The organism is Pseudoalteromonas sp. 20-92, from assembly GCF_030847595.1.
In the GTDB taxonomy this organism is placed as follows: Bacteria; Pseudomonadota; Gammaproteobacteria; order Enterobacterales; family Alteromonadaceae; genus Pseudoalteromonas; species Pseudoalteromonas fuliginea.
Window position 1 is genome coordinate 57,672 of sequence record NZ_JANJGQ010000010.1, and the last position, 57,671, is coordinate 115,342.

Consider the following 57,671-nt stretch of genomic DNA (forward strand, 5'->3'; position numbering starts at 1 on the left):
GCGTTACGAAAAAGGTGCAGATAGCTACTTGCAAGTACTTGATGCTCAGCGTACATGGTATGGCGCACAACAGCAGTTAATTGCGGGTCAGCAAGCTTATCTTGCGAGTCAAATTAACTTGTACAAAGCGCTTGGCGGCGGATGGAACGTAACCAGTGAAATAACTCAGGAAGAGAAATAATATATGCGGCTTTTTAAAGCCGCATTACAATTTATATGGCGAGACTATTTATAGCTCTTGCTTTACTGAGCTTATAACTTGGTAGTGGAGTTGAACATGAAGCCTAAAACCAAAAGGCAAACTGATCCCGCGATAGCACTGGCTAGGCGTGAGCAAATATTAGCGGCTGCTGCAGAGTGTTTTCGCCGAAAAGGTTACCACGGTGCAGGTATGGCAGAAATATCTAAAACGGCAGGGATGAGTGCAGGCCATATTTATAATTACTTTGAAAGCAAAGAAGCCATTATAGAAAGCATTATTGAAAAAGATATGGAAGAAATGTTCTCTATCTTTCAAAAGTTTGAAGATCACCCCGGTGATGTTTTAGCAGCTCTTTTAGATGGCTTAAATATTGGTGTGCAACGACACATGGATACGGGCTCGTGTGTTATTGATTTAGACATGATGGCAGAAGCAGGTCGTAATATGAAAGTCGCTACTCTTTTGCGCGAAACTGATATTCAAGCAAGAGGGCGCATGAGGCAGCTTTTAACAAGCGAGCGAAGTGCGCTCAAAGACATTGATGAGCTTGAACTTGAAAGCCGAATTAATGTTATTTTTTCGATGATGGCAGGGTTATTACTCAGAAAGTTACTTTACCCTGAACTAACCGAAGAAACGGTACTAATAGCGCTTCGCCCTGCGATGAAAACATTACTGATGCCATTTGATAAAGCCCGGTAACGTTAAAAATAGATAACTAAAAGTAAGCTAGCCAATATTTTGGCTAGCTTTTTTATTTTAGCCCACAAATTTGTCCATCAGTATCTCCTTGCTCTTTTGCGCTAAAAAGAGGGCGTTGGGTATCGTTATCCACAGTGGTCCTGTTTTCTTATTATCATTGAGTAAACGGTTGAAATGGTGATTTTAAGGCAAAAATTGCTATTCAACTTGAACTTTGGTTAAGAAAATTACTAACGTATTGAACCATATTTATTTTTCTCTAACCATTTATTTTCCAGAGTTCAAGTGATTTAGACTGGCTGATTTACACGTTAATACAAGCGACAACTGTTAAGATATTGAAACTAAACATGTAGGTATAATTTATTCACATGTCTGTAAAAAGTGCACAAAGAATGAGGTCACTTGAGGGAGTGTGTTTTATTATTTTAAATATCAGTTGGTTAAGATATATTTTTGAGTTTTAAGTGTTTTTTATATGGCGTGATATTTGCAAAAGACTACATAAAGCCGTTTAAATTAAGATTAAAAAACGGGATTATTTATAACAAGGAGAAATTATGTGGGCTGCAATTGGTTATTCACTTTTAGCACTACTGCTTATTTTTATTGGTTGGGAAGTGGACTCTGTTTATTTTGCTATTATTTTTTATTGGACTGCACTGTCACTTTTATTAGTGAGTACCGCATATATTTTTAATACTGCAAAAATATTTAGAAAACGTGAAAATGGGGTGATCCCTTTTTATATACGCTGGGCGTTTGTGCCATTTCTGCTTGGTGTACAAATCTATAATGCTTGGTCACGTAAGCGCGATAAAGTACCGCCCATTCAACAAATAAACGAAAATCTATTTTTAGCTTGCCGATTATTCCCCTCAGATATAGATACATTAAAAAGTAACGGGATCACGGCTATTTTAGATGTAACGTGTGAATTTGACGGCCTCGAATGGAGCTCTACGCAAGAAAGTATTGATTACTTAAATATTCCGGTACTCGATCATAGTATTCCTACCCATTCGCAGTTAAATCAGGCTATTAATTGGATACATCACCATATTAAAGAAAATCATCGCGTTGTTGTACATTGCGCTTTAGGGCGTGGGCGTTCAGTTTTTGTTATGGCGGCTTATTTATTGAGTCAAAATAAAAATGCAGATGTACATGAAGTGCTTGCACAAATAAAAGAAACCCGCGAAACCGCAAACTTAAATAAGCATCAGCTTCGTCATCTTGCTAAACGCCATAAAAAAGGCGAACTGCTGATTAAAAACAAAGCCGTTTTAATTGCAAACCCTGTATCTGGTACACGATTATGGCAAGAAAAAGAGCATTTAATTGTTGCGCGGCTATCGGCTTATTACGATTTGAAAGTGCTTACTACTTCAAAAGAGGTTAATGGTATTGAGCTTGCTAAACAGGCAATTGCGCAAAATCCAGATATTATAATAGCGTGTGGTGGCGATGGTACCGTAGCAGAAGTTGCAAGCATACTTGTAAATACACAATGTAAACTAGGTATCATCCCAATGGGTACAGCGAATGCACTAGCCCATGTATTAATGGGTATTAGCTCTAAATTTATTCCTGTAGAACAAGCTTGTGATTTAATTATAGATGGTCAAACAAGTTTAATAGATACTGCTTATTGCAATAATGAACTGGTATTGTTGCTTGCGGGTATTGGCTTTGAGCAGTCAATGATTGAAAAAGCAGATAGAAAGTCCAAAAATAAATCAGGGCAACTTGCTTATTTGAACGGCTTTTTTCAAGCCTTTAACGAGCAAAAATCATTGTTACTTAACGTAAAGCTTGATGACAATGAACCTCAAGAAATTTGCACCAATAGCTTTATTGTGGCTAATGCTGCGCCTTTTACAACGTTATTGGCGCAAGGTGGCGGGCAACCTGATCATAGTGACGGGCTACTCGATATAAATTGGTTAACACCAAATAATGAAGATTCAACCACAGTACTAAGTATTGCAGAACTGATGTTTAGTAGTTTAACGCAAACACATTTAGCAATAAATTCGCACCATACAAATGCTAAAAGGGTCGAGGTTACAGGCGAAGGAGAGCTTAAGTACGTACTAGATGGTGAGGTTAAAACAGCTCAAAAACTGGTTATTACTATTGAACCAGCCTCATTAAATGTGATTTGTAAAGAGCAATAAACCGCGCTAGTTATAATCAAAAAGGAGCTAAATCAGCTCCTTTTTTACATCATTTTTTAATTGATGGCCAAACAAACCCTGTAGTATCAGGCGCTTGAGAAGATTTTTCTCTCGGTGCACTTTTTGGTCTACGAATAGGTTTGTTATTTATAGTGTGAATATAAAGTGCTTCCACTTTATCGCGAGCCCAAGGCGTTTTACGCAAAAACTTTAAACTCGATTTAATGCTCGGTTGATCAGTAAAGCATTTTATTTTTACTTGCTCGCCAAGTGTTCTCCAGCCAAGTCGCTGTTCTAACTCAACAAGTATTTGTTCTAACGTTACCCCATGTAAAGGGTTTTTAGGTTGATTATCCATAGCCATACTACTTATTTAAACTGCGTGCATTGTAGCTCAAATCAGCTTTTAGCGCTAATTCACAGTGATTGTTTTAGGAGCTGTTGGGTAAATAGCATTACCTTGTTTATCTATTTTAAGCCAAATGAGTTGGCTGTTACTGTGCTGGGGTGTTTTAGCACCGCACAAAAGTGTAAATGAGTGAATTTGTATTAACGCCCCTTCGCTATAGCGTTTGTTGTCATACCAACAGTTTGATTCTTCATTTACAAACTGGTTTGCATCAATAATTGAATGGGTTTTAAGCGTTGTTGCTTCACTAAGTATTGAATACGATAAGCTGCTAAAACAAAAACATAGAATTAAAAAGTTACGCATTAGAGGCCTCTAAATAGTGGGTAAAAATAATACATTAAGCTAAAAAACGTGCTAGTGTAAAGTACACAAAGTGATTTAATTATAAACTTAGTTATTCACAGAACAATAAAAAGGTGCACACAATGCAATTTAATCAAACAATGATCGAAGAATTCACACTATTAGCAAAATTCCCTCGCGACAGTAAAATGCAAGGTATTAAATTACATTCAGACGCAGAGCCAAGCTTACTTAGCGCAGCGCAACGTTTATTTGAAAAAGGGATTATAGATAGCCCAGATGGCGGATATTTAACTGATCTGGGCTTAGATTTAATTGAGCACGTTACGGTTATTCATAGCGCGCTACAAAGTTAATCTAAATTAGCTTAATTTGCATCGGGTTGATTTTGCGGTGCAGCGTCATTAAATGCAGCTAATTTATTACAATGTTCGTAAATGGCTGCAATTTTTGGATAAGCGCTCATATCTACGTTAAAACGAATTGCATTAAATACTTGCGGCACTAAACAAATGTCAGCAAGTGTTGGTTGGTCACCAAAGCAGTAGTCATCATTTTCGTTTAGCATCAGTTCTATTTTTTCAAAACCAACTTCTATCCAATGTCGATACCACTTATTTTTAGCCTCGTCATCAACACCTAATTCGTTTGATAAATATTTCAGCACGCGTAAATTATTAACAGGATGAATATCGCAGGCAATGGCAAAGCTTAAATTTCTTATTTGCGACTTTTGCCACGCGGTTCCTGTAATTAATGGCGATTGCGGATAAGTTTCATCTAGCCACTCCAGTATTGCAAGCGATTGTGCTAAAACACCATCATTGGTTTCAAGTGCAGGTAGTAAGCCTTGTGGATTAGTCGCTAAGTATTCTTCCCCAAGCTGCTCCGATTTTAAAAGGTTAACAATAGCAAGTTCATGATCGATTGCTTTCAAGTTAAGCGCTATACGCACCCTATAAGCCGCTGATGAGCGAAAGTAGCTGTATAATTTCATAATTAATCCTGTGAACCTGTAAATTGTTTTTTAATAGTACGCCAGCAATCGGTGTAATTTGGTTGGCGCTCTTTACCTTCTAATGCATATTTTGTCGGTGAAATTATATAGCGTGACTCAAACATAAAGGCCAATGTGTTTTCGTATTTTTGTGGTGTAAGCTCAGCGTTTGAGGCTTTTTCAAATACGTCTGCTTCAGGTCCGTGTGGCGACATACAATTGTGTAAACTTGCGCCACCAGGTACAAAACCATGCTCTTTTGCATCATACACACCTTCAATCAAGCCCATAAATTCACTCATAATATTGCGGTGATAATACGGCGGGCGGAATGTATTTTCGGCTACCATCCAACGCGGTGGAAATATCACAAAATCGACATTTGCCATACCCTCAGTAGCAGAAGGAGAGGTTAGCACAGTGAATATAGACGGGTCGGGGTGATCAAAGCTCACTGTATTCATCACATTAAAACGCGATAAGTCGTATTTATAGGGCGCACTATTACCCGTCCATGCAACTACATCTAAAGGAGAGTGCTTAATTTCACAGCTAAATAAATTACCGTTAAATTTAGAAACAAGCTCAAAGTCACCTTCTTTATCTTCAAAGGCAGCAACGGGATATTGAAAGTCTCTGTCGTTGGCATAACCGTTTGCACCAACAGGCCCTCGCTCTGCAAGCTCTAACGCATGACCATAATTTTCACAAATATAACCACGGGCTGTATCGTCAATTAAATCAACAGAGAACTTAATTCCTCTGGGAATTACAGCAATTTCACCTGGTTTAATGCTTAACTTACCGCACTCGGTGTGAATTAATAACTCACCTTGCTGAGGGACAAACAACATTTCGCCATCGGCATTGCAAAAGTAACGTCCTTGCATTGACTGATTAGCGACATATACATGAATGCCAATACCAGATTGCCCATTGGCACTGCCATTAGCAGCCATAGTTACCAAGCCATCAATAAAATCAGTAGGCTGTGAAGGCATATCAATAGGGTTCCAACGTAGCATTGTTGGTGGTGTTACGGCTTCAGTGATTGGGGCTGTTCTTATAAGGCCGTTATCAATTGCTTGGTAATCACCTTGCACTACAGACGGACGAAGACGGTAAAACCAAGTGCGGCGATTTGAAGCGCGAGGAGCCGTAAACGCAGTCGAACTAAATTGCTCGGTGTATAAATCGTATTTAACCTTTTGTGGGCTAAATTGCCCTATTGGCAGTGCACCGGGTAGCGCTTGTGTTTCAAATTCATTACCAAAGCCGGTCATATAACTTAATTGTGTCGCCATTACTGACTCCTGTGAGAGAGGTTGGTTTAATATTCTTTTTATTTCAGTTAAGGTACTCTCAAGTGAGACTAATATCAAATGTGCAACTACGCACCTGCGTAAATATTAATGAACACCAAAGTAAACCTAATAAAGCAGGGATTACCAAAAATGAAAATTGATCTAGCAACGTTCTTACCTTATCAATTAACCAATATAGCAACACGTGTAAGTAACGACTTTGCCGAGGTTTATCAAGCTAAATACGGTTTAAATATTCCCCAGTGGCGAATACTTGCTAACTTAGCGCAATATGGCCAAAGCAACGCAAAGGATTTATGCACGCAAGCAAATATGGACAAGTCGACAGTGTCGCGCGCGGTAAAAGTTTTAATAGATAAAGGTTTAGTGAGAAGTGAGCTAAATAAGCAAGACAAACGCGCGGCCTTACTTGTACTGAGCAAAGCAGGGCAAAGCTTATATGAAAATATAGCGCCCGATGCACTGAATTGGGAAAAACAATTACTGAGCACTTTAACAAACGAAGAATACGAAGTATTAGTGAGTATTTTTGAAAAGTTAAATAACAAATTAAAGGCATAAAAAAGCCCACCAAAGTGGGCTTTTAGAATATTAACTAATTTAATAAGTTAAATTAGAAAGTGTAACGAACACCTACACGCATTTCCCAAAGAGATGCATCACGTTGAGTTGTGGTGCTTGCATTATTACCGTTAAAGTTTGAATAAACGTAACGGCCTTGGTCATCAATGTCTGTTGAAATCATACGAGCGCCAACGAAAGGACCTTTCTTAAGTACACCCCAGTCATCATTTAACATATTAGTTAAGTTATCGATAACAAAGAATGCTTCGCCTTTATGACCATCCATAAAGCCAGGTACTTCTTGAGTTAGTTTAAAGTTAAATTTAACAAACCAATCAGAATTTTGTGCGTTACGGCCCGTAATTTCACCACGTTTTAAGCCTTCAGATGCAATGAAATCATTAAATTCATTAATCTCGTCTGCTGACATGTTATAAACAACGTTAGGATCATTTACTAATGGTACATAAAGTAGTTGGCGAGAATCATTTGAATTAAAATCACCAAATGTATCTTCATCGTTACCATTAAATGTGAAGCTGTAAGGTAGGCCTTTGTATGCTTCGCCGAATAAATTAAAGCGAGTACTATACCCATCGAAAAATTCATGCGTGTATGCAAGATTTAATGTAAAGCGATGAGGTATTTCATAATCTGATGAAGATACACCAGGATCTAACGGGTTAGACGTTGCTAAGTTACCGTAGTTAGAGCTCGCTGTAGAACTCGTCATTGGGTTAACATCATCAGCATCTGTATAAGCATACGATAGTTGTACTTTAATGCCGTTATCGAATGCTTTGCTTACAGCTGCAGAGATGATAGAAGTTTCACCACTGTCGCCATTAACATTAGTTAAAAGTAAATCACCGTCACGATCTTCGATAGACTTTAAAATAGGACGGCCATCAAAAGTAGTAGTACCACTGTCAGTAAGGGCTTGGTCTATTAATGTCGCTGCATCACGCTTTTTAGTGTAAAGGTAATCTAATGAGATTACATATTCGTCTTCCGTTGTATATGTAGCACCTACTGAGTATTTCCATTCTGATGGGATTTCAAAATCAGAAGCTACTGCGTTCGTAAAACTATCTCCAGAACCAATTACTGTGTTAGCTACTTTGTCAAACTGTGACTGTGGTACATCAAAACCTGGTTTGCCACCATTGACATTTGGTGTAGCAAATAAATCAATAGCACCAAACTGATTTGCGCTAATATTAGTGATGCCGTCGTTTGAATATGAGTTAGATAACCACACATTTGGATTACCACCTGAGAATAAGCCTAAACCTGCGCGAACTTCAAGTGCATCAGTTGCATACCATTCAAAGCCAATACGAGGTTGAACTAAATCTATACCATCAAATGTTGATTGGTTACTGAAACCATAACGTGCAGTATAGTTTTCATTTAATGTAGGCTTGTCATCGCTGGTATAATTGTCGTAACGCAGACCAAACGTTAGTGATGCATCAATGTCTGAGAAGCTGTATTCATCTTGAACATAAAAAGTATGTTGAGCATATGAAAAGCTAGCACCTGCATCTGCAGCATTATTTGTACCTGCGGCATTATTATAGAAAATTGCACTTGCAATTCCGGCTTCGTAATCATCAATACTAGCAAAACTCCATTCGCCTTGCGTGTGTTGAACGAATTGGTTGAATACTTCTAGCTCTTCATACTCGTAACCAGCCGTTATCGTGTGTTGATCAAGGTAGTACGTACCAGCAAGTTTAAATGTAGTTGTATCATAATCCAAATCATTTGATTGACGAGAATCATCTGGTCCTAAATATACTCGACCTCCATCCAATGTGTTTACTTGGAATTCACCAAAACTGCTTGCAGCATCAAGTGATTCAACACGTGCATCTAGTTCTGATTTACCTAAACGGATTTCAGTTGTAAAGTCGTCATTCCAATCCGAATATAGTGAACCGATGATTGAAGTAAATTCTGCGCCTTGCTCATAAAAATGACTGTCTAATGAAAGACGAGTTGAGCCAGTATCAGATTGAGATAATGTAAAGCCATCATTATAGTTATAAATTAAGTTAGCACGATGCGAGTCGTTAATGTTCCAATCTAATTTAATTAGTATTTTTTCATCTTCTACAGGTGCACTCGAAGGAGTCGTACCTGCATCGTAGCCATATACATCTTGTGAAATCTGTTGAATACGTGCTAAATCACTTGCAGAAACACTTGAACCTAAAGGATCATAGTTAAATTGTGCTACGCCTTCTAGTTTTTCATATGAAGTATATAAAAATAATGAATCTTTAATTAGTGGTAAGCCAACATTAAAACCGTAGCGTTTTTCATTGTAGCTACCATTATCAACGTCTTCGCCTTCAATTGTATCACCTTTCATTGAGTCATTAGTGTAATCGAAGAATACGCCGCCATGAATTTCGTTGCCGCCAGACTTGGTTACTGCGTTGATGTTACACGATGTAAAACCGCCGTACTGAACATCAAATGGTGCAAGTTCTACAGCTACTTGTTCAATTGAATCAAAAGAGAAAGGGGCACGAATAGTAGGGTAACCATTTGAGCTTAAACCAAAGTTGTCGTTCATTCGAACGCCATCTAGCGTCAAGCTATTAAATTTTGGATTGCCACCACCACAGTTAATTGTGCCGCGACTATCATCTATTGCTACTCGTGGATCAACGCGGATGATATCTTTCAAATCACGGTTAATAGCAGGTTGATTTTCAAGATCTGTAAGTGTGAAAGTAGACGCTGGGCCAGTACCGCCAGACATAGAGCTAATTGGCGCGCCAGAAACTACAATTTGTTCCATGCTTGATTGTGACTCAAGAGAAACGTTTACTGGGTAGTCGTTACCAATATTAAGAATAATGTTATTGAATTCTTGGTCTGCATATACATCTGAATCAACAATTACTTTATAAGGGCCGCCAACTCGCAGACCTTTAGCTGTGAAATAACCAGCGTCATTTACTTCAGTTGTTTTTACTGATCCAGAAGGTACGTGTAAAATTGTTACTTTAGTGCCGGCTGCTGGGTTGCCATTAGGGCCCATTACTTGACCTTTAATTGCAGAGGTCGTTTCGTTAGCCATTGCTGCGCCACTTACACCAACACATGCTGCAATAGCAAGTGAAAGAGCTGTTTTGCGTAATTGAGTTTTCATTTAATTTTCCCGTGTAGTTAATAATTAAATTTTTATATTTTTATTTTAAATTTTGAAAAATAAACAGTCGAAGTTCATTTATTCAAAATCCGTTACTAGTGTACCTCATTTATTCGTTACAAATAAAATACAACTGCAATATATTTTTAATAAATAGTACTATTTTTGTCTATTTGAGTGTTTTTTTGAGCAATAACTCTATATCGGGGTGTATATTACGCGGGCTTTATGACAAACATGTGAAATTATAGGGAGGAATATGAAAAAACCCATTACAAATTGCAATGGGTTTATTGTGATTTACAAATAACTTAACACGTTATTTGTATTGTTTTTAAGGCTTAAAATTTGTAGCTGATACCAACTTTAGCCTGCCAAGCTGATGACGATGAACTGATTTGCGAGTAATTACGCACATCCGCACCGCCAAAACTGTTGTCTATTTTATATCTGCCTTGATCATCAAGACCACCAAAGTCATAAATAGTTTGGTTAGAGTAACCTAAGCGCTTTTCTATACCCCAGTCACTGTTTAAAAGGTTTGCGAAGTTATCAATCATAAAGTAAACCTCACCACTGTGACCTTGTGCAAAGCCAGGTATTTCTTGCTTGATGCTTACATCCATGGTTGTTACCCAAGGCTGAGTTGCTGTGTTTTTACCTAAAATACCACCACGTTGAGATATACCAGCACGCTCTAATAACGGTTCTAACTCAGCCCAAGTCATTTTAGAATCAGCCCAATTTACATTCGGATCATCAGCACCTGTAGGAATATAAGGTAAGTAGGCACCATTAGAGAATAAAGAGCTTGTATCGCCTAAATCACCTTTTTTATACATATTCATAGTATAACTAAATGGGCGACCCGAGCGACGCTCAAAATACACGTTAAATTTAGTAGCATATCCTTCAAAAATTTCAGTGTTATATGCTAAGTTAATTTTAAAGCTGTGCTCAACTTCGTAAAAGCCACGTGCTGCAATATCTTCATTACGATTTACTGTAATATTGTGCTTATAGTTACCTTCTGCCTGAGAGGCTGAACCTGCTGATGATTCTGTAACATCTTGGTGAGCATAGCTTGCCGATACAAACAGGCCATTGTCCCATTGTTTAGCAATACCCGTTGAAATAATAATTGAACGACCATCATCCGATGAATTCGTCATTTCTATGTCAACATTATCGCCACTGTAAATACTTTGATTGATAACACGTTCGCCGTCGGCTGCTAAGCCTACTGGGTTAATAGACGAGTTATGCCATACTGCTTCATTCTCTTTTTTATGGTAAGCAATTTCTGCTTGCCATTTAAAGCCATCACCTAATAGTTCAGAATCAAACTCATATTCAAAACCTATTTGAGTACGAATGCTTGAAGGCAATTTAAAGTCAGGGTCGATATACGCAACGCTACCAGCACCTTGCTCTAATGTATTTTTTATTTCATCAGGAACCTGAGTAATATCGGCAGTGTTATTTGCATAGTAGTCATTAATTACATCGTTTTGTGCTGATACTAAAGTAATGCCATCACTTTGAAATGAATTGTTATACCAAACATTTGGGATGCCGCCTTGGAAACGACCAATACCACCATTAATAGTAAGCGCTTCTGTTACGTAGTACTTAAAGCCAACACGAGGAAGTATAATGTCTAGACCATCAAGATTTTCTTGATTAGTAAAGCCATACGTATTAGCAAAGTTTTCATTTAGAGTTGGTTTATCATCTGATGATAAGCGCTCATAACGAACACCTGCTGTAACTTCTAAATCATCACCTACATAAAAAGTATCTTCTATGTAAAGCGCTAGCTGGTTACGTCTTACATCATATGCTGTATCAGCTGAATCATTAGTGTAAGCATTTTGATAAGAGAAATCATAAGAACCAATTTCACGGTTTTCAAAATTTTCTAAGCTATCAAACTTCCACGTTCCAAGAGAGTTTTGAGCAAACAAGTTATATAAACGAAGTGACTCGTACTGAGCCCCAAAGTTTATTTCATGCTCATCCATTAAATACGTAGCGTCTAACGTAAAAGTTAGATTTTGTGTTTCTGAACGGTTTGCATGGCGGTATTGATCTGTACCAAAGTTGTAAGAAGGACCATTTCTACCGTCTTCCTCAACAGTAATGCTTCCTAAGTTAGAGCGAGTTGCGCTATCAGAGGTAACATCTTTATACGACACACCAATTTCTGTTGAAAAGTTTTCAGACCAATCAGAGTAAAGTTTAGATGAAAAGTTATTAAACTTAGTTACGTATGCATAAGTGCTTGAAACTAATGCTATATTATCACCGCCAGTGCTAGAGTTACGCTCATCTTGGTCGTCTTGCCATTGATAAGTGAAATCTAAACGATGGTCATCACTTGCGTTCCAGCTTAATTTAACAAGCAAGTTTTTGTTTGTATCTTCTGGCGCACCGGCTAATGAATCAGTTAAGCCGTATTCATTATTTAAGATAGAGATAAAACGATTATAGTTAGCTTCAGAAGTATTAAATTCATTTGAAGCACCAGAGCCGTCAAAGCCGTAATCTAGATCTAATTCACTTGACCATTCTGCATAGTTAACAAAGTAAAACAGTTCATCAGCAATAATCGCTCCACCAACGTTAAAACCAAATCTTTCTTCAGTTTTAATCGGCTCTACTTTATTTGTAGAGTAAGTTTTATGACCTAGCTCATCAAGATCGTCTTCTTGTACAATATTATCAACATCGCCAGCTATCTCAGGAGTAGATATTTCGTAAAAGCCAGAAAATTTGAACTCATTTGTACCAGATTTTGTTACTGCGTTAATAGTACCGCCACCAAAGTTACCTTTAGAAGCTGAGAAAGGAGATACATCAACAGAAACTTGTTCAATAGCATCAAGTGCTACAGGAGGCTGAGAAGTAGGGTAGCCACCAAAGTTCAAGCCAAAGTCATCATTTTGACCAATACCGTCAACGGTTAAACCGTTAGTACGAGGGTTACTACCTGCAAACGTTAGCTCACCATTACCATTAATACTGGCAAGTGGGTTTAAGCGCGCAATATCTTTAATGTCGCGATTAAAGCTTGGCATATTTTCAATAGTGTCAGAGCCAAATGTACTGCTAGAGCCACCAGATTGTTGAACAATCTTATAACCAGACACTTCAATCTTTTCGATGTTTAGCGGAGCAAGCTGCGAGCTTAAACGGTAAGTTTCACCAAGGTTTAAGTAGATATTTTCAACCGTTGTGTCGTTAAACGTATCAGAATCGATGATTACCATGTAAGGACCACCTACACGTAAACCATTAGCGATAAACGTACCACTTTCGTTTGTAGTCAGTTCGCTAATAGTTCCCGTTGGTTGGTGAACTACTTTGATTTTAACGTTTGCAGCACTGCCACCTGAAGGCGTCGTAATTTTACCACGCATTGCAGATGAAGTATCAGCAGCCATTGCGCTTGTAGAAACACCTAGAGCTAAAATTACCGCTCCAGTTAATTTCGAAAGGCGAAGCTTAGTCATAATGTTGATTTCCCGTGTGTAGGTTATATAAATTTAATACTGTTTATTTGTCAGTTGTCACTTTTAGTGCCGTTTCTAACTCTTTTGCAGAAGGGTCAAATAAGGCGTTTAATAGTCCAGCTAGTCGAATACCCGCTTGTTGTAAGCGTGTTTTTACAATTGGAGTGTTGTTATAAATGTAGCTATAACCAATTTCGTTGTTAGTATATTTATAAATTTTTGTGGCTAAATTATGAGATTCTTCAACCCATGTCATAGGTGAGCTTTGTAAATACTCAGCAATTAACTCGCTGTTATTTGTATCAATAAATTGTGCGTACTCAGTAAACGATAAATTCTCGTTCTCAACTAACTTTGTATCCCAAAGGCTGTGAAGATTTGTTTCTTCGTTAAAAAATGAAACCTTAATACGGTTACCACCTCTATCTTCACTTCGACCAGCATGAAATGGTTGGTGACTGTCGCCCACCAAATGTACTAAAAAACGTAAACTGAACTGTTTAGCATCCAAGGTGCTATTTTTATCAGTGAGCGTTTGCATTGAATAGTGAATGCCTTCTAGGATATTACTTACAGATTCTTTGTTTTTAGTGTGATCGTGATTGAAGCTGAAAGATTTTCCTGGGGCTGCGTTAATGTAATGCCAACGAGATGATTTCTTTTGCCAAAAGTCGCCAGGAGCAGAGCGCATTTCATCAGGCCACGTTGATATTTGCGCAAGTGACTCACCATCAAGGTAGGGTTGTATTGCCGTTTTTGTTGTTTCGCTTATATGAGATTCTGCAATCTTCCCTACAATACGATGGCCATTTTGACCCCAAGCGTATGAGTTAGTGCTTGTGAATATTGCACTAATCAAAAGCACAGAAGATATCGAGTATTTTATATTGTTATGCATTAGAACTTCCTAAATGAATATTTCATGGGGTTGCTATAAGCTAATGCGGTCAATTGTCCTCACTTTTAATGTTGATAGGAAGGACTTATTAAAATTCATACTTTCTTATTCACTTGTGATTAAAATCAATGACTTATAATTAACAGGTAAAATTACTTGTTGTAATAAGTAAGTAAAGTTGTTCAAATGCAATATATGATTTATTTTTGAGTGGCACTGCGTTGAATTTGAAAAATATCGTGTTACATAAAACGTTAATTGTTACATTTTTGTTTATTTTATTGGTCGTTACGTGGGTTTGTGGACAAGTTAGTGTGTATAACGATGATTTGCATTTCCCAGTTATGATCGAAACCTCAACAGAGTGTCAAACAACAGCAACAAGTAATAAAAGCCAATTGATTGTTTTTACGCAATCAAAAAAAATAGCCAAGTTATTAACACAAAATTTGTGTTCTGATAACGTAGTGTCTAAGCAGTATGGCTCTGTAAAAGGATATTGGGGGTATAGAACGGCTGACAGCTTTGAGTTTGTTGGTAAAGGTATTGCTGATTTAATTTTGGCTAAAAATAATATTATGGCAGCCTTTAAAGCAGAGTCGACCTATAACTACCAGCCTGTTGTTGGCTTTTCTGACTACACGGCTTTTTTTATATCTTCTAAAGAAAAGCCTCGAATCACAAAACAATACTTTTTAGATAAGCGCATAGGTTTGCTTGATTATCCGACCAGCCGCTCAGGGCATATTTTACCAAAGCAGACGTTTAAAGAGTTGGATATAAATTTAGCTAATTTGAAAATCACTTATGCTAGCTCTCATAACGAATTACGTGATTTACTCGCCGACGGAAAAGTAGATATTATTGCCTCGTTTTGGAAAAAGAGCGACGAAAAACGTTTTTCTAAAAACTATATTACGCCATTGAGTAATAACATTTCAGGAACAAGATGGTACTTAAAAATGCAGCAAAACAATACTGATTTATTGTGTGCAGTGCAAGCAAATTTACTTGATATGTCTAAAGATCAAAGTTTGCATTACTATCAAAACGTACAGCCATTTTGGAGTTGCGGTACTAGTTCAGTAAACTTAAAAGAGGAAGTTAGTGATGAGTAAATATAAACAACTGTTTGTTTTATTTTGCTTGTTTTTAACTTTATCGTCTGTTTTTTATATTTCTGTAACTCAAAAAAACCAGCAAGTAACTAAACAAAAAATAACGCAGATAGAAAGGCAAATAGCACTAGATTTACCATTACTTGATTTACCAAATGAGCTGCTTAAGCATTCAGGTAATAAAGATGCAGTTAACAGCTATATCAAAATCTTAAATAGCTACATTAATATGAGTGGGCTTAAAGTTGTTGCTATTGCACCAAAAAGCGAAATGGCAACACCTATAAACTCAAGCCAAATAATACGTAATTTGAGCACAAATAACGGACTCGTATTAGTTGTTTTTAGTGTTAAACACATTCACTTTCCGCTGAGTCATTTTATTTATTATTTTATATTTTTGGTATTAAGTGTGTTGATTAGTTTTTGGGTAAAGTTTGCGTTTATTAAACAAAGCAATAAGCAGTTTAATAATGCAAAGCATCAATCAATTGTAGAGCCTACGCCGCTGATACTTATTGTTGATCTTAACGATAAAACATTATCTAGTAGTTGTAACCCAGAACAAAAAATATGTTTAGCCAATAAGCCATTGTGCTTTTATTTAGCACTTATAGAGTATTGTACAAATAACGATGATGTAGCACTTAGTCATAATAAAGATGTACCTGAGGAACTGCTAGAGCTTGCTAACAAGTATTTTTATAGGTTAGTCCAACTTGGTCACACAGTTAGAAAAAGACCAAACTTTAATAATAGTCTTGAAAAAACGTTGAGTGAAATACGTGCGGCACTAGATGAAGTACTTAACGAATGCCCTGAAGAGAAAGAATTATATTATCCACCAAAGGCGTATGGTGAGGGCTCTCGCTCTCGTTTGCATAGTTATGGGCTGGCAAATATTAGAAAAGGCAATATCGAAATAAGAGGAAAGTAGCTTGGCTACTTTCCTCTTATTATCTTTATTTACTTAGGAGCAAACTCAGCCGTTTTAAGAGGGCTGTTTTTTGATATAAAGTCTTGAAGGGCTTGGGCATCTGTTTCATCTGTACTAACAAACCCCTTTTTATTTGTAAGCGCAGGGTAGCCATCACCGCCTGATGCGTTATAGCTATTTAGACTCATTCTATACGTATTATGTTTATTAAAAGGCTGGCCATTAATAAGCACATTAACTAGCTGTCCATCTTTACGCTCAAACGATATTTTATGGTATTGCAAATAGGCACCTGCATCCGGTGGGAAGCTCGTTACTGTATTTAAATAATCCCATAAATCACTGCCTTGCCAATCCATATAAGTAATGCGATTTTTAAAAGGATGTACTTTTAAAATATCTTTATAGCTTACTTCACCAGCATCAATTGAGCTGCGAATGCCACCACCACTTATCAGTCCAAAGTCTGCACCCACTACATCCATTTGCGCTTGAATAATTACGCGTGCAAGATTTGTTTGTTGATAGCGGACTTTGTTTCTGTCACCTTCTAAACGAGCATCTACTTCACCAATGGTACCTTCAATTTGTTTAGCGCCTTTAGCTTGGTATACCGCTAAATAAGATTCAAGTTTTGAGTCTGGTTTAATGTACTCGTTCGCTAATACTTCTTTAGTTGAGCCATCAGCTTGTACTTTATCTACATACAAATTAACTGGCATCAATTTGTAGTCTAGTAACGTTAATTTTCCATTTTCAAGTTTAAACTCAGCTTTACCCACATACTTACCCCATTCATGGGCTTGCATAATGTAAGTACCGTTTTGTTGGTCTGGTTTACAGGCAAGACCTGGTTTAAAGTTATCGTCATTTACATTTGTATCGCTCATACATACAGGTTCTTGAGAGTGGCCACCAATGATCATATCTAGCGTGTTTGCAGGAAGTGAGCGAGCAAGTGTTACATCACCGGGTGCGTTAATACCAAAGCTAGCATCAACATAATGACCCATATGAGTCAGGGCGATTGTAATGTCAGGATTGTACTTAGCTTTTATTTCTTTAGCTAGTTTTGCGGTAACGTCAACAGGGTCTTTAAACTCTAAGTGCCCAATATACTGAGGATTACCAATTTTAGCTGTGTCGGTTGTTGTTAATCCAATAACGGCAATAGTTAAGCCATTTTTTTTGAATATTTTATAGCTATCAAACGCGTGCTCGCCTGTCTCTTTTTCAAATATATTGGCTGATAAAAAAGGAAAGTTCACCCATTTTTGCTGTTGCTTTAAAACATCAATAGGGTTGTCGAATTCGTGATTACCCAATGCCATTGCATCGTAACCAATCAGCGACATTCCTTTAAAGTCAGGTTCTGCTTTTTGTAAGTCTGACTCAGGAATACCCGTATTAATATCACCACCAGAGAGTAGTAAAACGGCATGACCTTGTTTGTTCGCTTCAGCTCGAAGCGAATCAATAAGCGTTTTACGTGCAGCCATGCCGTATTCGCCTTTTTCATTGTGCCAAAAACGTCCATGGTTATCATTTGTATGTAGAACAGTTAAGTATTGAGTTGAAGGACTACTAGTTGATGATGAAGTGCAACCAAGTACACTAAGAATAATTGAGAATAAAATAATAATACGCATAAAATACCTATGGATTAAGGTCTACTTAATTTATTGAGCGGATAGTTTAAACTAGTTTAATCCTAAAAAACGTACTTATTTACATTTTATTTAGAAGGTGTAGTTAATTGATTTGTTGCAGCACGTTCACGACGCCTTAATTCGGTATTCGCATATTCCCGCTTGCTGTGATTAGTACCTATCATCCATGTTAAAAAGCTCGCCGGTAGTTTTGTGTATGGTTCACCTTTGTGTAAACCAAAATCACAAATTGTATGTTTAGTGTGTGGCATTGTTGGGTCCTATTCTTTGTGTGTTTTTAAAGTAACAAAAAGTAGTCACGCTTTTTAGATGATTTATTTGTAAATAATTAAATTTATATAGCTAAAAAGCATATAAATAATGATGTATGTAATTAATTTGTTATCAACACGGTCTAATTTGTATCAACTTGAACTTTAGAATCGATTTTAATCGCCTATGGTATTAATGTGTTAACGTATTAACTACTTATCTAAAAAATATAACAACAGGAATGTAACATGAAAAAACTTTTACTTGGCTCAGTACTCGCTGCAGCAAGTTTTACAAGCACCGCTACTATTGTCGAAATGAACACGAGCCAAGGTGTGATAGAAATTAACCTTTTTGATCAACAAACACCTAAAACAGTCGAAAATTTTTTAAGTTATGTTCAAGATGATTCATATAACGAAACAGTGATTCACCGCTCTGTCAGTAATTTCGTTATTCAAGGTGGTGGATTTACATTTTCTGATTCATTAGATGCGATTACGACAAAGCCTACTGTAATAAATGAGCCGGTTTTTTCTAATGTTAAGGGTACAATTGCTATGGCTAAATTATCAGGTGATGCTAATAGCGCGACAAGTCAGTGGTTTTTCAATATCACCGATAACAGTGCTGCACTTGATACGCAAAATGGTGGTTTTACTGTGTTCGGACAAATTACTGCAGCGAGTCAATCTACTTTAGATAAAATTGCAGCTTTGGTGCACTGTGGTGAAACTCCAGTTGTTGATATTACTGCTGAACAATGTTCAAGCAATGACGTAACGATTAGCAGTGCTAATTTAGTGACTATTCAAAGCGTAACTGTAATGGATGATGACCCGAATTCTTCAGCAGGGCTTACAGTCACTGCAAATACGTTAATTGACGCTGACACATCAACAGATTCAGGTAGTAGCTCTGGCGGCGGGTTAATTTGGCTTTTAGGTGCTTTTTTACTTGCGTTACCTCGTTTAAAACGTGCTAAATAATTAAAATTAACGGTAATGTGGATGGCGTAAACCTGCCGTCCACATTACTATTATTAAACTTTGCTATTTAAAATAATACTCGCCAAACCATCGCAAGCCAAATTGAAAACACACAAATACAACCCAGTAAAAACACGTTAAAACGTGCGCGTACGTTATTTTTACCTAAATGAATAACACTATGCACAATTCGTGTTGCTACAAATAAACAGGCCAGTATAGCCACAAGTGTACTGGCGCTACTTAGTTGTAGTGCAAGTAAACATCCCGCGTAAAAAAGTACAGGTATTTCAAACTGATTCGAAAAGTTCCTATCTGCAACCCTAATAGTGTCGCCAGCCTTATCTAACTGCATTGTTTTAAAATCGCTTAAATCTAGTTGTTTATTTTTAGCTGCTGCAAAGCGCCTTTTACCCATAATGAGCATAACAACCAGTGAAAGTGTAACTTGTGTGAACATGGCAAGTATGATGATTTTTTCCATTATTTTTCCTTATTATTATTTAGAGTTTGTGTATCTTTTGATATTGAATGATTTCTAATCTTGTAAGGTTTTCAGATTCCCAATCTAATATTCGATTATGAAGTCATTTTTCACAATGTGTTACACAAAATAGCGTTATTTTGTAGAAAGTTATTAATTGAAAATGTTAGTTTAGCTTAACTATATTGCTTTGAATTGGCGCACGCTATTTTGCGCAATACTTTTTAATGGAAAACAAAAATGAAAAAGATTATTGGTTTTAGTGCCATCGCACTTGCAGTTTTAAGTGGTTGTTCAAATACGGCTTCGGTTTCAGTGGCGCCTCAGGCCTCTTTACTATCAGATACGTTAGTCGTAAGTCCTAACGATAACCGCGAATATAAAACACTTAAGCTGGCAAACGACATTGAAATTATTTTAGTGTCTGATCCGGGAGCTGAAAAATCAGCAGCGGCACTAAGCGTTGGTGTTGGTTTACTGCACGACCCGATGTCGCAGCAAGGTATGGCGCATTATTTAGAGCACATGCTGTTTTTAGGCACAGATCGTTACCCAGATACAAAAGGGTATTCTGATTTTATGACCAAAAATGGTGGCGCGCACAACGCGTATACGTGGCTCGATATTACCAATTACATGTTTAAAATTAATAACGACGCGTTTGATGAAGGATTAGATCGTTTTGCCGATTTTTTCAAAGCGCCAAAGCTATACCCAGAATACACAGACAAAGAAAAAAATGCAGTAAACGCAGAGTGGTCAATGCGCCGCGAAATGGACTTTTTTGGTCAGTTTAAACTCGCGCGTAAAATGATGGGCGATCACCCAGCTAATCGCTTTTTAATTGGTAACCTAGAAACGCTTGGCGATAAAGAAAGCAGCTCGCTGCATAAGGAAACCGTCGATTTTTATAATAAATATTACTCTTCAAATATTATGAAAGTTGCGCTTATTTCTAATTTACCTATTGCTGAAATGGAGCAAAAAGCGCAAAAATACTTTGCTGATATAAAAAATAAAAACATCGAAAAACCAACAGTGACTGCAAAGCTTGATTTTGATAACGCTGGCGGAAAACGCGTGTTTTATGCACCAAATGAAGATGTAAAACAGCTGCAGCTTGATTTCACCATTGCTAATAATAATAGCGAATTTGCACTTAAACCAAACCGATTTGTAGCGTATTTACTAAGTAATGAAATGCCGGGCAGCCCAGCGCAACTTCTTCGTGATAAAGGGTGGGTGTCTCAGCTTTCAGCTTCAGCTGCACCAAATCAATATGGCAACTACGGTTCGTTAAATGTAAATATAGAGCTTACAGATGAAGGCATGAAAAATCGTGACGAAATAGTTGCGACTATTATGCAGTACATCGATTTAATTAAAAAAGAAGGCGTTGATAGCAAGTACTTCAACGAAATTCGTACATCACTAAATAACCAGTTTAAGTTCTTAGAAAAAGGTGATGAGTTTAATTATGTAAGCTCGCTTACGCAAAGCATGCAAGACTATCCGTTAAATCACGCTATTAATGCACCTTATTATTATGCAAAGTTTGACGCTGACGCCGTAAACAATGTACTTGAGCAGTTAAATGCCGACACCCTTCGTATTTGGTATGTATCGCAGCAAGAAGAGACAGACTCACAACTACACTTTTACGACGGTAAATACCGCATCAGTGACATTAGCGATGATGAAATCGCCAGCTGGAAAAAACCAAGCGAATTTAAGTTAGCACTACCAACAGTGAACAATTTATTGCCTGAAAATTTTGCAATAAAAACTCAAGCATTTAAAGAGCAAAAACACCCAGAGCTTGCTTACGATAAAAATGGTGTAAAAGTATGGCGCCAAGCAAGTCAAAAATTTGCAGAGCAGCCAAAAGGGCTTGTTGAAGTTTATATAAATACTCAACCCGGTTTGAACGATATTAAAGCAGAAGTCCTTTATTCTGTTTGGGCCGATTTATATAATATTCAACAAAGTCAGTTAAGTACCGAAGCAGCAATCGCCGGTATGAGCGTAAGCTTAGCACCGAGTAATGGTCTTGTTTTATCTATGAGTGGTTTTACAGATAAGCAAGATGTATTGCTTAAACAAGCTTTAACCGGATTAAAAGCTGATGAAACAGCACAAGCATTTAGCCAAGCTGTTGATCGCTTTAAACGTAATTTACTAAACCAACAAAAGCAGTTTCCATACGCACAAGCATTTGGCGAGTATTCAAAGCTAACGCGTACAGGTGGTTTTGATACAGATGCGCTTATTAAAGCCGCTGACTCACTGAGTGTTGCCGACTTAGCACAATTAAAAACAGCTACGTTTGCACAAAACGATTTACGCGTATTTAGTTATGGTAACTACAATCAGCAAGATATAGACGCGATTGCACAAGAATTAAGTGCAACATTACCAAGTAATCATAAACACAGTGAATTTGCGCGAAGCAAAGCGTGGTTGCCACAACCTGGCGAAACGCTGGTACTGCAAAAAGATATTGATGTAGCCGATGTAGCGGTGGTTGATATGACCGTTCATCCTGTTGCCGGTTATAAACAAAAAGCAGAAGCGGCTGTATTACAAAGTCATTTTAGAACAGTTGCGTTTGATAAAATGCGTACAGAGGAGCAACTTGCATACGCAGTAGGTGCGTTAGCTCGCCCAATTGAAGATTACTCAGCAATTGGTTTGTATATTCAAACACCGGTTAAAGGACCAAAAGAAATACAAGCTCGTTTTGATAGGTTTAAAAAAGAATACGCAGTTGAACTTGATAACATGAGCGAAGAGACTTTTGAGCAGCTTAAAAACTCTACCCTTGTATCACTTAAAGAGCAGCCTAAAAACTTAAGTGATGAAATGAGCCCACTTATAAACGATTGGTACCGTGAAAACTTTACCTTTGATTCTAAGCAAAAGCTGATTGATGAAGTTGAAAAAGTTACGCTTGCAGATATAAAAGATTACTACAAGCAAACAATGCTTAACCCTAATGCCGCACGTTTAAATGTGCAATTACGCGGTACTAAGTTTATAGAAAGTGACTTTGCTGATTTACCAAATCAAACTAAAATCACAACGCTTGATGCCTATTACAATGGCATCAAGTTACAAAAGTAATACGCTCTGTTATATGTAAAGTGAAACCGGTGCAAATGTACTGGTTTTACTTTTATACACTAACTCTTCACTTCTAAAATCGTTATTTTTAATATTTATATTTTAATGGTTTAGCTAAAAGTTTATTATTTTTACTAGGGCGTGTTGACCTGTGTGGATTGAAATTTTTTCAATCTAGAGGCGATTAAATCGCGGCGCATGTTTGGTATTTATGCTTCGTTATCGCCTATTTATGGGGAATAAACACCATACGCTCTGCCTTGCTTAAAAACCAAACACATTGCTGGAAATTAAACCACCAAAGATCACATGCCCTAATGCAAATTCTAATTTTTCCGTAAATAATACCAACCTGTGTAAATATTTTAACAATTTATCGAATTAAATCACTCTACAGTGTTGTTAAAAATTTTTATTTAGAACAACTAGATACAAAAATTTCTGCCTAGTTCTAGCGAAATTTTCTTATCGTTAAATAGACCCCATATATGATCAGATTGGTATAACCTGAACTCCGGTTAAAATATTTACTAACTTATTGAATTAAAGTGATATTTAAATTTATTTTCTCTAGCCAGCCTATTGCAAGTAAATTCAACGCAGTTAGCGTTGAAAATAGCTGAGCGAGATAGATTTATTATCCAGAGTTCAGGTTAAATAATAAGGAAAAGTTCGGTTTATCCATTTACTCATCAACAGTAACTTCTGCTAGCATGCGTCATCGGAACCTACCTTGAATATTCGTAAAATCCATAAGAAACTTGTTTTAACCTCCACAAGTTAACATTTGTTAACGAATAGTAATTTTGTATCTTATTTTTTAATTTAAATATTGGCTTGCAATTAGTACCTTAAGAAGGTAAATTGCCGTCCCCTTCAAACTATAAGCCTGCTTTTATTTTTGAATGTAGTTATAAAGTACTGGTATTTTTTTGTGGGTAAGTAATTTAAATAAATTAATGAGAAAAAATAATGATTGGAAAATTTAAAATATTACCGCTTGCTGCGATAATGTTAACGGGTTCAATGCATGCAGATGCAGTTGTTATTAAAAACGCAGGCTTTGAAAGTGGCCTAACATATTGGACGATAATTGATGACGCACGTGCATCAATTATAAGTAATTCTGGTACGCAATCTCTGCAATTAATGGGCTCACCAGCGCGCGTACACCAATGGATTGACGTTGAAAAAAATACAGATTACATTCTTACAGGCTATGTAAATGGTTCTGGTAAGTTTGGTGTTAATAATGGTTATGATGTAGTAAAAAAAGTAGTGTTTGATGTGAGCAAATGGCGTAAAGCTGTTGTTCCATTTAATTCTAAGTCACGTTCTAGAATTCAAGTTTACACTAAATTTAATGACGAATTCCAGCATGGTTACTTTGATGATATACAAATAGTTAGAGCTGATTCTATACCTACAAACCCAACTGAACCAACTGAACCGACTCCTGCTCCAGAACAGTGTGGCGTGACTAAGTTAGAAGTTATCGAAGCTAGCGATGATGGTTCGTATAACAACAACTACTCACCAGAAAAGGCGATCGATGGATTTTTAACTAGCTCTTCACGTTGGTCTTCAAAGGGCAATGGTAAGTGGATCCAGTTTGATTTAGGTGGTGAAACTACGATTGATAGTATTAAAACAGCGTGGTTATCAGGCGACAAGCGTACTGCTTACTTTGATATTGAAACGTCACTAGACGGTGAAAACTGGACTCCTGTAGTAACAGATGCTAAATCTCAAGGTGATGACTCGCTTAATAAAGATGATTTAGGCGATGTTTACGCTCGCTTTGTACGAGTTGTGGGTTACGGTAATAGCTCATCTGAAGACTCACAGTGGAATAGCTTACTAGATATAGAAGTATACGGTTGTGATGAACTTAAAGAAAGTCCAATTGAAACGCCTACTGAACCAACTGAACCAACAGAACCAACAGAGCCACCAGCTTCTTGCCCAATTACACGCTTAAGCGCTTCAGCTACTGATGATGGTTCATCAAGCGGTAATTATAAGCCAAGTCTTGCTGTAGATAATTCTTTGAAAGACTCTTCTCGTTGGTCTTCTAAAGGTAACGGTAAATGGTTACAGTTAGATTTAGGTGGCGAGACAACAATTGATTCAATTCAAACTGCTTGGTACTCAGCGGATAAGCGCACAGCTTATTTTGACATTGCTGCGTCATTAGATGGTGTTAACTGGGATTCAATTCTTACGGGTGGAGAGTCCAAAGGAAATGAAGAGCTAAATCAGAATAACCTAGGCGACGTATATGCGCGCTTTATTCGAGTAATAGGCCAAGGAAATAGCTCTTCTGAAGATTCTCAATGGAATAGCTTACTAGAAGCACAACTTTACGGTTGTGGTGAATTAGTAGATAGCCCAATTGAATTACCAACAGAGCCTGCGGAACCAACAGAGCCTACGGAACCAACAGATCCAGGTGAGTCAATTCCAGATTTAGTTATTCCTGAAAACATCACTAATGGTTCACTTTTTGACCTAGAGGGTAGTGACCCAAGAATTAACGACTCTACTTTAGTATTCCTTGCGCTTGAAGAGCAAGTGACTACGCCTAACGGTAACGGTTGGCGTCATGAGTACAAAATCAAAGAAAGTAAACGTATTGCGATGACGGATACGTACGAAGAGTTCCAAGCAACTATTAAAGTTGACCTTTCTAAAGGTGGTAAAACAATCGTTGCACAGCATCACGCAGGTGATACTGGTACGATTATGAAACTTTACGTTTCTGATACTGATGAGCCTGGTTTCTCTGATAGTAAAGCTGAAAACGGTATATTCGACGTATATGTTCGTATACGTAATCAAAGCGGAAAGGAAGAGAAAAAAGCCCTAGGTACTATTAAGTCAGGTGATTCATTCACTTTTCATGTACTAAATGATTATGGTGTTGTTAAGGTATCTGCATTTGGTAAAGATTTAGAAACCGTTGTTGAAGATGATTCAAAGTCATACTTTAAGTTTGGTAATTACCTGCAATCACAATACCCTGAAGGTACAGATAATTGTGGAACACATGGTGATTCTTCAAGCTTTAAAAAGTGTTTTGAGAAAATTGGTATTACAACGTCTAAAATTACAATGACAGACGTAACATACGTTCGTAAAACAAAATAATCTTTACGAATAACGAATCTAAACCCGTATAGCGTTTGCTATACGGGTTTTTTTATTTAAATTTATTAACCTAGCCATTTATGTATTCGTTATTTGCCTTGGCAGTGAGCCTCAAGCGTTTAAAACTTATTAACCTAACCGTTATGTATTTGTTGTTTGCCTTGGCAGTGATCCTCAAGCCTTTAAAGTTTATAACCTAACCGTTTACGTATTTGTTATTTGCCTTGGCAGTGATCCTCAGCCTTTAAAACTTATTAACCTAGCCGTTTGTGTATTTGAGTGATCCTCAAGTTCTTTATATTGGTACGTGTAATCATGAAAGCATATCTAATCTACTTTATTTGGCTATCAGCTTAAAATGATATTATTTATTCATACGCTGTTATTTTTTGTGAATAAAAATTTTTATAGACGCAGTGTTCAATCCTTTAAATTTGAGGCTGTGTTTTTATGTATCAAAGTGATTTGTTTAATCTTATAAATAAATGATGTAACGGGGGAGGGTTTACAGAGGTTTAGTTAAATAGAAGTGAATGATTACGCAGTGGATGATTGAATAGCGAAACATTCACATCAGTAATTTATACTGATGTGAATGTCGTTCTTATTGCGATGTCTTATAGTGAGTTTAAAAACGCCAACAAGGCTGAGCGTCTTGTATTACTCAGAGATTCATAAGCAATACGTGATTGCTCTGCTTCTCCACCGTGCCACATGATCGCCTCATTAATAGTACGTGCACGGCCATCATGAAGGTAGTTTGCGTCAGGTATGCACACGTCGTCACCTTGATAACCTGTTGGATTAGTTACTCCTGCGGTTACACATGCGGATAAACCAAGGCCCCAAAGTGGTGCTGTGCGCCACTCTGCACCGGTTGCATTTCCGCCACCTAAGTTATCAGCTAGACCTTCACCCATATCATGGAGTAATAAGTCACTAAATGGGCGAATAGTTTGACTGCGAAGCTCTGCGTGTACAGCAAATTCACTGGTTTTCATTGTGCTTCTATGACAGCTTTCACAACCCGTTTCGTTGAAGATCGTTTCACCTAATATTACACTTGAATCATCAAGATCGCGCTGTGCACGAACACCTAATAAAGAAACATATTTAACTAAATCATTTAGGTGTTCATCAGCAAGCTCACTACCTGTATTATTTCCACAGGTTGTTTGCTCTGGCCCACAATCAGGAGTTGGCAATACCGATGTCATTACACCCATATCTGTATTTAATGCGCCAGCAACTTGATGCATAATACTTGTTGCATTACCTTTATAACCAAATCGTCCTAAACGCGTTTCGCCTGTTATAGGGTCAGTGGATAAACGAGCTTTGCCAGAGATGCCATCTCCATTAAGATCTGCTTCATCCTCACGTTCTAATATTGTCTCTTCGCTTATTGCTTCGATTAAGCCTAAACCGACTAGTTGTGGTGCTAAGCGAGCAGAAAAACGTGCAGGTCGACCTTTTGAGAACTCATAATTAGGTGAGCGCAAGCCATTATTTTCAGTCCATGAAGCAATTTTAACTGTACCTTCACCTAAATCTGAATTAATACCAATATTGTTAGGTTGTAAAATATATCCACGAAGAGGATCTGGTTGGCCATTTTCGTCTGCAATTGCAAACACCCATTTATCTAATGGTTCGCCTACATCAGCAACTGATGCGCGTCCGTTTCTTTCATGACAACCTGCACAAGTTGCATTTACATAGTTAGGGCCTGCTTTACCAACAAGTTCTGTAAATATACCATTTTCAACACTTTCATCATGCCCACCGGTGTTAAAGTTTGTATGATGAACACGACGCCCTTTTACAAATGTTTGCCCATTGATGTTAGACAAATTAGTCGCCATTTGCATGAAGTGGTTGTCAGACTCTGCAGTGTAATTGTAAGGTAAAGTAGTGCCGCCACCAAGACGACCATTTTCTGCTATTGGGTAAGAATCTTCACGTTCAGATTCTTTGTCTTCAAATTCACCCACTGTTTTCCACGGTACAAGGCCTTCACCTACAATATATAAGTAGGTTGTACCGTAATAGTTTTCACGCCCTTCAGGCACATCGTCTAAAAATTGGCTTACTTCAAATTCCATACGTTGGCCTACGGCTAAAGGAATATTATCAGATGCTGACCAATTTAAAGGGCGGTATCGATCAATCACTAACTGATAGCGATATTGGTCGCCATCGTCACTAATTCTATTGAAATTATTATCGTAGCTACCATTGTCTAGCTCGACAACGTTACCACCTAAATTACCATGGTACTCAGCAACTGTGTTCAAGCCGCGATACCAAGCTCTAAGCTCTTTTGCACCTAATTTCCACTCAGTTATAAACGTTATTTCTAACGTTGAGCCGCCTTTGGCAACGTAATCAACAAACTCAAATTGTGCTGTACGGTGGAGCCAATAGTGAGATAAATAATGATCATAGGCTTGGAATTGATCTTCTTTTGCATGACGGTCACGGCCGCGATCAGCAAAGCGAGTAACCAATGCGTCACCTCTGTCAAATGAGATAGCTTGTTCAAGCTGGGTATTGGCGTCAAATAAAGGAACAATGCTTGTTAAATCTGTATCATATGGATTGTCGCCGTTATCGCTGTTGTCACCATTATCGCTGTTATCACCGTTATCGATGTTGTCACCGTTATCGATGTTGTCACCGTTATCGCTGTTGTCACCGTTATCGTTGTTGTCACCGTTATCGTTGTTGTCACCGTTATCGACGAATGCTGTGCTGCTAAAGACTAGGTTAAACCAAGGTGACGTTTTTACTCTAGAGTCGCTATCTAAATATGTAAAAGAGTAAACAATTTTATCGCCATCGATAAGCCCAGTAAGACTTTTTGTATTGCTATCGCTGTTGTTGGTCATTCTAAAATTGCGTTGCGTACCTTCATTAACAATATAATGTACATCAGCCCAATCAGGGGTATTAACAATAAAATCAAGTGAAGTTTGTGAGGTGATTTCAATATCTAAAGTATTCGTTTGTGCAATCTCACAACCAGTTTCATCAACAATTGTGTTTGCTAGAGTTCCTGAGCATTCATCTTGCTCATCAAGTACTCCGTCATTATCACTGTCAGTAACGGTATCAATAACCTCTGATTCTACAAGAGCCAAATCGAGCCAATTAAAGTTAAAGCTTCCTGATTTAGCGGTAATAGTTAACGTGTGTTGTGATGCATCTAAACTGACAGTGTCTAAAAACAGAGTTTCATAAACATGCCAGCCGTCTGTCGCAGCCGTATTGTTTGTAATCACTTCATCATCAATAGATAACGTAAAACTACCCGTTACTGCAGAGGCAATTCGTGCGCTAATGTTGTATGTACCTGCACCTAAATCTAATGTGTAACTCAGAGATTCACCAGGCTCAATCCAGCCAACATTGTAACCGCCGCCTTGATCTGTTGTTTTTTGAACATCAACGGCATCATCACGGTATTCGCCACCAATATTTATCGGTGTTTTGTCATAGTAGCTAGTGTAATCCTCAGCTTCAATGCGCACACTCTGTGCAGTTAGTATTTCACAACCGTTATTATCAACACTGTTGCCAACTTGAGTATCTGGACAGATATCATCAATATCTAATACACCGTCGTTATCTGTATCATCTGGCGTTGAGGTGGTTGCGCCACCTAACCATACAATGTCGTCAATTGCCATTTCAAATGGGGCTGTTGGTAAATCATTATCAAGGCTTGCGATATAAAAAAGGCCTTTTAATGATTGCAGTGCTATTAATTCACCACGTAACTCGTCAACAGGAATACTTACAGTAGACCATTGACCATCACGAACTAATCCGTAATGTTCTTCATCAGCAGGAAACTCAATCCAATTTATATTGGTATAAGTATCTTCAATGCCTATTTTGAAAGACACGTCAGCAGGTATTTTAATTTTAAAACTTAATACACCGTCTTCTGTAAAGTTACTTAGGTCTCTAATTTCGCGTGCTTGAATACCTCCACCGAACCATTCATTTTTAGACGTGTAATCCCACGAAATAACATTACTGCCTTCAAATGGTAGTTCATTGCCTTCGGTGATCGATTGTGTATTCCACACAAAAATATCTGCACTTGCGCCAATTTCAAGCTGGTTGTTTGTGTCTGTTATGTCTGAATATATACCTAAACTGCCGTTTTCAGGAATAGTTTGATCACCAATGAATACTTCACCTTGGCCATCTAATTCATATACTCGTACATAATCCACATACATTTTAGCCGGTTTTACCGCAGTAACTTGGCTGTTCGTAATTGCATCTGTGAAATTGCCGCCAACAGCTAAATTTAGTAACAAATAAAACGGAGCCTGAAACTCGCTTGATTCTTCGGTGATAGTAAAAGGCGCATCGAACATATCAACCTCAACACCGTTATCTTCAACAGTGAAGCGTATTTGCGAGTCGGTCCAGTAAGTGCGATATGTTACAAAGCGGTTTGTTAATGGCTCATTTGATACGTGCGCATTATCGTTTTGCCAAGCAATGCTTGCAGCACATGTAGGATTACCATCACTACAGGCATCGTCGGTGTAAAAAATTAAGTTAGACCCAACGTAGCTATTAATATCAGCCCCAGGAAAGCCTGCATCCACGCGTGCTTGTGCTTTATGGCCCATTTCCATCATGTCTATTTCGCCTTTGGCAGGCCAAGATTGATTTGTAGTACCTAGTAACCATGCTGCAGGCCATAATCCAATACCTACATCGGGTACCATCATACGCACTTCGATCATGCCATATTTTACAGCAATTTTATTGCTAGTTTGTACTTTACCAGAAGTAAAGGCATAACCATTATTTGCTTCATCTCGAGCTTCTAAAATGAGAGCCTTATTTCCCGCTTCATTGGGTATGTTATCAATGTATGCATTACTTTTAGCATACCATTGGAGCTCTTGATTCCCCCAACCACAGAGACCTTGGTCACACCCGTCTCCAACATCAACTGTCCATATTTCATCATCTAATGTGTTGAAATTCTCCTCCCAGATTAGATCTCCAATGGCAGCATTTGCGTGTATTGTTGGGCACAGCAAAAGGATTGCTAATCCTGTGAGTAGTATTTTCTTTTTCATATGGTAGTTCCTGATATCTCTACTATTAAACAAATCATTAGTAAAAGTAGACGCAATAAATTTAAAAAAGCGCTGTCTTTTTGCTACAAAAATAGATAACTAACTCATTAAATTAAATGTGTTCGAAATTTAATTGTGAACAAAGTATTTTGCTTTTTAGTTTACCTGCTACTGTTTAATGATTTTTATTGATACTATTGTATTGGTTTGAGTGGGTTTGTAAGTACTTATGGGTTGTTTTTGGTGTTGGTGAAGATGATATAAAATAGGTACAATTTTGTCATTATAAATTTAATACAAAAGAGCCTTACGATATATTTAATAAAAAAGTAAAAAAGGTGTTGCTAGAGCACCATCACGATCAGGCTAACGAAGTAAACTACGCACCAGAAGAAAAATTGAAGATATATTTTGAGGTTGATTAAAAATTCGATTGGCCAATTTTTTTAGCAATATCTAAATTGATGTTTAGCCATATTTTTTCAAGCGTTGATACCAAACCGTCATAGCCGTCATCATCAATAGGCACTATGTTTGAAAAATTATGAATACTTACAAGACGTCGTCCGGTTTCTGGATGTGTATAGTACAAGCGCCAGAGCCCTGAAATATCAGCGTTACCTTCCATATCGCCATTAAAGTGATGAATTTCGTATTCAAGTTCATAAAATGTTTGTTGATCGAGTTCAGTAATGACCGGTAAGCCCTTTATAACCATCCAATTTGGCATAGCATTAAAGAGTGTTTGCTGGGCTGTGGCAGTAAGCATTACATCTGGCGATTCACCCCACAGGTTGTAATTAGCAGCATGAATTTGGTTGCTGTCTATTTTCATAGCAATGCCCAAATTATTTAAAGCGCCTCTGAGTACAACAGTTTGTATTCTTAGTTGCGCATCTGTATCCGCAATGTTTCGAGACGAAGCGCCTATTGGCTGTTCAAACTGGTAATACTGTGTCGCAGTTTGTATTGATGAACTACAACCTGACAATAGTAATAATAAACTTGCAGTTAAAAATAACGATTTCATTATTGCTTCCTTGGTTTTGGATCTGCGGGTAATGATTTATCAAAAATTAGCATATTAGGTTGCTCGTTCAAACCACGAGTAAGCGGTTGTAACCCTTCACTTAAACGTTTAAATTCTTTTAATGTTTGCTGTATTTGATGATGCAGTTCAGAACCGGCTTGGTAACTGGCCATTGTTTTGTCGAATTGACGCATGGTTACTTCAAATTGCACCATACTTTTTGTCATTTTCTCAAAATTACGGTTAAAGTCGCCTGGTAAGTTTTGTGTATCTTTTTGGCTCAGTAGCTCTCGCATTTCATTAGCAAGCGCTCGATAGTCAGTAAATGTCGCTTGCATTTGCGCTAAGCTATCTTCAATTTTTAAGTCATTAACTTTATTGAGTACATCAGATACTTGATCTGCCAATACGGTTATACCGCTGGAAATACTTGGAAAAACATCATATTGAACAAGTTTGCCTAAATGCGCTGCGGGTGCGTCGGGATATATATCAAAATCAACATACACCGCACCCGTTAATAAATTGCCGGGCTTTAATGAAGCGCGCATCCCACTTTCAATCCAGCCTTTTAAACTACCTTGCCAATATTCTTTAGCTGAAGCACTGTCATGATACAAGCGTCCGTATTCTACTTTTATAAGTACCGGAACGGCCGTATTGTGGTTTCTAAAGTGAGCGGGCTTACCGTTAACAATTACATTAGCAGGGGCTTCTACAACAGTCCCTACACGCATACCTCTATATTCTACAGGCGCTCCTGTGCGCAACCCTCTAACGGATTGTTCGAATTCAATTAGGTAGTAATCAAAGTCGTAAAAGCGCTCTTCTAACGCTTCTTTATAGCTTTGGCTTAATGAAAAGCTATGCCCATCTTGTGCTATTTCACCCGGTGCCTGTTGCTCAGGTAACCCAACAGAAACACCGCCTTTTAAAAGTTTGCTTAAAGAGCCAGTATTTATATTAATACCGTCTGCAGAGAGGTCAATTTCAATACCCGCGTTCACCCAAAAAATAGAATTCATAGTGATGAGGTTTTGATAAGGTTCTTTAATAAACACGCCATACTTCATTGCTTGGTTTTCCCAATCAAAAGTAGCGGTTTCTATTTGCCCTATTTTATAATTTTTGAAGAATATACCGGTGCTTACATCAAGTACTTCAGCGTTATAACTAAGGAGTTTAAAGCGACCGCCTTTAACGTCTTTACCGATAAGTGCGGGTTCATCTTGGAGCGTAAACCTTTCTTTTAGCTCTTTACTTTCTCCTGGAGAAAACTCTAAATAAACACCTGATAAAAGAGTACTCATACCACTAATACCTGTTTCATCAATGCGAGGTTTAACGACCCAAATTTTTGCATCATCGGTTAATAATTTATTGTAATTTTTATCTATTTGCGCGCGAGCAATTACGCTGTCTTGCGTGTCGGATAGCCGAACATGATCAATTTGACCTATTTTTACACTGCGTACTTTTATTTCCGTTTTACCTGCAATAATACCTTCGGCCTGTGGCATTTCGATAAAAATAGTAGGGCCTTTATTTGCTTGATACTGATATAGCATCCACATGCCCACTAAAAGCGCAATTGCCGGAATGATCCAGATGGCGGAAATCTTCGGTTCTTTTGTTATTTCAGCAGTTTCGGTCATGCTTTATTCTCTGATATCTTATTTTTAGGTGAATCCCACAACAGTCGTGGGTCAAAGGCATGGGCAGCCATCATTTGGCATAATACCATAACTGTAAAAAATACAATGCCAAGACCTGGAGTTACCGACATTAAATTACCAAGCTGTACCAAGGCAACTAAAATAGCAACGACAAATACATCTATCATTGACCATTTTCCAATAAACTCAGTCAGTTGATAAATTCGAGTATAACTTTTTGTATGCCGATTTGCAGGCTTTGTAACCATAATACATAAAAAGCTCAGCACAAACGCTTTAGCAAGCGGTACAACCACACTGGCTAAAAATATAATGGCAGCAATGGGATAGGAACCACTCTTCCAAAGTGTAATTACACCACCAATTAATGTAGAGGGGGATTCATCACCTAAACTAGTGGTATGCATTATTGGTAAAACATTAGCAGGAATATAGCAAATAACAGAGGTTATTAACCATGCAGTTGCTTTTTGTACACTATAAGGGTTTCTGATGTGTGTTTTAGTGTGGCAACGCTGGCATATATCACCGGTGCATAGTTGGTGACATACATGGCAGGCTTTAATATTTTCATCAATTGCGCGTTTTGCGTTATCAGCGCCTTCGAGTATTTTTACAGGCTTAATTTGAGCCCATAAACGCGGGCGATTTAAGTGAACAAGTGCTGCTATATATAAAATAACAAACCCTACATAAGCCCAGAAACTTGCCCCAAAGCTAATATCAGCCAGCGACATAATTTTAACCATACTGACCAGCACACCGATTAAAAATATTTCTGACATAATCCAAGGCTCTAACGCAAGCGTGAATTTCAATAACCGCCTTGCTATGCCTTCGGGCAATGTTTTTAATACCCCTAAGTGCAGAGGGATCAAAATAAGGAGTAAACCCATAGGCAGGGCAATAATACTAAGATCAATAAATAAGCCGAGTAGTTCGCTATCGTAATTAAATAAAATTCGTGCGGCATCGGGTAGAGTAATTGTTTGAGTAATGCCGCTACTGCTAAATGAAATGAAAGGGTAAAACATGCTGCTTAGCAACATTAACAAAGCGCTAAAACTCAGTGCAACAATACGGCTGTCGTGATTCACATCGGCTTCGCAAAGTTTATGATGGCAATGTGGGCATATCGCCATTTGTTTCGCGATTATGCGAGGTATGTCTATGATCAGATCGCAGCAGGGGCAGACAGTTTGCAATTTAATACCAAGCAAGAAGAATGTTTGTCCAATTTTGCAATATTTAATGCATTAATACAACGCGAACAGTGAATAAGCCTTTAAAAGCCAAACATTTTAATATTGTTTGGCTTTAGGGCTTTTAGTCAAATAACGCCACCGTTTGGCGTGTAAGGGCTATTAACTCCCCTGATTGTGACCAAATACAGCCATCTTCTAAACCATAACCATCTTTTGAATGATGAGTGATTGCTTCAAAGCCAAGCCATTCGCCAGGTGTTAAGTTTGGTTCTTGCACAAACTCTAAGTACCAAGACATGCTACTAGCTGGAGCGGGTTGTTTAAACATTTGTAATAACGTAGGCGGCCATGCATCTGTTAATGCAATAACGTGCGCTTCTGTTATTTGCTCTGGGGTGTGCTTAAAGCGCATCCAGCCCCCTAAGTGAGAAGTTTCTGCGCTGCTAAATGGCATAGCGCCTTGTTGTGGGCATAAATCAACATGCTGAAAAAACTCAGGCATCTGGCCTTTAACAAAAGGGAGTGTATAGCGCTCGTCTACCGGTTTTAACCCTAAAGATTTCGAAACGGGCACATTAACACCCGACTCTCTACTTTTAGCAAAACATGCTTGTACGATAACGCACACTTGTTCATTTTGAATGGCTTTGGCAAGTACTTGTGTACTACTTTTACCTTGTCGTAGTATTTCTACCGATAACGAAAAAGGAGTATCAGCAAGTAATGGCCCTACAAAATTTGTACTGAGTGAGAGTATGCGACGATCATTGGATACTTTTCCTCTGATTGCTTGATACAACAGTGCGGCTGATAGCCCACCAAAAGCAGTTCTGCCTTGGCACCAGTTTTCTGGAAATTGCATTGTGCTAGTTAATTGTTCGGTATTGTCTGAACTTCCAATTTTTGAAGCTTGGAGAAGTAATTGTTCAAAATGCATGAAGATGTCCTTTTAAAGTGCGATTTAATAAATTTATAACACAACCAAACTAGTCAGACCAGTAATTAAAAGCGCCTCTGGCGGTGTAAAAATCATCATTCCTTACAATTATTAGGGTTATTTTGTAAATAAATCATAAAAAATGAATTTTTTTTCATTTTTACAGTTGAAATAAGTTTGGCGCATCCCTATTTACTAAGTCATCGAACGTATTAACGAATATTGAAGTTGGAGAAGTTTCATGGGTAAAATTATTGGAATCGATTTAGGTACTACAAACTCTTGTGTTGCAGTACTTGATGGTGGCAAAGCACGTGTTATTGAAAACGCGGAAGGCGATCGCACAACCCCGTCTATTATTGCTTACACGCAAGACGGCGAAACATTAGTAGGTCAATCTGCTAAGCGTCAAGCGGTTACTAACCCGACAAACACATTATTTGCAATCAAGCGTTTAATTGGTCGTCGTTTTGAAGACGAAGAAGTACAACGCGATATCGGCATCATGCCGTTTAAAATCATTAAAGCAGATAACGGCGATGCATGGGTAGAAGCGGGCGGCGAAAAACGCGCTGCACCACAAATTTCTGCTGAAGTACTGAAAAAAATGAAGAAAACGGCTGAAGACTTTTTAGGTGAAGAAGTAACTGAAGCTGTAATCACAGTACCTGCATACTTTAACGATTCACAACGTCAAGCAACGAAAGATGCTGGTCGTATTGCGGGTCTAGAAGTTAAACGTATTATCAATGAGCCAACTGCTGCGGCACTGGCTTACGGTATGGATAAAAACCGTGGCGAAAACATCGTTGCAGTATATGACTTAGGTGGCGGTACTTTCGATTTATCAATCATTGAAATTGATGAAGTTGAAGGCGAGCACACTTTTGAAGTACTTGCTACAAACGGCGACACTCACTTAGGTGGTGAAGATTTCGATAACCGTGTAATCAACTACCTAGTAGCTGAATTCAAGAAAGATCAAGGCTTAGACTTAAAAGCTGATCCTCTTGCAATGCAACGTGTTAAAGAAGCTGCTGAAAAAGCAAAAATTGAACTTTCATCTGCACAATCTACTGAAGTAAATCTTCCGTATGTAACTGCTGATGCATCTGGTCCTAAGCACATGAACGTGAAACTAACACGTGCTAAGCTTGAATCACTAGTTGAAGATTTAGTAACTAAGTCTCTAGAGCCACTTAAACGTGCACTTGCTGATGCTGATTTATCAGTAAGCGACATCAACGACATTATCCTTGTTGGTGGCCAAACACGTATGCCTTTAGTACAAAAAACAGTTGCTGATTTCTTCGGTAAAGAACCACGTAAAGACGTAAACCCTGACGAAGCAGTTGCAGTAGGCGCAGCAATTCAAGGTGGTGTACTTGCTGGTGACGTTAAAGATGTACTATTACTAGACGTTTCTCCATTATCTCTAGGTATTGAGACAATGGGTTCAGTAATGACTGCATTAATTGAGAAAAACACGACGATTCCTACTAAGAAATCGCAAACATTCTCAACCGCTGAAGATAACCAATCTGCTGTAACAATTCACGTGTTACAAGGTGAGCGTAAACGTTCAAGCGACAATAAATCTCTAGGTCAATTTAACCTAGAAGGTATTCGCCCAGCACAACGTGGTACACCGCAAATCGAAGTAACATTCGATGTTGATGCCGATGGTATCTTACATGTATCTGCGAAAGATAAAGATACAGGTAAAGAGCAAAAAATCACAATTCAAGCATCTTCAGGCTTAAGCGATGAAGAAGTTGAAAAAATGGTTCGTGATGCAGAAGCACATGCTGAGGACGATAAAAAGTTTGAAGAACTTGTAGCTGCTCGTAACCAAGCTGATGCTCTAGTACACGGTACTCGTAAGCAAATTGAAGAAGCTGGCGATGCATTACCAAGCGAAGACAAAGAAGCGATTGAAGCGGCTGTTGTAGATTTAGAAGCGGCTATTAAGAGCGACAATAAAGAAGAGATTGAAGCTAAAACTCAAGCGCTTGCTGAAAAGTCTCAAAAACTGATGGAAATTGCTCAAGCGAAAGCGCAGCAAGGTTCAGCAGATGCAGGCGAGCAACAGCAATCAGCTAAGCAAGACGACGACGTTGTTGATGCAGAGTTCGAAGAAGTGAAAGACGACAAATAATTGTTGCTAACGCTTCTAGCTAGCCAAAAACACTTAACTCAGTTGAGTGTTTAGGTTAGGATGAACAATTGAGGCGCGCGAGCAATAGCTTGTCGCGCCTTTTGCATGTGTTTAAGGTTCAAATTCAATGATAAATCGATGCGATTTATCGGTTTATCCAGCAGCTTACGCTGCAAATAGAAAAGAGTAGTGTGATAGATATGTCAAAACGCGATTATTACGAAGCCCTCGGCGTAAGCAAAGATGCGAGTGAGCGAGACATAAAAAAAGCGTATAAACGCTTAGCGATGAAATATCATCCAGATCGTACCGCAGGCGATAAAGATCTCGAAACAAAGTTTAAAGAGGTTAAAGAAGCCTACGAAATTTTAACCGATGCGCAAAAACGCCAAATGTATGACCAGCATGGTCATGCGGCATTTGAGCAAGGCGGCGGTGGTGGCCATGGTGGTTTCGGCGGCGGCCAAGGTGATTTCGGTGATGTATTTGGCGACGTATTTGGCGATATTTTTGGTGGCGGCGGTGGTCGACGTCAATCTCGTCAGCAACGAGGCTCTGACTTACGTTACAACATGGACTTAAGCTTAGAAGAAGCGGTTCGTGGTAAAGAAGTTGAAATTAAAGTACCTACATGGGTGGGTTGTGAGCCATGTGACGGCAGTGGTGCTAAAGCGGGTTCTAAACCTAAAACATGTACTACTTGTCATGGTGCTGGCCAAGTGCAAATGCGCCAAGGTTTCTTTGCTGTGCAGCAAACATGTCCAACGTGTCAAGGACAAGGTCAGATTATTTCAGATCCTTGTAACAAGTGTCATGGTCAAGGCCGCGTAGAAAAAACCAAAACGCTTTCAGTTAAGATTCCAGCTGGCGTTGATACCGGTGACCGTATTCGCTTAACAGGTGAAGGCGAAGCCGGAATGCACGGCGCGCCATCTGGCGACTTGTACGTGCAAGTATCGGTTCGCGAGCATGAAATATTTGTACGTGAAGCGAATAACTTATATTGTGAAGTACCAATTAGCTTTACGACAGCAGGCCTTGGTGGCGAAATTCAGGTGCCGACACTTGATGGTCGTGCAAAACTTAAAATACCGTCTGAAACGCAAACGGGAAAAATGTTCCGTATGCGTGGCAAAGGTGTTAAGTCTGTACGCAGTGGTGCCCAAGGCGATCTAATTTGTAAAGTGGTAATCGAAACGCCAGTTAATTTGAACGAGCGTCAACGTGAACTACTGACTGAATTAGATGAAAGCATGGGCACAGATAGCTCTAAAAACCGTCCTAAAGAGCAAGGCTTTTTTGACGGTGTTAAAAAGTTTTTTGATGATTTAACTAAGTAAATTTAAATTATTATAAATAATGAAACGGCGCTTTTTAGCGTCGTTTTTTTTTGCTTTAAATTTTATTTTTGTTACTGTTAATAAAAAATGATTAAGTATTATGACACCTGCAATCGATCTATTGAAAAAATCAAAAATCTCGTTTGATGTCTTAAGTTACGAGCACGACGCTAGCAATAGTCACTATGGGCTTGAAGCAGTTGAAAAGTTAAAGCTTAATAGCCATCAAGTATTTAAAACATTAGTGCTTGAAACACATGAAGGCGAATTAATTGTTGCAGTAACACCTGTTTCTCAACAAATTCATTTAAAGCAATTGGCAAAATTAGCCTCATCTAAAAAGGTGGCGATGGCGGCTGCACAAAAAGTACAAGCCAGTACGGGGTATATTTTAGGAGGGGTAAGTCCACTGGGACAAAAAAAACGCCTCGCTACCTACATTCATGGTAGTGCATCACAGTTTGAGCACGTATATGTAAGTGCAGGAAAACGCGGTTTAGAAGTGAAATTAATGACAACCGATCTTATTACATTAACTGGTGCAAAACTGGGGATATTTTAACTTTTTCTTTTTGATATTTACGGGGAGTCCATATAAGGCCCTAGTTTCCAGATTATGAGTTTGCCGCTTTAATAATTATTAACTACAGTCAAATAACCTCTCATGCATAAGTTATGGCAGTATATGAATTTTTCTGATGTTGATTATTTTTCGGTATTAATTGCCGCGCTCTCTTGCTTTATGCTTGGTGGCATTTGGTATTCAAATAGAATGTTTAAACAAGCTTGGCTTGAAAGTTGTGGTTTAACAGAGCTAGATTTGCAATCAGCAGATCCAAAATTAATTTTTGGAGGGAGCTTTTTATTATCTTTTATAGCCACTTTTTTGCTTGCATTGTTTCTAGGTGAAAACCCTAACGTTGGTGAAAGTGTAGGAACTGGATTTATTATCGGTGTATTTTGGGTTAGTAGTTCACTTGGGCTTAGTTATATTTTTGAGCAACGGCCGATGAAGCTGTTTTTAATTAATGGTAGTTTTCATATTTTACAATTTTCTTTAATGGGCCTAATTTTGGGTATTTGGCCTTAGTCTTGTTACACTTTAGGTATTACTTTGAATTAATGACTAATTATGGCTAAACCAAATAAAAAAGGGCCAACAAAAACGGTTGATATTTTTTGTTCTGCTTGTAAAACCCCCTTATTTAAGTATCGAAAGGGCGGTAAAGGAGCGCTTGTTAAATGTTTTATAGAACGTATTAGCCAAAATTTCACAAAAGAGCCCTGTATTTGCCCTAACTGTAATCGTCCTTTTGCAAGGCCTGCTGTGATAAGAGGGATACCCGCTTATAAAATTATTGGTGGTAAAGTTACATTTAAATAAGCATATTGCTTATACGGACATATGCCCTTGTTAGAATTTATCATCTTGATAGAATCGCCCGGTTTTGCTGTTTCAATGAATGAAAAAATACCCTCCCCACGGATCGGGCCAGTTTTTTGGGTTATTTAAAAATGGATAAAGGATAGTTTCGTGATAGCACTCTTATTTGACATCATAGGTATGACAGGTACTTTTTTAGTCGTTGGCTCATTCTTTTTACTGCAGCTAGGTAAAACATCTCCAACTAGCTTAATGTACAATATGATGAATTTAACGGGGGCCATTTTATTGTTGATCAGCCTTTGTTATAACTTTAACTTAGCCAGTTTTGTAATCGAAATATTCTGGATTGCAGCGTCATTAATTGGTTTATACAAATATGTTAAAAATCGAAGAGCTGTAACTGCAAGCTAATTTAGCGAATAGATGATGCTCTATATCAATCTGCAATAATACGTTATCAATTTAAGGGATAAAACCTGAGGCTAACAGAAGTCAAAACTTCTGATTTACAACGCCATGGATGCAGTAGATAAAGCAATGCAGAAGTTATTGCTGGGAACAACGAAATAACGAATTTTTACCTTGTTATCGGCAATGTTTACTACCTCAAAATAGATAACTTAATGAAGTGAATTGGTATAATAAAAATCACCGTGAATATTTTTGTTTGCGGTGATTTTTTGTTTTTACTCGCTCTGATTTTTGTTAACAAAAGTTTATATCGCTATGGCTAATAAGTCGTTAAACTAGGTTCTTTAAATTCATCAGGTTATTTTGTGGGTCAGTATGTTTTCTCTTTCTAAAAGAATTATTATTACTTGTATATTACCCATATTTATTTTGTTGATATCATTTTTTCTCGGACGAACTCATGATATTGAGCAAGCAAACCTTCAGGCTGAACGCCAAGTTACTCAATTAAATAATTATATTGATACTGAACTTGCACGCTTTTCTGCGATCCCAGAGTTATTAACTTATAATGAGTTGATGATAAGTTTTGTAGCAGGATCACCACAACATTATAGCGCAATTAATAATTATCTAGCTGATATTCAGCAAGCCAGCGGTGCGTCTGACATCTTTGTGTTGGATACGCAAGGTGATGTTATTGCAAGTAGTAATTGGCAGACTGATTACACTTTTTTGGGCAGTAACTATGCTTTTAGACCCTATTTTAAACGTGCTTTTACGGATGAAAAAGTGGCCTATTTTGCACTTGGTATACGTTCAAATAAACGAGGCATATATTTTTCACAAGCAGTTTATAGTGATAATAAAGCCATTGGAGTAGTGGTTTTAAAAGTTAATGTGAGTAAGTTCGAAAATGATAGAGAGTTGCTAAACACGTCGAAGGGGAGCCATTTTTATTTACAACTTCCCGATCACGTTATTGCCATGTCTGATATTGAACAGTGGCGTTTGAATAGCTTTACTCAGCTCGGAATTACTGCAAAGCAGGAGATTAAATCTAGCCGTTCTTATCTGGATCATCAACCAATATACATAAAGCAGCATCAGTCTCAGAGCCAAAGTACGACGCAATTTAAAATTGATAAACAGCGATATGTTTCGTCCTCAATGAAACTCAATAATTTTAACGCCACAATGCATATTCTTGTCGATGTATCAAAGGTCGATAGCGCACAAATATCGCGCTTATTTTGGGTTATTATTATCTACAGTTTTCTAATTATTATTGGGTATAGCTTATTAGCTCGTTTTGCTGGATATAAAAAATTACTTTATTCAAGGCATAGTCTTGAGCAAAAAGTAATAGAGCGTACCCAAACGCTTGAAAAGGTACAAACGGCTCTAGTGCAATCAGCTAAACTGGCTACTATAGGGCAGCTGAGTGCTGGTATAAATCATGAAATAAACCAACCTCTTAGTGCAATTAATACATACCTAGCAAGTGCTAAGCGGCTATTAGCAAAAGGTAATTACGAAGCCTTAAGTCAAAGTTTGGTTATTATTGAAGGGCTAGTCGAGCGAGTGCATAAGATTGTAGGGCAGCTGAAGCACTTTAGTAAACCATCAGGGATGCAATTAAGACCATACCCGCTTGCTGCGCTTGTTAATAATGCATTAATGATTTCTAGCGCGCAGTTAAAGCAAGACAATGTGCAGGTAGAGCCCCCGCAATTTGATGAAGCAGTCATCGTCTGGGTTGATGCTCTTAAGTTTGAACAAGTGCTGGTTAATTTAATTACCAATGCCAGCCAAGCTATGAATGGTGCTGTTGAACGTAATTTGACCTTCAATTTGGAGTGTTTTGAAGAACGCGTTAAATTCTCTATTTTAGACACCGGTTCGGGTATTGAACAACATGTATTTAGTCATTTATTTGAGCCCTTTTACAGCACTAAAGATAGCAAAGGTCTCGGTTTAGGGTTATCAATATCAAAACAGATTATTGATTCATTTAATGGCTCTTTAAGTGCACACAATAGATTGCAAGGCGGGGCTGAATTTATTATTAGTCTTTCAAGTAAGCGGGGGGATAAGCATGATTGATAGTTTGTTGTGTAAACACATTATAGTGATTGATGATGAAGCGATGATCAGAGATTCGCTAAAACAACTACTCACACTAGAAGGTTATACAGTAGAGTGTTTTAACGACGCAAGTACGGCTCTTAGTAAGCTTAGCCGACGGTATAATGGAATTGTGCTTAGCGATATTAATATGCCCACAATGAACGGTTTAACTTTACTCGAGCAAATCACAGCCTTTGACAGTGAGCTTCCTGTGATATTTTTAACCGGCTATGCCGACGTGTCCATTGCGGTAAAAGCGATGCAATTAGGGGCATACGATTTATTCGAAAAACCGCTGAACGAACACTTACTTGATTGTATTGCCAGAGCATGTGATAAGCGCAGTCTTGTTATGGAAAATCGCGCATTAAAAGTGGTTGTGCAAAAAGCATCTGCGCCGGGTGTACGTATATTGGGGGATACGCCCAAAATGCAACATATGATGCATTTATTAAATACAGTAATAGATACGCCAACAGATATAATGATTGAAGGCGAAACCGGCACAGGAAAAGAGCTCGTAGCACGCTATTTACATGATCAGAGTATTCGTTCGAGTTGTAACTTTGTGGCGATTAACTGTGGGGCTGTACCAGAGCAATTAATAGAAAGCGAACTGTTTGGTGCAGCAAGTGGAGCATACACGGGTGCTACGCAAAGCCGTAAAGGTAAGTTTGAATATGCACAAGGTGGTACGGTCTTTTTAGATGAAATAGAAAGTACCCCAATGTCGCTGCAAGTTAAATTACTGCGCGTTTTAGAAGAGCGAAAAGTAACCCCTGTAGGTGATAACAAAGCCATTGATTTAGATATAAGAATTGTTGCAGCGACTAAAGTAGACTTACTGTCATTAGTTGAAAAGGGCGAGTTTAGAGCTGATTTATATTACAGGTTGAGCTTAGTTAAAGTAAATATTCCGCCTTTACGAGAGCGAAAAGCAGATATACTTTTATTGTTTAAGCATTTTAGTTCCATTGCTGCAACGCGCTATCACAAGCCTCCAGCACCCCTGAACAGCGAAATACAACAGCGCTTAGTTGCTTATGATTGGCCTGGTAATGTAAGAGAGCTCAGAAACCAAGCCGAACGTGCGGTATTACTTGGCGCCGAACTTGCCTTTACCGAGGTTAATACGCAGCAGTTTGGTGGATTATCTCCTGATTTGAGCTTATCAGAAAAAGTGGCTTTTTATGAGCAATCACTGATTGAATATGCGCTTGAGCAAAATCATGGAAGCATTAAAAATACCATGGAAACACTGCAAATTGCGCGTAAAACACTTTACGATAAAATGAGTAAATATAATCTTAATCGAGATATGTTTACGGAATAGTTGTGCGGATTTAGTGACAATATGTATTTCTAAGTGTGCGGTTAACCGCACACGCTTGTATAAATAATAACAGCAATTTTTTTTAAGATTATGAAAAAAAAGGTTTTTATATCATTGGCAGTAAATTTGCCTTATTAGAGCTGACAATAAGTTGATTCTAATAATTAGGACGCACAATGATAAAAACAACACACCTATCTACTTTGCTTATACCCCTGAGTAGTTTAGCAATATTGCCCAGTATTACTTTAGCCGCTGATTATACCGTTTACGGTAAAGCAGAAGTTCAAATCGCAAATACCGACACTGGTATTATGCGCTACGCCAAAGAAGGTACGCAAATTGAAGCGCCTTTTTCTCGTATTGGTATAAAAGGTCAGCATAAATTAAATGAATACTTAAGTGCAGTTTTTAAATACGAAGTACAGGTGAAAGGCTTTGAAGAGGATGATACAGAAGAGCCGTTTACAGCACGTAATACTTATTTGGGTCTAAAAGGGGCGTTTGGTGAAATCGTTATAGGTAGAAACGATACGCGCTTTAAATACTCCGAAGGAAAATTAGATAACTTCAATGAAACCCAAGGTGATATGGCGCAGGTAATTGCTGGGCAAGATCGGCTTGGTGATACGCTTACATACACATCTCAATATTGGTCTAATGCTCAGTTTTCGTTTACCTATGCTCCAAAAGACGATAATAAAAATAACAAAGCAGGGTTTGCAGCGACGCTAATCTACGGTGACCGTAATTTAAATAATACACCTTATTACGTCTCATTAAGTAGGGTTGATTCTTTGAACAATATTACAGCTAGCCGAATCGTGGGCGTGTATAAATTTGAGAAATTACAGCTAGGTGCACTGTACCAACATTCGGAATCAGTTGATGAGACTAAGTCAGGCAACGGTTATGTATTAAGTGCAAGTTATACAATTGATAAATGGGTTCCAAAATTACAATTTGCTAAAGATGACTCTGCAATTCGTCAAGAGTCAAAAGCGATTCAGTGGAGTACTGGACTTGACTATGTCTTTGACAAGCAAACCACAGCGTATCTTTTGTATACCGATTTAGATCTCCAAGAAAATGCGGATAATAGTGTCGCACTTGGTCTCAAGTACAAATTTTAAGGGCAAATTATGACTCAGAAAATTATAAAAAACGAGCCAGTGAAAAATACATTAACGCAAAAAATTATATTATGGCTTGGCCCTGCTGTAATGCTATTAACGTGCTTGATAGACCCTCCTACTGGTATGTCTGGTCTTGCATTTAAAACCGCAGGGTTAGCTTTTTGGATGGCATCGTGGTGGGTTAGTGAAGTTGTACCAATACCTGCAACATCATTATTGCCACTTGTTATATCGCCGATTGCTGATATAGCACCTATAAAAAGTACCGCAGCGCCTTATGCACACCCCTTAATATTTTTATTTTTAGGTGGTTTTTTGATCTCCATTGCGATGGAACGCTGGGGGCTACATAAACGGATCGCGTTAACGACGATGCTTTATGCGGGTAAAAAGCCGAGTTTACAGATTTTAGCCATGATGCTGGTGACAGCATTTTTATCTATGTGGATGTCAAATACTGCAACGACAGTAATGATGCTACCAATTGCACTTTCAATCATACACTTAGTGAGCAAATCAAACTCAGAGGATGATGGGTTTGCTAAAGCACTTTTGTTATCTATTGCATATGGTGCGAGTATTGGGGGAATTGCAACACTAATAGGTACGCCGCCGAATGCCTTAATGGCGGCCTATTTGTCAGAAAGCTATCAAATCGAAATAGGGTTTGGTCAATGGATGCTTGTTGGTGTTCCGTTAGCAATTGTTATGTTGATAGTATGTTGGGTTTGGCTCACAAAATTCAGCTACAAGGTCGATGAAAAAACAGAACATTTACATGACAGTAAATCTGTTTTTATAAAAGAGTTGACGACCCTTGGTCCTTTGCAGCGTGCTGAAAAAGGGGTGTTTTATGTGTTTGTATTAGCCGCTCTTTGTTGGATTTTTAGACCTTTACTCGCTGATTTTTCTGGACTTAAAATTTCAGATACAGCAATAGCAATAGCGGCTGCATTGTTATTATTTGTTTTACCAGCCAATAAAGGCAGTGATGAACGAATTTTAGATTGGGTGAGTGCATCTAAAGTACCATGGGGAGTACTATTATTATTTGGAGGAGGGTTATCACTCGCTTCGCAAATAAAATCATCTGGCTTAGCACAATACATTGCGCATTTAATTGAAGGTGCAAGCGCAATACCTCTGGTTATGGCTGTATTAGTGGTTGTTGCGTTAATTACATTTTTAACCGAAATAACCAGTAACACGGCTACTGCCGCTGGTTTTTTACCTCTTTTAGGACCTGTTGCGGAGAGCATTTTCGGATCGCCTTTAGTTTGGGTTATTCCAGCAGCTATTGCATGTAGCTGTGCGTTTATGATGCCAGTGGCAACACCACCAAACGCAATTGTTTTTGGCTCGGGAAAGATACAAATACGAGATATGGTAAAAGCAGGATTTATGCTTAATATTATTGCGATAATTATAATTACATTAGTGACGATGACTATTGCAGCAAAAGTATTTAATTTTTAAACAAACTTAAACTTAGCTTATAGCTATCTCGATATGAGTCGTTTTGCTTATCATCTCAGTTCTGGGCAAAACGACTCTTAATGCTTACTTGTTTGGCTATTATAGCTAAATTAGTGTGATTGCTCGAAAAACAGTTCAGGGTTATTATCTGTAGTAACTTTGAAAATTGAGTAACCTACTTTGACCACTGACACTTCTAATACAGTTTCTTTAACCACACAGTTTGATGGGTTACAAGATGCCTTTCTAAGTACGCCTTATTTACCAATCAATAAACGTATTACGTTGCTAAAAAATCTCCGATTACGAATTGTTGAACTTGAAGAAGAGCTAGTAGATGCAGTTTCAAAAGATTTTGGCTACCGAACGGCATTTGACACTTTACTTGGCGACATTCTGCCTACAGTACAAACACTTGCGCATATAATAAAAAAATTGCCTAACTGGTCTAAACCAAGTAATCGTGCGGTAGGTTTAAGTTTATGGCCTTCAAAAGTCAGTGTAACTTATCAGCCTAAAGGGGTTGTTGGTGTTATTGCACCGTGGAATTACCCTATTCAATTAGCCATAGTGCCTGTTGTAACAGCCATTGCCGCAGGTAATAGAGTGATGTTAAAACTGAGCGAATTTACACCACACACAAATGTGGTACTTGAAAAATTATTTAGCGCCGAAATACAAGAGCACTGCAAAGTAATTCAGGGCGGCAGTGAGGTTGCAAGTGAGTTTTCATCGTTGCCATTTGCTCACTTATTGTTTACGGGTTCAACTGCGGTGGGTAAATTGGTGATGGCCTCAGCGAGTCATAACTTAACACCAGTAACACTTGAACTTGGGGGGAAGTCACCCGTTATTATTACCGAGCAGGCTGATATTAAAAAAGCAGCGCAAACGTTACTATTTGGGAAAATGGCTAACGCTGGGCAAATATGTGTCGCACCCGATTATGTATTGGTACCACAAGGACTTGAGCATCAGCTCATTCAGCAATTATGTGAGCTTTATAAAAAGCATTTTAAAGAGGGTGTTGAAGGTAAAAACTTAACATCGATTATTAGCGATGCACATTACAAGCGTTTAACGGGTTATTTAGCGCAAGCACAAGAACTCGGTGCAACGATTGTAAAACCGCTTGAGCAAAACCAGCAAGATGCAGAAAAACACCGCATGGGGCTGCATATTGTTACACAGGTAAGCGATGAAATGCAGCTCATGCAGGATGAATTATTTGGCCCTATATTACCAATAATGAGTTATAACAAACTTGACGATGCTATTGATTACATTAAACAACATCACCATCCATTAGCACTTTATATTTTAGGGCAAGATAAATCTGCTCAAGACTATATTATTAAGCAAACACTCAGCGGTACAGTTGCTGTTAATGACACGCTAGTGCAAGTTACAGCAGATGATGTACCATTTGGTGGTGTTGGGCACTCAGGTATGGGGCATTACCATGGTAAAGAAGGATTTTTAACCTTTAGCCATGCTAAAAACACGCTAGTTTCAGGTTCATTTAATCCGCGAGTTGGTATGTTACTCAAGCAAAGTAACGTGCTTATAAAGCTTTTAAAGTGGCTTTATATTAAGTAGGTGTGGCTTCAGATGAAAAAAGCTGAACTATGGTAATAGTTCAGCTTTAGTGAATATAAAGATTAGAACAATCGGCCTTCACCTGCATATGTACCAGCTAAAATTTTGGTATAAATAGCGTCCGCTTTTTCTTTAGCTTCCTCAACTTCTTTAGGTAGCATTTTTCGTTCATCGAGCTTTCGGCTATGGCTTGCTTGCATATTACCGTTGTATTCAGCAATAGTATTCCAAATGTATGACTTTTCTAAGTCTTTTGGCATGCCTAAACCTTCAAAATACATGAGTGCTAAGTTAAATTGCGCTAGTGAGTAATTATTAGCGGCTGCTTTTTCGTACCATTTTTTTGCAAGTTCAAAATCGTGGCTAACGCCATCACCATTCGCGTACATAACACCAAGATTAAACTGCGCAGCGGGTAAATTTTTATTGGCTGCTTTTTCAAATAAGTTTAATGCCATTTGTTTATCTAACTTAACGCCTTTGCCTTCATCATATAACACCGCTAATGCAAACATAGAGTCTACATGGTTTTTCTTAACACCTTCTTGATAAAGTTGAGCGGCTTTACGGTAATCGCGAATTACACCGTAACCCCCTTCATATAACTTCGCGAGTTCATATATCCCAGGTGCATAACCTTTATCAGCAAGGTATTCAAACTCTTTCAGGGCTTCTTCAAAGTAACCTTCATTAGCTGCTTTAATGCCATCTTCGAGCCCTGCATGGGCAAAAGGGCTTGTAAACAACACGCTAGCAAGTATTAAAGTTTTTAAATTAAACTGTGACATATTCATGTCTCCAATTAGTAATCGTTGCAATATGTATTAGTCAAACGTCATTTTATTACAAATTAATGCGCTAAATAGACTGTTGTAACGTTTAAATGTGAGTGCAAAAAGAAGTGTCTACTGTTATGTTTTACGCCAGCTTTTATATAAACGCAAGATACAGTGCTTCTAGTTCGGCTGAATATGTAATGTATAGCTCAAAACAGAGTTTTTTTGCATGAAGTAAATTTATAAGTGGTGTGTAAGATACAGATATTGCAGAAAATTTAAAGAAATAAAAAAAGCCCGTTAGGGCTTTTTTGAGTCATATCAACCGTCACTAATATGAGCAATGTAGCAAGTAATTGTGATCTTGAGTGCTGACTACTTGGGTCGAGTAAGTAGCAAACACGAAGCGGCACAGTCTTCTTAATTAAATATCAGCATCCTTGCTGTAACTTCTTCCTTAGGCACTGAGGTCGTTACACTGTGTTTATGCGAACGATTATCACTTGTAATAGAATGCAAGTCAATAGTAAATGATAATTATTATCAAATGAATTTATTTAATAACAATATAAGTTAAAAAAGGAATGGGATGCTAAACAACACTAAAATGAAAAAATTCAAACATGTAGGCGTCGCTATTAGCATGTTGTTTTTATGCAGTTGCTCTGCCTCATTTACTTATAATAATTTAAGCTGGCTTTCATCGTTTTGGGTTGATGATTATGTTGATTTAAATAAACAACAAAACAAGCAACTAAAAAAAATTATCGAAACAACACAGCATTGGCATAGGTCAACGCAGTTACCAGCATACAAACAAGATATACAAAATATAAAAACCTTGTTTAACGAAGGTTTAAAACCCGTTCAGCTTAAAGAACACGTTGTTTTTGCAAAAAAACATTGGCGAAATTTACTTGAATTCGCTTATTTGCCTTTGGCTGAATTAGGTGAAAATTTAACGCCTTTACAGCGCAAAACATTCATAAATAATATTCAAGAAAAAATTGATGAAGAACGCGATGAACTTAACGAGCAAACATTTATAGCACGTAAAAAAGATCGTTTAGAAGAACAATTAGAATATTACGAGCAATGGCTCGGAAAACTTAATGCTGAGCAAAAAATACTAATTAAACTGACCAACGATAAACATCAGGACTCAAGTGAGCTGTGGCTCGAATACAAACAACAGCGTTTAAATGCTGCTAAGCAAGTATTTGAAAGTGAAAATTTAACGCAATCTGAGTTTATTGAGCAATTAAGCACGGTTATAAAAGAGCGTGAATTATATATGAGCCCAGAGCTGCTTAAAATTAATGATGAAAATCTTAGTTTATATGTGAATTTATTAAATGAGTTAAATACCACTTTAAGTGATAAACAACGCGAAAATGTAAATGAACGTTTTGATGAGCTAATCGACACATTGGATGATATTATTGAGGGCTAAAACATTAATAATCAATCACTTTGCTATAAAAGTGTTACATAAGGTTACGGCAAAGTAAGGTTGCTGTTCAATTTTTGTAGTTGTTTAAACGAATCTAAAAATTGTCACGTAAAATGGCAGTAATCATCGGCACACACGATGATTTTTTAAGGTAAAAGTGTATGGTTACTGATTTAAAAAATATATTAAATAGCTGGGAGCCTCTCAAAGATAAACAAGAGTGGGTTTTAGCCACTTTGTATCAAATAGAAGGTTCTAGTTATCGTAAGCTAGGCGCAATGATGCTTATTTCGAGTTTAGGGCAGCGTTTAGGTATGCTCTCTGGTGGTTGCCTAGAGGCTGACATACAGCGACATGCTAAGCAAGTAATGAGCACGTTAACTAGTAAAACGATAAGTTACGATGCAACAGATGAAGATGATTTAACATTTCAGTTAGGTATTGGATGTGGCGGTATAGTGCATATTTTACTTCAGCCAATTCATAAGGCTAACGAGTATTTGCAGCTTGAACATATGAGAAAAGCACTTAACGACAATATAGCGGGACACTACCTTCAACAAGTGAACCCTATTATACCTAGTGGCTGTGGGGAATTTGCTCTAAACGCAGAGCAACAAGGTTTATCAATTAATCGAAAAGCTCAACTGATTGAAATTAATGATGCAACGTTTTTAGATATTTCTATTTACCCTGTGCCTCATATACTTATTGTAGGTGGTGGGGCAGACGCGGTGCCTGTTTATACACTTGCTAAACAACTTGGTTGGAGTGTAACCGTATGGGATACGCGTCCAGCAAATGCTAAAAGGCAGTACTTTACAAATGCTGATGCTATTTTACGTTCTAAGCCAAATCAATTACGTGAGTATTGTATAGAAAACAAAGTGGATGCCGTTGTTTTAATGGCCCACAGTGTTGAGCTTGATGCTAGTGTGCTTTGCGTACTCGCTGATATAGCATTTAAATACATAGGTTTACTTGGCCCTAAACATAGACGGGCGCAAGTGCTAACGCAGGCGAATACTTCGCTAGAGAAAGTAAAGTCACCTGTATTTGGTCCTGTAGGCTTAAATCTAGGCGGCGACTCACCAGAGAGCATTGCACTTTCACTCATTAGCGAAATACACGCCGTGTTTTCAAATAAAAATGCCACCTCATTGAGTAACTGGGGAAATGAAAAGTGTTAATCGCTAAGGTGATATTAGCGGCGGGGCAGTCATCACGGTTCAAGGGTTGTAAGTTAACTGCCGATATTGGCGCAGGCCAAACGATGATTGAACGTGCGGTTGATGTTATACAAGCACTTGATAGCTCACCTGTATTTGTCGTCACTGGTGCATGGCATAAAGAAGTAAAAAACACGCTCGAAAATAATAAAAATATTAAGCTGATTGAAAATAAACAATGGGATAAAGGTTTAGGTGATTCTATTGCGACAGCCACAAAAGCTATTTTAAAAGATCAGCAGCCAGATGGTATTTTATTTATGCTTGCTGATCAGGTTGAGCTTACTACAGATCATTTGAGTGAATTAGTTGCAAATTTTAAAAAGCATCCTGCTCGTTGGTGCGCTAATTACGGCGAGCGTTTAGGCGTGCCTGCGATATTTCCTAACGTTGATCTATCGAAGCTTAGCGGCTTAACTACAGATAAAGGTGCGCAGCATCTACTGCGTTGCAATGATGAAGAAGTTAATACTGTTAATTTAAAATGTGCGAGTTTGGATATAGACACTCAAGCGCAACTCCATGAGTTTATAGAAAAACGCTGTAAAGCATTTTCACGACAAAAGTAATGAGTAAGGTCAGTAATTACATTTTTTTAATAGTTATAGCAACTCTTTAAGTTATACGTATAACTTAAAGAGTTGCTATAAAAGCTTAATCAAGGGGCAAGCTATGGTGACGTTTACAATTAATGGCAAGGTGATTGAATCACACGCGAGTGAAGATACACCGTTGTTATGGGTTATTCGTGATGAAATTGGACTAAAAGGGACAAAATTTGGTTGTGGTATTGGGATGTGTGGTGCGTGTACTGTGCACTTAGATGGACAAGCTACGCGTTCGTGCTTGTTACCTGTAGGCGCTATTGCGGGCAAAAAAATTACTACCATCGAAGGATTAAATAACGAACACCCACTGCAAAAGGCATGGGTTGACGAACAAGTCCCACAATGTGGTTACTGCCAATCGGGCCAGATAATGCAAGCAGCTACATTACTGGCAACGAACCCAAATCCCTCTGAAGACGAAATAGCCAACTATATGAACGGCAACTATTGCCGTTGTATGGCATACAAACGCATTAAAACAGCGATTCAACGAGCGGCTGATGAGTCACAAAGTGTTGTCAATATTTTTGATCCAAACGCACAAGACGCTTAACTGGAGCTAATAATGAAAAAATTATTTCAAAAAAATAGTGAATCCGTTAATTTAAACCGCCGTTCGTTCATGATTGGTACTGCAAGCGCAGGTTTGGTTATGGCGTTTGCTCCAGCATTTTTTTCGGGCTCGCTAAGTGCTAAAGAATCAATAGCTCAGCAAGCATTCTCTCCTACAATTTGGTGGACAATGAACACCGAAGGTGGCGTTGAAGTAAGCATTGCAAAGGCTGAAATGGGTCAACATATAGGCACCGCATTAGCGCGTATAGTTGCAGATGAGCTGGAATGTGATTGGGAAAAAGTATCAATTACGTATGTAGATACCCATGAAAAATGGGGTTATATGGTAACTGGCGGTTCGTGGTCGGTTTTTCAAAGCTTTAAACCACTTTCCCAAGCAGGTGCCGCTGGTAGAATTGCGCTAATAGAAGCAGGCGCAAAAATGCTGGGTGTGGCTGTGGATACATGCCACGCTGAAAAAGGGTATATAATCTCTGGCGATAAATCTGTTAGTTATACTGATTTAGTTAAAAAAGGTGAGTTTAATCGTACTTTTACAAGTGAAGAAGTTGCTACTTTACCACTAAAACCTGCCAATAAACGCCATTTAACAGGGCTTAAACAAGATTTTAAAGCGCTTGATATACCAGCTAAAACCAATGGTACTGCTGTGTATGGTATTGACGTAGAAGTTGAGGGGATGCTCTATGCTCGTCCAGTAATTCCGCCAACACGGTTTGGCAGCAAAGTGATAAGTGTTGATGACACAGCAGCAAAAGCTATTAAAGGGTACAAAGGTTATGAGATTTTAACCGACCCGAGTAATACGGTAGAAGGGTGGGTTGTTGTACTTGCTGATAACTACCCCAGTGCCATTAAAGCGGTTGATGTATTAAAGGTTAAGTATAAAAAAGGTAACGCAGCAAACGTAACTGAGTCTGATATTCAAAAAGAGGGTATACGTTTGTGTGAGCAAACCGATTCAGGCACTTTATTTGTTGATGAAGGCAATATTAAGAAAACGCAAAGCGATGCCAAAGAATTACTTGAATCAATGTATACCACAGCGACCGCTAGCCATTACCAATTAGAGCCTTTAAATGCCCTTGCTCAGTATAAAGATGGAAATTGGATTATCCATACCGGTAATCAATGGCAGTCGCTAACACTACCTGCGATAGCTAAAGCACTTGAAGTAGCGCAAGAGAAAGTGATTATTCGCCCTTATTATTTAGGTGGTGGCTTTGGTCGTAGATTATTTGGTGATTGGACTGTACCCGCAGCCCTTACAGCTAAAGCAGTAGGCAAACCTGTAAAACTTGTATTTACTCGCGCTGATGACAGCTTATTTGACCAATCACGCTCAGCTTCTGTTGCAAAAATGACGGCATCGTTTGATAAAAACGGCGTTTTCACGGGCTTAGAACATGCTTTTGCTGCGGGTTGGCCAACCAAGGCAATGGCACCGGGGTTTTTATCCCCAGGTGTTGATGGAAAAGGCAAGTTTGACGCGTTTTCTGCATCGGGTGCCGATCATTGGTATAGCATGAACAGCCATCGCGCAAGAGCCATTAATAATGAGCTTGTACAAAGCACATTCATTCCAGGATGGTTACGCTCGGTTGGGCCTGGTTGGATTGCGTGGAGCCTTGAATCGTTCATTGACGAGGTTGCACACAAACAGGGGAAAGATCCTGTTGCTTTTCGCCTTGAAATGCTAGATGCAAAAGGCAAGCAAGCAGGTAAAGCACCAGAGAGTATCGGCGGGGCAGCACGCTTGCATAACGTACTTACAAAAGTATCTGAAAAAGTAGCCAATATTAAGTTAGGTGAAAGTGAAGGTATCGGCTTTTCAGCGAGCTCAGGGCAAGAACGTACAATGCCTGCATGGATTGCTACAGCGGCACATGTGCATGTAAATCGTGGTAATGGAAAAATTACCCTTAAAAAGCTGTATATTGTTGTTGATGCAGGTTTAATAGTTCATCCTGATGGCGCGTTAGCGCAATTAGAGGGGTCTGCACTTTGGGGAACGAGTCTTGCGTTGCATGAATCAAATACGTATCAAAACGGACAGGTTTCAGCGACCAACTTTAATACTTACTTACCACTTAGAATGAAAGATGTACCGGATATGGATATTGAATTTATACAAAGTGACGAGTTTCCGGTTGGTTTAGGTGAGCCGGGCGTTATTGGTATCGCCCCCGCGATTGGTAATGCCGTGTTTAATGCGGTTGGCGTTCGTTTACGAAACCTACCTATGAAACCAGATGAGCTTAAAAAGGGCTTGTCAACATAAAACAGTAAAAGCAGTATATGTGTAAGAGGTTTGTATTTTAATGCGACCTCTTTAACATGTAATAAATATACTTAAGTTATACCCAAGGTTTAGTTATGTTAGTCGATCCAGCAGGACGAGAATTTAGTTACTTACGTTTATCAATTACCGACGTGTGTAATTTTAAGTGTGTTTATTGTTTACCAAATGGTTATCAATGTGACCACGACCGAGACTTTCTTTCGCTTAACGAAATAAGTAATACAATTAAAGCATTTGCTCATCATGGTATTAAAAAGGTACGTATTACCGGCGGGGAGCCAACGCTTCGAAAAGACTTTATAGATGTCATCCGCGCAGCAAAAGACACAACTGGTATAAGTCAAATCGCCGCGACCACAAATGGTTTTTCTTTACAAAAAAACATTAATGATTGGGTAAATGCCGGCTTAAGTGCCATTAATGTGAGTATTGATAGCTTTGATCCACGTATGTTCAACTCAATTACAGGGCACGATAAATTTGCGTCTGTGATGCGTGGTATAGATGCAGCGGTTGATAGCGGTATTTCGTCAGTAAAAATAAATAGTGTACTGATGAGACAATATAACGCCTCAGAGCTAGACACCTTTTTAAGTTGGCTTAAACACCGACCTGTCACTATTCGTTTTATTGAATTGATGCAGACAAACGATAATAAAGATTTTTTTGATGCAAACCATCTCTCAGGTGAATCAATAAAAACCAAGTTATTGCAAAAAGGGTGGCAACGTATCATTCAAGGTGCTTCAGCCGGCCCCGCGCAAGAGTTTTCGCACCCAGATTATCAAGGTAATATTGGCTTAATAATGCCCTATAGCAACGACTTTTGTAGTACCTGCAATAGATTAAGGGTGTCTTCGTTAGGTAATTTACATTTGTGTTTATTCTCTGAAGAGGGCATCTCTCTAAGAGAGCATATGAACAGCGATTCAAACGAAGCGTTAATCGCATTGTTATCGCGCTATATTAAAACTAAAAAGCCATCCCACTTATTGCAACAAGGTAATACGGGTATTACGACTAATTTATCGATGTTGGGTGGCTAGCTGATTTTTAAGTATAAATAAGCCCGCAGCAATAAAGTGTTTTTTTATTACTATGGAAGGGCGATTTAATCGCAGCGTGAAGTTTGCGAATTTGGTAACAGTTTCTGCGTTACTTTCCTTGTTACATCTATGTATGCAACAAGGAATAAATCGCTCTTAGGATGAGCCAACTGGCTGCGCGTGTTTGGTATTTATGTTGCGGTATCGCCTATTGATGGGGAATAACCACACTACATAGGCTCTGCCTTCCCTAAAAACCAAACACACTGCTGCAAATTCACCCACCAAAGGTCAACACGCCCTAACTTAACTTACTAAAAACAGTACTAATACTCAGAATTTTATATTTGTAAAGCTTGTTATCTCTATTTTTCACGTTAAACTGGATTTTTATTTCATTATTAAGTTTTATGAATGGATATCGCAGCTCTTAATAGTACTAAAGTTCTGAGATGGAATGTACTTAGGTGGATGTGCTTCTGCTTTGGCAGCTTATCTGCAATCTTTTCTGCCTTTAATTTAACAGTAAACAACTTTTATACACTTGGTTATTTAGAAATATGTTTTTCTTTATATTGTTTGTACACTTTTATTCGCTTAGGTAAACAAGCGCTTCAAGCTTGGCAATCGATTGTAATGTGCGCGCTTATTACATTAATAGTGGTGTTTGGAACTTACATAGCAACGCCTAAAAATGGTGTATTCATTTGGTCATTTGCGCTCCCCATTTTGTATTATCTTCTGCTTGGTAAATACGCA

General features: G+C 38.2%; 44 protein-coding genes (2 of these 44 cut by a window edge). 28 read left to right on the forward strand and 16 right to left on the reverse strand.

What is annotated here, in order from left to right; genetic code table 11:
- From NRL14_RS10870 to NRL14_RS10880, 3 genes are all read left to right on the forward strand, one after another.
- On the forward strand, nucleotides 1–181 hold the final stretch of the coding sequence (locus NRL14_RS10870; RefSeq protein WP_306724654.1) for an efflux transporter outer membrane subunit. Its footprint begins 1,238 nt before the window's first position; the window shows 181 of its 1,419 coding nt (coding positions 1,239–1,419); the start codon falls outside the window, past its left edge; its stop codon occupies nucleotides 179–181.
- Between the two features lie 96 nt (nucleotides 182–277).
- A complete protein-coding gene (locus NRL14_RS10875; protein WP_306724655.1) occupies nucleotides 278–904 on the forward strand; it encodes a TetR/AcrR family transcriptional regulator in 627 nt (208 codons plus the stop codon).
- A gap of 560 nt (nucleotides 905–1,464) precedes the next feature.
- Nucleotides 1,465–3,084 (forward strand): diacylglycerol kinase family protein, encoded by a 1,620-nt coding sequence (locus NRL14_RS10880; RefSeq protein ID WP_306724656.1) that lies wholly within the window; start codon nucleotides 1,465–1,467, stop codon nucleotides 3,082–3,084.
- 49 nt (nucleotides 3,085–3,133) lie between these two features.
- Here NRL14_RS10880 and NRL14_RS10885 read toward each other — a convergent pair whose 3' ends face one another.
- Nucleotides 3,134–3,442: a VF530 family protein gene (locus NRL14_RS10885; RefSeq protein ID WP_306724657.1), complete on the reverse strand. Its 309-nt coding sequence runs from the start codon at nucleotides 3,440–3,442 to the stop codon at nucleotides 3,134–3,136.
- 54 nt (nucleotides 3,443–3,496) lie between these two features.
- Nucleotides 3,497–3,799, reverse strand: coding sequence for a DUF1496 domain-containing protein (locus tag NRL14_RS10890; RefSeq protein ID WP_008134362.1), 303 nt, complete (start codon nucleotides 3,797–3,799; stop codon nucleotides 3,497–3,499).
- Between the two features lie 122 nt (nucleotides 3,800–3,921).
- On the opposite strand from NRL14_RS10890, the gene NRL14_RS10895 reads away from it, so the two are divergent.
- A complete protein-coding gene (locus NRL14_RS10895) occupies nucleotides 3,922–4,155 on the forward strand; it encodes a TIGR02647 family protein (protein WP_007375551.1) in 234 nt (77 codons plus the stop codon).
- 11 nt (nucleotides 4,156–4,166) lie between these two features.
- On the opposite strand, the gene maiA is transcribed toward NRL14_RS10895, so the two are convergent.
- Together maiA and hmgA are read right to left on the reverse strand one after the other, a co-directional pair.
- Nucleotides 4,167–4,796 (reverse strand): maleylacetoacetate isomerase, encoded by a 630-nt coding sequence (maiA, locus tag NRL14_RS10900; RefSeq protein WP_149593072.1) that lies wholly within the window; start codon nucleotides 4,794–4,796, stop codon nucleotides 4,167–4,169.
- A 2-nt stretch (nucleotides 4,797–4,798) separates the two neighbouring features.
- Nucleotides 4,799–6,100, reverse strand: a complete 1,302-nt coding sequence (hmgA, locus tag NRL14_RS10905; protein ID WP_306724658.1) for a homogentisate 1,2-dioxygenase — start codon at nucleotides 6,098–6,100, stop codon at nucleotides 4,799–4,801.
- 150 nt (nucleotides 6,101–6,250) lie between these two features.
- On the opposite strand from hmgA, the gene NRL14_RS10910 reads away from it, so the two are divergent.
- The gene (locus tag NRL14_RS10910; protein WP_306724659.1) at nucleotides 6,251–6,682 is read left to right on the forward strand and encodes a MarR family winged helix-turn-helix transcriptional regulator; all 432 of its coding nucleotides are present in this window, start codon (nucleotides 6,251–6,253) and stop codon (nucleotides 6,680–6,682) included.
- Nucleotides 6,683–6,734: 52 nt separating this feature from the next.
- On the opposite strand, the gene NRL14_RS10915 is transcribed toward NRL14_RS10910, so the two are convergent.
- From NRL14_RS10915 to NRL14_RS10925, 3 genes are all read right to left on the reverse strand, one after another.
- Nucleotides 6,735–9,854: a TonB-dependent receptor gene (locus NRL14_RS10915; RefSeq protein WP_306724660.1), complete on the reverse strand. Its 3,120-nt coding sequence runs from the start codon at nucleotides 9,852–9,854 to the stop codon at nucleotides 6,735–6,737.
- A 341-nt stretch (nucleotides 9,855–10,195) separates the two neighbouring features.
- Entirely contained in the window at nucleotides 10,196–13,369 is a 3,174-nt protein-coding gene (locus NRL14_RS10920) for a TonB-dependent receptor (protein WP_306724661.1), read from the reverse strand.
- Between the two features lie 43 nt (nucleotides 13,370–13,412).
- A complete protein-coding gene (locus NRL14_RS10925) occupies nucleotides 13,413–14,267 on the reverse strand; it encodes a S1/P1 nuclease (protein ID WP_306724662.1) in 855 nt (284 codons plus the stop codon).
- A gap of 221 nt (nucleotides 14,268–14,488) precedes the next feature.
- Here NRL14_RS10925 and NRL14_RS10930 point away from each other — a divergent pair, with 221 nt between their 5' ends.
- Both NRL14_RS10930 and NRL14_RS10935 read left to right on the forward strand, forming a co-directional pair.
- Nucleotides 14,489–15,385, forward strand: coding sequence for a hypothetical protein (locus NRL14_RS10930; RefSeq protein ID WP_306724663.1), 897 nt, complete (start codon nucleotides 14,489–14,491; stop codon nucleotides 15,383–15,385).
- Nucleotides 15,378–16,322, forward strand: coding sequence for a hypothetical protein (locus NRL14_RS10935; protein WP_306724664.1), 945 nt, complete (start codon nucleotides 15,378–15,380; stop codon nucleotides 16,320–16,322). The genes NRL14_RS10930 and NRL14_RS10935 overlap by 8 nt, the downstream gene beginning before the upstream one ends.
- Before the next feature lie 29 nt (nucleotides 16,323–16,351).
- Here the strand turns inward: NRL14_RS10935 and ushA are convergent, their stop codons facing one another.
- Both ushA and NRL14_RS10945 read right to left on the reverse strand, forming a co-directional pair.
- The gene (ushA, locus tag NRL14_RS10940; RefSeq protein ID WP_306724665.1) at nucleotides 16,352–17,971 is read right to left on the reverse strand and encodes a bifunctional UDP-sugar hydrolase/5'-nucleotidase UshA; all 1,620 of its coding nucleotides are present in this window, start codon (nucleotides 17,969–17,971) and stop codon (nucleotides 16,352–16,354) included.
- 86 nt (nucleotides 17,972–18,057) lie between these two features.
- On the reverse strand, nucleotides 18,058–18,243 hold the full coding sequence (locus NRL14_RS10945) for a hypothetical protein (protein ID WP_149615182.1): 186 nt from the start codon (nucleotides 18,241–18,243) through the stop codon (nucleotides 18,058–18,060).
- 249 nt (nucleotides 18,244–18,492) lie between these two features.
- Here NRL14_RS10945 and NRL14_RS10950 point away from each other — a divergent pair, with 249 nt between their 5' ends.
- Nucleotides 18,493–19,233, forward strand: a complete 741-nt coding sequence (locus NRL14_RS10950; RefSeq protein WP_096794498.1) for a peptidylprolyl isomerase — start codon at nucleotides 18,493–18,495, stop codon at nucleotides 19,231–19,233.
- A 67-nt stretch (nucleotides 19,234–19,300) separates the two neighbouring features.
- On the opposite strand, the gene NRL14_RS10955 is transcribed toward NRL14_RS10950, so the two are convergent.
- A complete protein-coding gene (locus tag NRL14_RS10955; protein ID WP_306724666.1) occupies nucleotides 19,301–19,717 on the reverse strand; it encodes an MAPEG family protein in 417 nt (138 codons plus the stop codon).
- 240 nt (nucleotides 19,718–19,957) lie between these two features.
- Between NRL14_RS10955 and NRL14_RS10960 the strand changes: the two genes are divergently transcribed.
- Together NRL14_RS10960 and NRL14_RS10965 are read left to right on the forward strand one after the other, a co-directional pair.
- Nucleotides 19,958–22,840 (forward strand): insulinase family protein, encoded by a 2,883-nt coding sequence (locus NRL14_RS10960; RefSeq protein WP_306724667.1) that lies wholly within the window; start codon nucleotides 19,958–19,960, stop codon nucleotides 22,838–22,840.
- A 972-nt stretch (nucleotides 22,841–23,812) separates the two neighbouring features.
- Entirely contained in the window at nucleotides 23,813–25,990 is a 2,178-nt protein-coding gene (locus NRL14_RS10965; protein ID WP_306724668.1) for a discoidin domain-containing protein, read from the forward strand.
- Nucleotides 25,991–26,607: 617 nt separating this feature from the next.
- Here the strand turns inward: NRL14_RS10965 and NRL14_RS10970 are convergent.
- The 5 genes from NRL14_RS10970 to NRL14_RS10990 form a co-directional block, all read right to left on the reverse strand.
- Nucleotides 26,608–31,104, reverse strand: coding sequence for a di-heme oxidoredictase family protein (locus NRL14_RS10970; RefSeq protein WP_306724669.1), 4,497 nt, complete (start codon nucleotides 31,102–31,104; stop codon nucleotides 26,608–26,610).
- Nucleotides 31,105–31,525: 421 nt separating this feature from the next.
- Nucleotides 31,526–32,134, reverse strand: coding sequence for a PqiC family protein (locus tag NRL14_RS10975; RefSeq protein WP_149605077.1), 609 nt, complete (start codon nucleotides 32,132–32,134; stop codon nucleotides 31,526–31,528).
- A complete protein-coding gene (pqiB, locus tag NRL14_RS10980) occupies nucleotides 32,134–33,789 on the reverse strand; it encodes an intermembrane transport protein PqiB (protein WP_149605078.1) in 1,656 nt (551 codons plus the stop codon). The genes NRL14_RS10975 and pqiB overlap by 1 nt, the downstream gene beginning before the upstream one ends.
- The gene (locus NRL14_RS10985) at nucleotides 33,786–34,952 is read right to left on the reverse strand and encodes a paraquat-inducible protein A (protein ID WP_244958515.1); all 1,167 of its coding nucleotides are present in this window, start codon (nucleotides 34,950–34,952) and stop codon (nucleotides 33,786–33,788) included. The genes pqiB and NRL14_RS10985 overlap by 4 nt, the downstream gene beginning before the upstream one ends.
- Before the next feature lie 184 nt (nucleotides 34,953–35,136).
- On the reverse strand, nucleotides 35,137–35,952 hold the full coding sequence (locus NRL14_RS10990) for a thioesterase family protein (RefSeq protein ID WP_149605080.1): 816 nt from the start codon (nucleotides 35,950–35,952) through the stop codon (nucleotides 35,137–35,139).
- A gap of 241 nt (nucleotides 35,953–36,193) precedes the next feature.
- Here NRL14_RS10990 and dnaK point away from each other — a divergent pair, with 241 nt between their 5' ends.
- The 11 genes from dnaK (at nucleotide 36,194) to NRL14_RS11045 (ending at nucleotide 48,922) form a co-directional block, all read left to right on the forward strand.
- Complete coding sequence (gene dnaK / locus NRL14_RS10995) at nucleotides 36,194–38,110, forward strand: molecular chaperone DnaK (protein WP_149615188.1); 1,917 nt, start codon at nucleotides 36,194–36,196, stop codon at nucleotides 38,108–38,110.
- A 200-nt stretch (nucleotides 38,111–38,310) separates the two neighbouring features.
- On the forward strand, nucleotides 38,311–39,450 hold the full coding sequence (gene dnaJ, locus NRL14_RS11000) for a molecular chaperone DnaJ (protein WP_007375530.1): 1,140 nt from the start codon (nucleotides 38,311–38,313) through the stop codon (nucleotides 39,448–39,450).
- A gap of 100 nt (nucleotides 39,451–39,550) precedes the next feature.
- Nucleotides 39,551–40,012 carry a Cys-tRNA(Pro) deacylase gene (ybaK, locus tag NRL14_RS11005; protein WP_033029845.1) on the forward strand — a complete coding sequence of 154 codons (462 nt, stop codon included), beginning with the start codon at nucleotides 39,551–39,553 and terminating at the stop codon, nucleotides 40,010–40,012.
- A 123-nt stretch (nucleotides 40,013–40,135) separates the two neighbouring features.
- Entirely contained in the window at nucleotides 40,136–40,540 is a 405-nt protein-coding gene (locus tag NRL14_RS11010; RefSeq protein WP_149605081.1) for a DUF1761 domain-containing protein, read from the forward strand.
- A 42-nt stretch (nucleotides 40,541–40,582) separates the two neighbouring features.
- Nucleotides 40,583–40,834, forward strand: coding sequence for a hypothetical protein (locus NRL14_RS11015; protein ID WP_007375527.1), 252 nt, complete (start codon nucleotides 40,583–40,585; stop codon nucleotides 40,832–40,834).
- A gap of 150 nt (nucleotides 40,835–40,984) precedes the next feature.
- Nucleotides 40,985–41,248, forward strand: coding sequence for a hypothetical protein (locus tag NRL14_RS11020; RefSeq protein ID WP_007375526.1), 264 nt, complete (start codon nucleotides 40,985–40,987; stop codon nucleotides 41,246–41,248).
- Between the two features lie 375 nt (nucleotides 41,249–41,623).
- A complete protein-coding gene (locus NRL14_RS11025) occupies nucleotides 41,624–43,354 on the forward strand; it encodes an ATP-binding protein (protein WP_149605082.1) in 1,731 nt (576 codons plus the stop codon).
- On the forward strand, nucleotides 43,347–44,711 hold the full coding sequence (locus tag NRL14_RS11030; protein ID WP_096794505.1) for a sigma-54 dependent transcriptional regulator: 1,365 nt from the start codon (nucleotides 43,347–43,349) through the stop codon (nucleotides 44,709–44,711). The genes NRL14_RS11025 and NRL14_RS11030 overlap by 8 nt, the downstream gene beginning before the upstream one ends.
- A gap of 176 nt (nucleotides 44,712–44,887) precedes the next feature.
- Nucleotides 44,888–45,844: a porin gene (locus NRL14_RS11035; protein WP_007375523.1), complete on the forward strand. Its 957-nt coding sequence runs from the start codon at nucleotides 44,888–44,890 to the stop codon at nucleotides 45,842–45,844.
- 9 nt (nucleotides 45,845–45,853) lie between these two features.
- On the forward strand, nucleotides 45,854–47,323 hold the full coding sequence (locus tag NRL14_RS11040; protein ID WP_306724670.1) for an SLC13 family permease: 1,470 nt from the start codon (nucleotides 45,854–45,856) through the stop codon (nucleotides 47,321–47,323).
- A 180-nt stretch (nucleotides 47,324–47,503) separates the two neighbouring features.
- A complete protein-coding gene (locus tag NRL14_RS11045) occupies nucleotides 47,504–48,922 on the forward strand; it encodes a coniferyl aldehyde dehydrogenase (RefSeq protein WP_306724671.1) in 1,419 nt (472 codons plus the stop codon).
- A 62-nt stretch (nucleotides 48,923–48,984) separates the two neighbouring features.
- On the opposite strand, the gene NRL14_RS11050 is transcribed toward NRL14_RS11045, so the two are convergent.
- Nucleotides 48,985–49,710 carry a tetratricopeptide repeat protein gene (locus NRL14_RS11050; protein WP_149605085.1) on the reverse strand — a complete coding sequence of 242 codons (726 nt, stop codon included), beginning with the start codon at nucleotides 49,708–49,710 and terminating at the stop codon, nucleotides 48,985–48,987.
- 577 nt (nucleotides 49,711–50,287) lie between these two features.
- Between NRL14_RS11050 and NRL14_RS11055 the strand changes: the two genes are divergently transcribed.
- From NRL14_RS11055 to NRL14_RS11085, 7 genes are all read left to right on the forward strand, one after another.
- Complete coding sequence (locus NRL14_RS11055; protein ID WP_008134327.1) at nucleotides 50,288–51,151, forward strand: DUF6279 family lipoprotein; 864 nt, start codon at nucleotides 50,288–50,290, stop codon at nucleotides 51,149–51,151.
- A gap of 161 nt (nucleotides 51,152–51,312) precedes the next feature.
- On the forward strand, nucleotides 51,313–52,341 hold the full coding sequence (locus NRL14_RS11060; protein ID WP_306724672.1) for an XdhC family protein: 1,029 nt from the start codon (nucleotides 51,313–51,315) through the stop codon (nucleotides 52,339–52,341).
- The gene (locus tag NRL14_RS11065) at nucleotides 52,335–52,949 is read left to right on the forward strand and encodes a nucleotidyltransferase family protein (protein ID WP_306724673.1); all 615 of its coding nucleotides are present in this window, start codon (nucleotides 52,335–52,337) and stop codon (nucleotides 52,947–52,949) included. The genes NRL14_RS11060 and NRL14_RS11065 overlap by 7 nt, the downstream gene beginning before the upstream one ends.
- A 103-nt stretch (nucleotides 52,950–53,052) precedes the next feature.
- Nucleotides 53,053–53,541, forward strand: coding sequence for a (2Fe-2S)-binding protein (locus tag NRL14_RS11070; protein ID WP_007375515.1), 489 nt, complete (start codon nucleotides 53,053–53,055; stop codon nucleotides 53,539–53,541).
- A gap of 12 nt (nucleotides 53,542–53,553) precedes the next feature.
- A complete protein-coding gene (locus NRL14_RS11075; RefSeq protein WP_306724674.1) occupies nucleotides 53,554–55,845 on the forward strand; it encodes a xanthine dehydrogenase family protein molybdopterin-binding subunit in 2,292 nt (763 codons plus the stop codon).
- Nucleotides 55,846–55,940: 95 nt separating this feature from the next.
- Nucleotides 55,941–56,912 (forward strand): GTP 3',8-cyclase MoaA, encoded by a 972-nt coding sequence (moaA, locus tag NRL14_RS11080; protein ID WP_007375513.1) that lies wholly within the window; start codon nucleotides 55,941–55,943, stop codon nucleotides 56,910–56,912.
- A 414-nt stretch (nucleotides 56,913–57,326) separates the two neighbouring features.
- Nucleotides 57,327–57,671 carry the 5' end (the start) of a GGDEF domain-containing protein gene (locus tag NRL14_RS11085; protein WP_007375511.1) on the forward strand. It continues 654 nt past the right edge of the window, so the window shows 345 of its 999 coding nt (coding positions 1–345); it begins with the start codon at nucleotides 57,327–57,329; its stop codon lies off the right edge, out of view.

Bases quoted from the DNA above. Each gene is read 5' to 3' on its own strand.
- NRL14_RS10875 (WP_306724655.1), top strand. From the start codon at position 278: ATGAAGCCTAAAACCAAAAGGCAAACTGATCCCGCGATAGCACTGGCT.
- NRL14_RS10880 (WP_306724656.1), top strand. From the start codon at position 1,465: ATGTGGGCTGCAATTGGTTATTCACTTTTAGCACTACTGCTTATTTTT.
- NRL14_RS10885 (WP_306724657.1), bottom strand. From the start codon at position 3,442: ATGGATAATCAACCTAAAAACCCTTTACATGGGGTAACGTTAGAACAA.
- NRL14_RS10890 (WP_008134362.1), bottom strand. From the start codon at position 3,799: ATGCGTAACTTTTTAATTCTATGTTTTTGTTTTAGCAGCTTATCGTAT.
- NRL14_RS10895 (WP_007375551.1), top strand. From the start codon at position 3,922: ATGCAATTTAATCAAACAATGATCGAAGAATTCACACTATTAGCAAAA.
- maiA (WP_149593072.1), bottom strand. From the start codon at position 4,796: ATGAAATTATACAGCTACTTTCGCTCATCAGCGGCTTATAGGGTGCGT.
- hmgA (WP_306724658.1), bottom strand. From the start codon at position 6,100: ATGGCGACACAATTAAGTTATATGACCGGCTTTGGTAATGAATTTGAA.
- NRL14_RS10910 (WP_306724659.1), top strand. From the start codon at position 6,251: ATGAAAATTGATCTAGCAACGTTCTTACCTTATCAATTAACCAATATA.
- NRL14_RS10915 (WP_306724660.1), bottom strand. From the start codon at position 9,854: ATGAAAACTCAATTACGCAAAACAGCTCTTTCACTTGCTATTGCAGCA.
- NRL14_RS10920 (WP_306724661.1), bottom strand. From the start codon at position 13,369: ATGACTAAGCTTCGCCTTTCGAAATTAACTGGAGCGGTAATTTTAGCT.
- NRL14_RS10925 (WP_306724662.1), bottom strand. From the start codon at position 14,267: ATGCATAACAATATAAAATACTCGATATCTTCTGTGCTTTTGATTAGT.
- NRL14_RS10935 (WP_306724664.1), top strand. From the start codon at position 15,378: ATGAGTAAATATAAACAACTGTTTGTTTTATTTTGCTTGTTTTTAACT.
- ushA (WP_306724665.1), bottom strand. From the start codon at position 17,971: ATGCGTATTATTATTTTATTCTCAATTATTCTTAGTGTACTTGGTTGC.
- NRL14_RS10945 (WP_149615182.1), bottom strand. From the start codon at position 18,243: ATGCCACACACTAAACATACAATTTGTGATTTTGGTTTACACAAAGGT.
- NRL14_RS10950 (WP_096794498.1), top strand. From the start codon at position 18,493: ATGAAAAAACTTTTACTTGGCTCAGTACTCGCTGCAGCAAGTTTTACA.
- NRL14_RS10955 (WP_306724666.1), bottom strand. From the start codon at position 19,717: ATGGAAAAAATCATCATACTTGCCATGTTCACACAAGTTACACTTTCA.
- NRL14_RS10960 (WP_306724667.1), top strand. From the start codon at position 19,958: ATGAAAAAGATTATTGGTTTTAGTGCCATCGCACTTGCAGTTTTAAGT.
- NRL14_RS10965 (WP_306724668.1), top strand. From the start codon at position 23,813: ATGATTGGAAAATTTAAAATATTACCGCTTGCTGCGATAATGTTAACG.
- NRL14_RS10970 (WP_306724669.1), bottom strand. From the start codon at position 31,104: ATGAAAAAGAAAATACTACTCACAGGATTAGCAATCCTTTTGCTGTGC.
- NRL14_RS10975 (WP_149605077.1), bottom strand. From the start codon at position 32,134: ATGAAATCGTTATTTTTAACTGCAAGTTTATTATTACTATTGTCAGGT.
- pqiB (WP_149605078.1), bottom strand. From the start codon at position 33,789: ATGACCGAAACTGCTGAAATAACAAAAGAACCGAAGATTTCCGCCATC.
- NRL14_RS10985 (WP_244958515.1), bottom strand. From the start codon at position 34,952: ATGGCGATATGCCCACATTGCCATCATAAACTTTGCGAAGCCGATGTG.
- NRL14_RS10990 (WP_149605080.1), bottom strand. From the start codon at position 35,952: ATGCATTTTGAACAATTACTTCTCCAAGCTTCAAAAATTGGAAGTTCA.
- dnaK (WP_149615188.1), top strand. From the start codon at position 36,194: ATGGGTAAAATTATTGGAATCGATTTAGGTACTACAAACTCTTGTGTT.
- dnaJ (WP_007375530.1), top strand. From the start codon at position 38,311: ATGTCAAAACGCGATTATTACGAAGCCCTCGGCGTAAGCAAAGATGCG.
- ybaK (WP_033029845.1), top strand. From the start codon at position 39,551: ATGACACCTGCAATCGATCTATTGAAAAAATCAAAAATCTCGTTTGAT.
- NRL14_RS11010 (WP_149605081.1), top strand. From the start codon at position 40,136: ATGAATTTTTCTGATGTTGATTATTTTTCGGTATTAATTGCCGCGCTC.
- NRL14_RS11015 (WP_007375527.1), top strand. From the start codon at position 40,583: ATGGCTAAACCAAATAAAAAAGGGCCAACAAAAACGGTTGATATTTTT.
- NRL14_RS11025 (WP_149605082.1), top strand. From the start codon at position 41,624: ATGTTTTCTCTTTCTAAAAGAATTATTATTACTTGTATATTACCCATA.
- NRL14_RS11030 (WP_096794505.1), top strand. From the start codon at position 43,347: ATGATTGATAGTTTGTTGTGTAAACACATTATAGTGATTGATGATGAA.
- NRL14_RS11035 (WP_007375523.1), top strand. From the start codon at position 44,888: ATGATAAAAACAACACACCTATCTACTTTGCTTATACCCCTGAGTAGT.
- NRL14_RS11040 (WP_306724670.1), top strand. From the start codon at position 45,854: ATGACTCAGAAAATTATAAAAAACGAGCCAGTGAAAAATACATTAACG.
- NRL14_RS11050 (WP_149605085.1), bottom strand. From the start codon at position 49,710: ATGTCACAGTTTAATTTAAAAACTTTAATACTTGCTAGCGTGTTGTTT.
- NRL14_RS11055 (WP_008134327.1), top strand. From the start codon at position 50,288: ATGCTAAACAACACTAAAATGAAAAAATTCAAACATGTAGGCGTCGCT.
- NRL14_RS11060 (WP_306724672.1), top strand. From the start codon at position 51,313: ATGGTTACTGATTTAAAAAATATATTAAATAGCTGGGAGCCTCTCAAA.
- NRL14_RS11070 (WP_007375515.1), top strand. From the start codon at position 53,053: ATGGTGACGTTTACAATTAATGGCAAGGTGATTGAATCACACGCGAGT.
- NRL14_RS11075 (WP_306724674.1), top strand. From the start codon at position 53,554: ATGAAAAAATTATTTCAAAAAAATAGTGAATCCGTTAATTTAAACCGC.
- moaA (WP_007375513.1), top strand. From the start codon at position 55,941: ATGTTAGTCGATCCAGCAGGACGAGAATTTAGTTACTTACGTTTATCA.